At 72.9% G+C, this 56960-nt stretch carries 49 protein-coding genes, 2 tRNA genes and 1 riboswitch (1 of these 52 running past the window's edge); of the genes, 18 read left to right on the plus strand and 33 right to left on the minus strand.

Annotated features, from left to right (window positions below; all coding sequences use genetic code 11):
- Positions 1-155 precede the first annotated feature (155 nt).
- The 3 genes from ABZY44_RS18110 (at position 156) to ABZY44_RS18120 (ending at position 4490) form a co-directional block, all read left to right on the plus strand.
- Complete coding sequence (locus ABZY44_RS18110; RefSeq protein ID WP_356654862.1) at positions 156-653, plus strand: GNAT family N-acetyltransferase; 498 nt, start codon at positions 156-158, stop codon at positions 651-653.
- 90 nt (positions 654-743) lie between these two features.
- Positions 744-826: riboswitch (cobalamin riboswitch) on the plus strand.
- A gap of 179 nt (positions 827-1005) precedes the next feature.
- Entirely contained in the window at positions 1006-3420 is a 2415-nt protein-coding gene (locus ABZY44_RS18115; RefSeq protein WP_356654864.1) for a ribonucleoside-diphosphate reductase subunit alpha, read from the plus strand.
- Complete coding sequence (locus ABZY44_RS18120; protein WP_356654866.1) at positions 3420-4490, plus strand: ribonucleotide-diphosphate reductase subunit beta; 1071 nt, start codon at positions 3420-3422, stop codon at positions 4488-4490. The genes ABZY44_RS18115 and ABZY44_RS18120 overlap by 1 nt, the downstream gene beginning before the upstream one ends.
- Positions 4491-4587: 97 nt before the next feature.
- On the opposite strand, the gene ABZY44_RS18125 is transcribed toward ABZY44_RS18120, so the two are convergent.
- Positions 4588-4812 (minus strand): hypothetical protein, encoded by a 225-nt coding sequence (locus ABZY44_RS18125; RefSeq protein WP_356654868.1) that lies wholly within the window; start codon positions 4810-4812, stop codon positions 4588-4590.
- A gap of 82 nt (positions 4813-4894) precedes the next feature.
- On the opposite strand from ABZY44_RS18125, the gene ABZY44_RS18130 reads away from it, so the two are divergent.
- Complete coding sequence (locus ABZY44_RS18130; RefSeq protein ID WP_356654870.1) at positions 4895-5869, plus strand: helix-turn-helix domain-containing protein; 975 nt, start codon at positions 4895-4897, stop codon at positions 5867-5869.
- A 6-nt stretch (positions 5870-5875) separates the two neighbouring features.
- Here the strand turns inward: ABZY44_RS18130 and def are convergent, their stop codons facing one another.
- The 8 genes from def to ABZY44_RS18170 form a co-directional block, all read right to left on the minus strand.
- Positions 5876-6526 (minus strand): peptide deformylase, encoded by a 651-nt coding sequence (gene def, locus ABZY44_RS18135; protein WP_356654872.1) that lies wholly within the window; start codon positions 6524-6526, stop codon positions 5876-5878.
- Positions 6527-6619: 93 nt separating this feature from the next.
- Positions 6620-7615, minus strand: a complete 996-nt coding sequence (locus ABZY44_RS18140; protein WP_356654874.1) for a hypothetical protein — start codon at positions 7613-7615, stop codon at positions 6620-6622.
- Positions 7616-7744: 129 nt separating this feature from the next.
- The gene (locus ABZY44_RS18145; protein WP_356654973.1) at positions 7745-8953 is read right to left on the minus strand and encodes an HD domain-containing protein; all 1209 of its coding nucleotides are present in this window, start codon (positions 8951-8953) and stop codon (positions 7745-7747) included.
- A gap of 38 nt (positions 8954-8991) precedes the next feature.
- A complete protein-coding gene (locus ABZY44_RS18150; RefSeq protein ID WP_356654876.1) occupies positions 8992-10650 on the minus strand; it encodes an HD-GYP domain-containing protein in 1659 nt (552 codons plus the stop codon).
- A 220-nt stretch (positions 10651-10870) separates the two neighbouring features.
- A complete protein-coding gene (rsrA, locus tag ABZY44_RS18155; protein WP_356654878.1) occupies positions 10871-11200 on the minus strand; it encodes a mycothiol system anti-sigma-R factor in 330 nt (109 codons plus the stop codon).
- Positions 11197-11841: a sigma-70 family RNA polymerase sigma factor gene (locus ABZY44_RS18160; RefSeq protein WP_008741505.1), complete on the minus strand. Its 645-nt coding sequence runs from the start codon at positions 11839-11841 to the stop codon at positions 11197-11199. The genes rsrA and ABZY44_RS18160 overlap by 4 nt, the downstream gene beginning before the upstream one ends.
- Before the next feature lie 267 nt (positions 11842-12108).
- On the minus strand, positions 12109-12768 hold the full coding sequence (locus ABZY44_RS18165) for an alpha/beta family hydrolase (RefSeq protein WP_356654880.1): 660 nt from the start codon (positions 12766-12768) through the stop codon (positions 12109-12111).
- Between the two features lie 196 nt (positions 12769-12964).
- Positions 12965-13780 (minus strand): SOS response-associated peptidase, encoded by an 816-nt coding sequence (locus tag ABZY44_RS18170; RefSeq protein WP_356654882.1) that lies wholly within the window; start codon positions 13778-13780, stop codon positions 12965-12967.
- A 52-nt stretch (positions 13781-13832) separates the two neighbouring features.
- Here ABZY44_RS18170 and ABZY44_RS18175 point away from each other — a divergent pair, with 52 nt between their 5' ends.
- The 4 genes from ABZY44_RS18175 to ABZY44_RS18190 all read left to right on the plus strand — a co-directional run bounded on the left by ABZY44_RS18175 (position 13833) and on the right by ABZY44_RS18190 (position 17447).
- Positions 13833-14546 (plus strand): M50 family metallopeptidase, encoded by a 714-nt coding sequence (locus ABZY44_RS18175; protein ID WP_356654884.1) that lies wholly within the window; start codon positions 13833-13835, stop codon positions 14544-14546.
- Positions 14547-14624: 78 nt separating this feature from the next.
- Positions 14625-15980, plus strand: a complete 1356-nt coding sequence (aroA, locus tag ABZY44_RS18180; protein ID WP_356654886.1) for a 3-phosphoshikimate 1-carboxyvinyltransferase — start codon at positions 14625-14627, stop codon at positions 15978-15980.
- Positions 15981-15988: 8 nt separating this feature from the next.
- On the plus strand, positions 15989-16999 hold the full coding sequence (gene rsgA, locus ABZY44_RS18185; RefSeq protein WP_356654888.1) for a ribosome small subunit-dependent GTPase A: 1011 nt from the start codon (positions 15989-15991) through the stop codon (positions 16997-16999).
- 124 nt (positions 17000-17123) lie between these two features.
- Positions 17124-17447 carry a multidrug efflux SMR transporter gene (locus ABZY44_RS18190; protein WP_356654890.1) on the plus strand — a complete coding sequence of 108 codons (324 nt, stop codon included), beginning with the start codon at positions 17124-17126 and terminating at the stop codon, positions 17445-17447.
- Here ABZY44_RS18190 and ABZY44_RS18195 read toward each other — a convergent pair.
- Positions 17413-18072, minus strand: coding sequence for a TetR/AcrR family transcriptional regulator (locus ABZY44_RS18195; protein WP_356654892.1), 660 nt, complete (start codon positions 18070-18072; stop codon positions 17413-17415). The genes ABZY44_RS18190 and ABZY44_RS18195 overlap by 35 nt on opposite strands.
- Before the next feature lie 179 nt (positions 18073-18251).
- Here ABZY44_RS18195 and hisN point away from each other — a divergent pair, with 179 nt between their 5' ends.
- The gene (gene hisN / locus ABZY44_RS18200) at positions 18252-19064 is read left to right on the plus strand and encodes a histidinol-phosphatase (RefSeq protein ID WP_356654894.1); all 813 of its coding nucleotides are present in this window, start codon (positions 18252-18254) and stop codon (positions 19062-19064) included.
- Positions 19065-19227: 163 nt separating this feature from the next.
- Positions 19228-19623, plus strand: a complete 396-nt coding sequence (locus ABZY44_RS18205; RefSeq protein WP_356654896.1) for a CBS domain-containing protein — start codon at positions 19228-19230, stop codon at positions 19621-19623.
- 86 nt (positions 19624-19709) lie between these two features.
- Here the strand turns inward: ABZY44_RS18205 and ABZY44_RS18210 are convergent, their stop codons facing one another.
- The gene (locus ABZY44_RS18210; protein WP_356654975.1) at positions 19710-21179 is read right to left on the minus strand and encodes a catalase; all 1470 of its coding nucleotides are present in this window, start codon (positions 21177-21179) and stop codon (positions 19710-19712) included.
- Positions 21180-21309: 130 nt separating this feature from the next.
- On the opposite strand from ABZY44_RS18210, the gene ABZY44_RS18215 reads away from it, so the two are divergent.
- Positions 21310-21729: a Fur family transcriptional regulator gene (locus ABZY44_RS18215; protein ID WP_356654898.1), complete on the plus strand. Its 420-nt coding sequence runs from the start codon at positions 21310-21312 to the stop codon at positions 21727-21729.
- A 164-nt stretch (positions 21730-21893) separates the two neighbouring features.
- Here the strand turns inward: ABZY44_RS18215 and ABZY44_RS18220 are convergent.
- The 4 genes from ABZY44_RS18220 to ABZY44_RS18235 all read right to left on the minus strand — a co-directional run bounded on the left by ABZY44_RS18220 (position 21894) and on the right by ABZY44_RS18235 (position 27174).
- A tRNA-Met gene (locus tag ABZY44_RS18220) sits at positions 21894-21967 on the minus strand.
- A 56-nt stretch (positions 21968-22023) separates the two neighbouring features.
- Entirely contained in the window at positions 22024-23922 is a 1899-nt protein-coding gene (locus tag ABZY44_RS18225; RefSeq protein ID WP_356654900.1) for a tetratricopeptide repeat protein, read from the minus strand.
- 213 nt (positions 23923-24135) lie between these two features.
- Positions 24136-24209, minus strand: a tRNA-Met gene (locus ABZY44_RS18230).
- Between the two features lie 61 nt (positions 24210-24270).
- Positions 24271-27174, minus strand: coding sequence for a UPF0182 family protein (locus tag ABZY44_RS18235; protein ID WP_356654902.1), 2904 nt, complete (start codon positions 27172-27174; stop codon positions 24271-24273).
- 127 nt (positions 27175-27301) lie between these two features.
- On the opposite strand from ABZY44_RS18235, the gene ABZY44_RS18240 reads away from it, so the two are divergent.
- On the plus strand, positions 27302-27874 hold the full coding sequence (locus tag ABZY44_RS18240) for a PPA1309 family protein (protein ID WP_356654904.1): 573 nt from the start codon (positions 27302-27304) through the stop codon (positions 27872-27874).
- 94 nt (positions 27875-27968) lie between these two features.
- Here ABZY44_RS18240 and ABZY44_RS18245 read toward each other — a convergent pair whose 3' ends face one another.
- From ABZY44_RS18245 to ABZY44_RS18260, 4 genes are all read right to left on the minus strand, one after another.
- On the minus strand, positions 27969-29060 hold the full coding sequence (locus ABZY44_RS18245; protein WP_356654906.1) for a PDZ domain-containing protein: 1092 nt from the start codon (positions 29058-29060) through the stop codon (positions 27969-27971).
- A 67-nt stretch (positions 29061-29127) separates the two neighbouring features.
- The gene (locus ABZY44_RS18250; RefSeq protein WP_356654908.1) at positions 29128-29325 is read right to left on the minus strand and encodes a hypothetical protein; all 198 of its coding nucleotides are present in this window, start codon (positions 29323-29325) and stop codon (positions 29128-29130) included.
- A gap of 118 nt (positions 29326-29443) precedes the next feature.
- Complete coding sequence (locus ABZY44_RS18255; protein ID WP_356654909.1) at positions 29444-29905, minus strand: molybdenum cofactor biosynthesis protein MoaE; 462 nt, start codon at positions 29903-29905, stop codon at positions 29444-29446.
- Between the two features lie 162 nt (positions 29906-30067).
- The gene (locus tag ABZY44_RS18260; protein ID WP_356654911.1) at positions 30068-31108 is read right to left on the minus strand and encodes an SDR family oxidoreductase; all 1041 of its coding nucleotides are present in this window, start codon (positions 31106-31108) and stop codon (positions 30068-30070) included.
- 315 nt (positions 31109-31423) lie between these two features.
- Between ABZY44_RS18260 and ABZY44_RS18265 the strand changes: the two genes are divergently transcribed.
- Positions 31424-32857, plus strand: coding sequence for a zinc-dependent metalloprotease (locus ABZY44_RS18265; RefSeq protein ID WP_356654913.1), 1434 nt, complete (start codon positions 31424-31426; stop codon positions 32855-32857).
- Positions 32854-33387: an NUDIX hydrolase gene (locus ABZY44_RS18270; RefSeq protein WP_356654915.1), complete on the plus strand. Its 534-nt coding sequence runs from the start codon at positions 32854-32856 to the stop codon at positions 33385-33387. The genes ABZY44_RS18265 and ABZY44_RS18270 overlap by 4 nt, the downstream gene beginning before the upstream one ends.
- A 92-nt stretch (positions 33388-33479) precedes the next feature.
- Here ABZY44_RS18270 and ABZY44_RS18275 read toward each other — a convergent pair whose 3' ends face one another.
- The 4 genes from ABZY44_RS18275 to ABZY44_RS18290 form a co-directional block, all read right to left on the minus strand.
- Positions 33480-34235: an AIM24 family protein gene (locus tag ABZY44_RS18275; protein WP_356654917.1), complete on the minus strand. Its 756-nt coding sequence runs from the start codon at positions 34233-34235 to the stop codon at positions 33480-33482.
- Positions 34236-34252: 17 nt separating this feature from the next.
- Positions 34253-34933, minus strand: coding sequence for an AIM24 family protein (locus ABZY44_RS18280; RefSeq protein ID WP_356654977.1), 681 nt, complete (start codon positions 34931-34933; stop codon positions 34253-34255).
- A gap of 29 nt (positions 34934-34962) precedes the next feature.
- Positions 34963-36651: a TerD family protein gene (locus ABZY44_RS18285; RefSeq protein ID WP_356654919.1), complete on the minus strand. Its 1689-nt coding sequence runs from the start codon at positions 36649-36651 to the stop codon at positions 34963-34965.
- 128 nt (positions 36652-36779) lie between these two features.
- Positions 36780-37319, minus strand: a complete 540-nt coding sequence (locus tag ABZY44_RS18290; RefSeq protein WP_356654921.1) for a M48 family metallopeptidase — start codon at positions 37317-37319, stop codon at positions 36780-36782.
- Positions 37320-37552: 233 nt separating this feature from the next.
- On the opposite strand from ABZY44_RS18290, the gene ABZY44_RS18295 reads away from it, so the two are divergent.
- Positions 37553-38695, plus strand: coding sequence for a ThiF family adenylyltransferase (locus tag ABZY44_RS18295; RefSeq protein WP_356654923.1), 1143 nt, complete (start codon positions 37553-37555; stop codon positions 38693-38695).
- 95 nt (positions 38696-38790) lie between these two features.
- Positions 38791-40122, plus strand: coding sequence for an AarF/ABC1/UbiB kinase family protein (locus tag ABZY44_RS18300; RefSeq protein ID WP_356654925.1), 1332 nt, complete (start codon positions 38791-38793; stop codon positions 40120-40122).
- Positions 40123-40173: 51 nt separating this feature from the next.
- Here ABZY44_RS18300 and ABZY44_RS18305 read toward each other — a convergent pair whose 3' ends face one another.
- The 5 genes from ABZY44_RS18305 to ABZY44_RS18325 form a co-directional block, all read right to left on the minus strand.
- A complete protein-coding gene (locus ABZY44_RS18305; protein WP_356654927.1) occupies positions 40174-40380 on the minus strand; it encodes a hypothetical protein in 207 nt (68 codons plus the stop codon).
- A 124-nt stretch (positions 40381-40504) separates the two neighbouring features.
- Complete coding sequence (locus ABZY44_RS18310) at positions 40505-40837, minus strand: hypothetical protein (RefSeq protein WP_356654929.1); 333 nt, start codon at positions 40835-40837, stop codon at positions 40505-40507.
- Positions 40834-41205: a WhiB family transcriptional regulator gene (locus ABZY44_RS18315; protein WP_356654931.1), complete on the minus strand. Its 372-nt coding sequence runs from the start codon at positions 41203-41205 to the stop codon at positions 40834-40836. Before ABZY44_RS18315 ends, ABZY44_RS18310 begins: the two co-directional genes overlap by 4 nt.
- Before the next feature lie 197 nt (positions 41206-41402).
- The gene (locus ABZY44_RS18320; protein ID WP_356654933.1) at positions 41403-41762 is read right to left on the minus strand and encodes a hypothetical protein; all 360 of its coding nucleotides are present in this window, start codon (positions 41760-41762) and stop codon (positions 41403-41405) included.
- 170 nt (positions 41763-41932) lie between these two features.
- Positions 41933-44107 carry an ATP-dependent DNA helicase UvrD2 gene (locus tag ABZY44_RS18325; RefSeq protein WP_356654935.1) on the minus strand — a complete coding sequence of 725 codons (2175 nt, stop codon included), beginning with the start codon at positions 44105-44107 and terminating at the stop codon, positions 41933-41935.
- Between the two features lie 156 nt (positions 44108-44263).
- Between ABZY44_RS18325 and ABZY44_RS18330 the strand changes: the two genes are divergently transcribed.
- A complete protein-coding gene (locus ABZY44_RS18330) occupies positions 44264-44524 on the plus strand; it encodes a mycoredoxin (RefSeq protein WP_356654937.1) in 261 nt (86 codons plus the stop codon).
- 62 nt (positions 44525-44586) lie between these two features.
- On the opposite strand, the gene nudC is transcribed toward ABZY44_RS18330, so the two are convergent.
- From nudC to ABZY44_RS18355, 5 genes are all read right to left on the minus strand, one after another.
- Complete coding sequence (gene nudC / locus ABZY44_RS18335; protein ID WP_356654939.1) at positions 44587-45525, minus strand: NAD(+) diphosphatase; 939 nt, start codon at positions 45523-45525, stop codon at positions 44587-44589.
- Between the two features lie 114 nt (positions 45526-45639).
- Positions 45640-47052, minus strand: coding sequence for a dipeptidase (locus tag ABZY44_RS18340; protein WP_356654940.1), 1413 nt, complete (start codon positions 47050-47052; stop codon positions 45640-45642).
- Positions 47053-47062: 10 nt separating this feature from the next.
- Entirely contained in the window at positions 47063-50764 is a 3702-nt protein-coding gene (locus ABZY44_RS18345) for an ATP-dependent DNA helicase (RefSeq protein ID WP_356654942.1), read from the minus strand.
- 45 nt (positions 50765-50809) lie between these two features.
- Positions 50810-54409 carry a UvrD-helicase domain-containing protein gene (locus ABZY44_RS18350; RefSeq protein ID WP_356654944.1) on the minus strand — a complete coding sequence of 1200 codons (3600 nt, stop codon included), beginning with the start codon at positions 54407-54409 and terminating at the stop codon, positions 50810-50812.
- Between the two features lie 267 nt (positions 54410-54676).
- Entirely contained in the window at positions 54677-55024 is a 348-nt protein-coding gene (locus ABZY44_RS18355; RefSeq protein WP_356654979.1) for an MGMT family protein, read from the minus strand.
- 158 nt (positions 55025-55182) lie between these two features.
- On the opposite strand from ABZY44_RS18355, the gene ABZY44_RS18360 reads away from it, so the two are divergent.
- Positions 55183-56960, plus strand: partial view of a flippase-like domain-containing protein gene (locus ABZY44_RS18360; protein WP_356654946.1) — the 5' portion only. It continues 1102 nt past the right edge of the window; 1778 of the gene's 2880 nt are visible here — the first part of the coding sequence; the start codon lies at positions 55183-55185; its stop codon lies off the right edge, out of view.

Genomic DNA, 56960 nt, shown 5'->3' on the forward strand with positions numbered 1-56960 from the left:
GCCGCCGTCCGCGCCCCGGGCGGTGTGCTCGGCGGCCGGGCCGCTCCAAACCGAGTCGAGCAGGTCGACGACGTCGTTGACGTAGCCCTCGTTCCCCGCCCCTCCGGCGGGGAACGCGGCGGCCCTTTCGCGCGCCCTGGCGCACACTCTGTGCCATGGACATCGTCATCAGGGCGGCAGCGGCCGCCGAATACGAAGAACTGGGCGAACTCACCGCACAGGCCTACCTCCGCGACGAGTTGCTGGACTTCGCCGAGGACGACCCCTACCTGGACCGGCTGCGCGACGTCGCCGGCCGGGCCGCCGACGCGGAAGTCATCGTCGCGGAGTACGAGGGCACGCTGCTCGGCAATGTGACGTTCGCCCCTCCCGGCAGTCCGCTGGCGCAGATCGCCGGCCCCGGCGAGGCCGAGTTCCGGATGCTGGCCGTCTCCCCGCAGGCCCGCGGCCGGGGCGCCGGCGAGGCCCTGGTGCGGGCCTGCATGGTCCGCGCCCAGGATCTCGACGGGGTGACCCACCTGGCGCTGTCGACCACGGAGAAGATGCTGGGGGCGCACCGGATCTACGACCGGCTGGGCTTCGTGCGGACGCCGGAGCGGGACTGGTACCCCGTGCCGGGTCTCCCTCTGCTCACGTACCGCGTCGAGCTGTAACTGCGCGCCACCCAGGGGGACGACACAACATGTGGGGGCTACCGCGAGCACCGGCCCCCACATGTATGCTCATGCTCGCTGTCGTCGCAGGGGAATCCGGTGAGAATCCGGAACTGTCCCGCAACGGTATGAAATGCCCTGACCTGCTCCGGGCGTTCACAAGTCCGAGGACCTGTCGACAGCCCGCCCGGGTCGACCGAACCGGGTGCCGATTCGTCCGGGCCTCGCGGTTGGGCCGGTGGACGCCGCGTGGCGTATGCGGGCCCTGCCGGGCCCGTACCTTCCCGCGCGCGCCCCCCTCACGCCCCGCCACGGCGGTTTTCCCGGAGCCGAGCGAGGGAGAGCTCCCCCCGTGACCATCGCGCCTTCCGCACCGCGCGCCGCGTCCGACCCGTCCGCAAGCGCCGTTCCGGCCGGGGGCCCCGGGGCCGCGCTGCTGCGCACCCTCACCGAGCTGACCGCCGATCTGCCCGACACCGACCCGGGCCGGGTCGCCGCCGCCGCGCTGCGCGGCCGCAGCGCCGCCGCCGACGAGGCGGAGCTCCGTACGCTCGCCACCGAGGCGGCCGCCGGCCTGATCTCCGAGGACCCGGCGTACTCCCGCCTCGCGGCCCGCCTGCTGACGCTGGCCGTCCGCGACGAGGCCGCCGGCCAGGGCGCGCGCTCGTTCGCGCAGTCCGTCGAGGTGGGCCACCGCGAGGGCCTGATCGCCGACCGCACGGCGGAGTTCGTACGCGTCCACGCGAGCCGCCTCGACGCGCTGGTCGAGCACGCGCTCACGGAGGGCGCCGACGACCGCTTCGGCTTCTTCGGCCTGCGCACCCTGCACAGCCGTTACCTGCTGCGCCACCCGATCACCCGCCAGGTCATCGAGACCCCGCAGTTCTTCATGCTGCGCGTGGCCGCCGGCCTGGCCGAGGACGAGAGCATGCAGGCGCTCGAGGAAGTGGCCTCGCTGTACCGGCTGATGAGCCGCCTCGACTACCTGCCGTCCTCCCCCACCCTCTTCAACTCCGGTACCCGGCACCCGCAGATGTCGTCCTGCTACCTGCTGGACTCCCCGCTGGACGAGCTCGACTCGATCTACGACCGCTACCACCAGGTCGCCCGCCTCTCCAAGCACGCCGGCGGCATCGGTCTCTCGTACTCCCGCATCCGCGCCCGCGGCTCCCTGATCCGCGGTACGAACGGCCACTCCAACGGCATCGTGCCGTTCCTGAAGACACTCGACGCCTCCGTCGCCGCCGTGAACCAGGGCGGCCGGCGCAAGGGCGCGGCCGCGGTCTACCTGGAGACCTGGCACGCGGACATCGAGGAGTTCCTGGAGCTGCGCGACAACACCGGCGAGGACCAGCGCCGCACCCACAACCTGAACCTGGCGCACTGGGTGCCGGACGAGTTCATGCGCCGCGTGAACGCCGACGCCGACTGGTCGCTGTTCTCCCCGGCCGAGGTCCCCGAGCTGGTCGACCTGTGGGGCGACGAGTTCGACGCCGCGTACCACAAGGCCGAGGCCGCCGGCCTGGCCCGCAAGACCATGCCCGCCCGCGACCTGTACGGCCGGATGATGCGCACCCTCGCGCAGACCGGCCAGGGCTGGATGACCTTCAAGGACGCCTCCAACCGCACGGCGAACCAGACCGCCGAGCCGGGCAGCGTCGTCCACTCCTCGAACCTGTGCACCGAGATCATCGAGGTCACCGACGACGGCGAGACCGCCGTCTGCAACCTCGGCTCGGTCAACCTCGGCGCCTTCGTCCTGACGGAGACCGGCGAGATCGACTGGGAGCGGCTGGACGAGACCGTCCGCACCGCCGTGACCTTCCTCGACCGCGTGGTGGACATCAACTTCTACCCGACCGAGCAGGCCGGCCGCTCCAACGCCCGCTGGCGCCCGGTGGGTCTGGGCGCGATGGGCCTCCAGGACGTCTTCTTCCAGCTGAAGCTCCCCTTCGACTCCCCCGAGGCGAAGGCGCTCTCCACGAAGCTCTCCGAGCGCATCATGCTCGCGGCGTACGAGGCCTCGTGCGACCTGGCCGAGCGCAGCGGTCCGCTCCCCGCCTGGGAGCGGACCCGTACCGCCCGGGGCGTCCTGCACCCCGACCACTACGACGTCGAGCTGAACTGGCCGGAGCGCTGGGACGCGCTGCGGGCCCGGGTCGCGAAGTCCGGGATGCGCAACTCGCTGCTCCTCGCGATCGCCCCGACGGCGACCATCGCCTCCATCGCCGGCGTGTACGAGTGCATCGAGCCGCAGGTCTCCAACCTCTTCAAGCGCGAGACCCTGAGCGGGGAGTTCCTCCAGGTCAACGGCTATCTGGTGCAGGAGCTCAAGCGGCTGGGCGTCTGGGACGCCCAGACCCGCGAGGCGCTGCGCGAGTCCAGCGGCTCCGTCCAGGGCTTCGGCTGGATCCCGGCCGAGGTCCGCGAGCTGTACCGCACGGCGTGGGAGATCCCGCAGCGCGGCCTGATCGACATGGCCGCGGCCCGTACGCCGTTCCTCGACCAGTCCCAGTCGCTGAACCTGTTCCTGGAGACGCCGACCATCGGGAAGCTGTCCTCGATGTACGCGTACGCCTGGAAGCAGGGTCTGAAGACCACGTACTACCTGCGTTCGCGCCCGGCGACGAAGATCGCCCGCGCCGCGCAGGCCGCCACCCCCGCGGCGCTCCCCCTGGCCGATGCCGATGCCGCCGCCGACGCGGCGGCCGCGGAAGCGCTCGCCTGCTCCCTTGAGAACCCCGAGTCCTGCGAGGCCTGCCAGTAATGAGCTCCGCCCACCCGTCGCCCGACCCCCGCCCCTCGACGACGGCACTTAGTGCCGACACCCCTGGTGTCAAGAACCTCCTGGACCCGGGCTTCGAGCTCACCCTGCGCCCCATGCGCTACCCGGACTTCTACGAGCGCTACCGGGACGCGATCAAGAACACCTGGACGGTCGAGGAGGTCGACCTCCACTCGGACGTGGCCGACCTCGCCAAACTGACGCCCGCCGAGCAGCACATGATCGGCCGGCTGGTCGCGTTCTTCGCGACGGGCGACTCGATCGTCTCCAACAACCTCGTGCTGACGCTGTACAAGCACATCAACTCCCCGGAGGCGCGCCTGTACCTGTCGCGCCAGCTGTTCGAGGAGGCCGTGCACGTCCAGTTCTACCTGACGCTGCTGGACACCTACCTCCCGAACCCGGACGACCGCGCGGCCGCCTTCGACGCGGTCGAGGAGATCCCGTCGATCCGCGAGAAGGCGCAGTTCTGCTTCAAGTGGATCAACGAGGTCGAGAAGCTGGACCGGCTGGAGACGCAGGCCGACCGCCGCCGCTTCCTGCTGAACCTGATCTGTTTCGCCGCGTGCATCGAGGGCCTGTTCTTCTACGGCGCCTTCGCGTACGTGTACTGGTTCCGCTCGCGGGGTCTGCTGCACGGGCTGGCCACGGGCACCAACTGGGTGTTCCGCGACGAGACCATGCACATGAACTTCGCCTTCGAGGTCGTGGACACGGTCCGCAAGGAGGAGCCGGAGCTCTTCGACGAGGACCTTCGCCGGCAGGTCACCGACATGCTGAAGGAGGCCGTCGAGGCGGAGCTGCAGTTCGGCCGCGACCTGTGCGGTGACGGCCTGCCGGGCATGAACACCGAGTCGATGCGCGAGTACCTGGAGTGCGTCGCGGACCAGCGCCTGGTCCGTCTCGGGTTCGCGCCGGTCTACGGCTCGCAGAACCCGTTCTCCTTCATGGAGCTCCAGGGCGTGCAGGAGCTGACGAACTTCTTCGAGCGCCGTCCGTCGGCCTACCAGGTCGCGGTCGAGGGCACCGTCGACCTGGACGAGGACTTCTGACCCGTACGAGCAGGTGTGCCGGGAGCCGGAACGCGACGGATGTCCGCGTCCCGGCTCCTCGCGTTCGGGGGCCGGGGCGGCGGCGCGCCGGCGGGGCTCAGTGAGCCAGGCGTCCCCGGCGCCGGGCGGCGAACCGGATGCCGCGCCTGCGCGGGGTGGGGGCGAGACCGCCCGCCCGCTGCCGCGGCAGCCACACCCGCCGGGTCTCTGCGGCCCGCAGCTCCCGGTCGATCCGCCGTTCGCGCCAGGCCCCGTACAGACCGGGCGCGAGCAGTACTGCGGCGACGGCCAGGACGGCGAGGTAGTCCAGATAAGTGCTCATACCTCCACTGTCCGCCTGATCGGCCATGATCGAACAGTGGCAGGACTGTCATCGAAGAGGGAATTACTGCCACACTGGATCCATGCTGACCAATGTGGCCGTGGCGCTCGTCGACGGAGTCGCCCCCTTCGAGTTCGGGATCTTCTGCGAGGTCTTCGGGATCGACCGCAGCGCCCAGGGGCTGCCGGTGTACGACTTCGCCGTGTGCGCGGCCGAGGAGGGGCCGCTGAACATGGCCGACGTCGGCTTCGCCATCGCGCCGGCCCACGGACTGGAACGGCTGGAGGAAGCGGACCTGATCTGTCTGCCCGCCGACCGGCAGGCCCCCGTACGGGACTATCCCGAGCCGTTCCTCGACGCGCTCCGCCGGGCCGTGGACCGGGGCGCGCGGGTGCTCAGCGTGTGCAGCGGCGCCTTCGTGCTCGGCGCGGCCGGTCTGCTGGACGGGCGGCGCTGCACCACCCACTGGATGCACGCCCCCGCGCTCTCCCGGCGTTTCCCGCGGGCCCGGGTCGACCCGGACGTGCTCTACGTGGACGAGGGCACGGTCATCACCTCGGCCGGCACCGCCTCGGGCATCGACGCCTGCCTGCACGTGGTCCGCCAGGAGCACGGCGCGGAGGTGGCCAACACCGTCGCCCGGCGGATGGTCGTACCGCCCCACCGGGACGGCGGGCAGGCCCAGTACATCCAGCGCCCGCTCCCCCGTACCGCCTGCGACACCGTCGGGGGGGTGATCGGCTGGATGGCCCGCCACCTGGAGGAGGAGATCACCGTCGAGCAGCTCGCGGAGCGGGCGCACATGTCCCCGCGCACCTTCGCGCGGCGCTTCCTGCAGGAGACCGGCACCACCCCGTACCAGTGGGTGCTGCGCCAGCGGGTGCTGCTGGCGCAGGAGCTGCTGGAGTCCACGGACGACACCGTCGACGCCATCGCGGGCCGCTGCGGCTTCGGCAACGCGCCCGCGCTGCGCCACCACTTCCTGCGGACCCTGGGCACCACGCCGAACGCGTTCCGGCGTGCCTTCCGGGGCCCGCGGGCCGTCGCCCCGGCCTGAGGGCCCTTAGGCGTTCGGGACCGTCTCGTAACGCGGGGTGCCCTCTTCCATCTGCTTCAGCGCGTCCTTGCGGTCGCGCTTGGAGAGCCGGTCGATGTACAGGTACCCGTACAGGTGGTCGGTCTCGTGCTGGAGGCAGCGCGCGAAGTAGCCGGTGCCCCGGACCTTGATCGGGTTGCCCTGCGCGTCCTGGCCGGTGACCTCCGCGTAGTCCGGGCGCGCCAGCGCGGCGTAGGCGGTCGGCACGGACAGGCAGCCCTCGTTCGAGTCGTCCAGGACCCGCGAGGCGGCCGGCAGCTCGACCAGCTTCGGGTTGATCACGACGCCCGTGTGGCGGTTGCCGTCGTCGTCCGGGCAGTCGTAGACGAAGACCTTGGCGTCCACGCCGATCTGGTTCGCGGCCAGGCCCACGCCCTCGGCCGCCTTTTGGCTGGCGAACATGTCGTCGATCAGCTGCGCCAGCTCGTCGCCGAACTCGGTGACGTCCTTGCACTCCCGGTGCAGGACCGGGTTGCCGACGACCGTGATGGGACGCGCCGTGCCGCGCTCGCGGTGGGCCAGCTCGCGCGCCTCACAGTCCTCGGTGTCCACGACGTAACCGTCGTTCGCCCCACCGACGACTCCGCCCTCGACAACGTCGTTCTCCTGCTGTGCCATGTCCGCCGTACGCCTTCCCTAAGTCCCGGTCCGTCGCGCACCACGTCACCGGCGTGCCGGTGCTGATGTGCCGGTACAGCCTACGGCCCCCGCTCAGCAGACTTCCTCGAGATCCCGCCACTCCCGGCTGTCCGGGCTGTCCGCGACCCATCCGTCGAGCAGGCCGCGCACCAGACCGGGCGGCGCCGCGATCCCGCACTCGCGCTCGGGCACCCACAGGGATCCGGACCCCGTCGTGCGGTGCCCCAGCGGACCGGGGTGCCCCGGCTCGCTGTGGTCGTGCGGGTCCAGGTGCTCGCCGTCGCCCTCGCCGCTCGGCATCGCGCTCTCCGAGCAGGTGCGGCACAGCAGCCGCACGGACGAGGACCAGTCCTCGGCGGCGAAGCCGGCATCGGAGGCCAGCTGCTCCAGGGCGTTGCGGTCGGCCTCGGTGGCCGCCTCCAGCAGGACCACCCAGGTGGGCACCGGGGACGGCGCCCACAGCTCGATCTCGTCGAAGACGGGGTACGAGGGTCCGGCCGCGGTGACGCGCTCGCCGTGCGGGACCCCGTCGTGCAGGACCACCTCGCCCCAGCGCCGCCCCGAGGAGGGCAGCGGGATCGACAGGACCTCCATGCGGGCCGGGTCCAGCCGGCGGCCCCAGACCACCTCGGCCTCGCCCTCGGGCGACAGGCGTACGGCCGCGCTGCCGAGCTCCATGCCCACCGGCTCGCCGCCGCCGCCCGCGCCGTGCGGGTCCCCGGGCACCTTCAGCCCGTACGCCTGCCAGGCGCGGCGTGCCAGCGGCCAGTCCTGCAGCGCAGTCGCGGCGATCCCCACGTTCCACCAGTCCGGGGCGCCGGCCTCCCGGTCGAGCAGGGCCACGGCGCGCAGTCCCGCGGCCCGCGCCTGCTCCCAGTCGTGGCGGAACTTGTGCAGCAGGGCCAGGTTGAACCAGGACTCGGACAGCCAGGGCTCGAGGTCCGCGGCTCTGGTCAGCAGAGCGCCCGCGTCCTCGTACCGACCGTCGCCGATCAGCGTGAACGCGCGGTCAGTGGCCTGCCGCCACGAGGCGGAGGGCCTGTGCCGTACCTTCCCGAAGATCCTCACGATTCCCGCCTGCCGGTCCGACGATGCAACGGTGCAGCCTTGCGGACGCTCACACTGACACTTCTTGTGGGGGACACCCTTACTGGCATCCAACCATGCCCACTCGGACGGCCGCTCATTACCCATGGGTTACCCAGGCGGGACGGGTACGACTCTGGCACGTCCGCCCCGGGCGAGCACCCTGGCCAGACATTCCACCACCTCTGGCTGATAGTCGTGCCCGGTGCCCAGGCGGAGCCGCTCCAGGGCCTCCAGTGAGCCGCCCGGGTGACGGGTCCCGCCGACGAGGTCGTCGTACGCGTTGACCGCGCGCACGATCCGGGCGGCGACGGGCTGGTCCCGGTACGGCTCGGCCTGCAGCTCCACCACCACCGCCACCTCGGCGGGGACCCCGGTCTGCCGGGCCACCTCGCCGCCCAGCCCGGCGATCCGGCGGGCTTCGGCGGCGGGCAGCCCGGCGGTGGCCCCGTCCGGGACCGGGTCGACGAGGGAGAGCTGCCCGATGTCGTGCATGAGGGCGGCGTACTCCAGCACCGTGAGTTCCCGCTCGGAGAGGCCGAGCTCCCGCCCGACGGCGCAGCCGAGGGCGGCGACCCGGCGGGCGTGGCCGGGACGGGTGTACCCGGCGATCTCGGTGGCGCGGGCCAGTGAGGTGATGGTCTGGCGGTAGGTGGTGCGGACGGCCGCGATCCGGTGGAAGGACAGCTGGGTCAGCACGAGCGGCACGCTGAAGACCGGTACCGCCCACAGCCCCGCGACGGCGACGCCGAGGGCGATGACCACCCCGGTGGCACAGATCGCCGAGCCGATGCCCAGCTGCGCGCGGAGCTCGTCGCGGAGCAGCGGGCCGAAGGGCCAGCCGGTGCGGGCCCCGGAGAGGAGGGCGGCGAGGACGGCGTCGCAGAGGGCGGTGAGGCCGAGCAGGAAGATCAGGAAGAGCACGAGGTACGGGCCCTGCCCGACCCGGTCCTCCAGCCGGCCGGAGTTGTAGAGCGGCTGGAAGCAGACGGCGGCGAAGGCGACGGTGAGGACCCGGCGGGCGAGGTGGTCCGGGGCGGGGCAGCGGCCCCGGGCGATGTGGGGGACGATCCCGACGAGGGCGGCCGCGACGGCGACCGCGACGGTCTGCAGGACCCCGTGCTGGGTGGGGTGCCCGGCGTTCGGCCCGAGCAGGGCGTACGCGAGCGCCCCGGCGGAGCCGAGCGGCGCGGGCTGCTGCCGGGCGGCGTCGCGGCGGGCGAGCTCGCCGAGGGCGATCAGGGTGCCGAAGGCGAGCGCGACGCCCGGGTCCGCGAGGCCGTTCCACAGGGTGTGCGCCAGCGCGGCCACGGTCAGCATCCCGGCGGCCCCCCGTACGGCCCGGACGGCCCAGGCCCTCACGCGGACGTCCCCGCCGCGGGCGAGGAAGCGGAACCATCTACTCCGCCTCCGTGGGCACCGGAGCCCGCCCCGTCCTGCTGCGCCGCCCCGCCGGGCGCCTGGGCGGGAAGCCCCGCGAGCACCGGTCCGGGCGGGTTCCCCTCCCCGGCCCGCGCCCCGGCGGGGGCGGGGGGCGCGGCGGGAGAGGGGGGTGCGGCGGGAGAGGGGGCGCCGGCCGCAGGGGTGCTGTCCGCGGGGGCACCGGCCGCCGGGGCACCGGCCGCGGGGCCGCTCGCGTCCGTACCGCCCGAGGAGATCACCTGGAGGTCCTCGTCCGAGGTCACCACCGGGTGCCAGCCCTGCCGCCCGATCGCCTCGGCCAGCGCCCGGACCATGTCCGGGTCGAACTGCGCCCCCGCGCAGCGTTCGAGTTCGGCCAGGGCGACCGGCACCGGCCGGGCCCTGCTGTACGACCTGGTCGACGTCATCGCGTCGAAGGCGTCGGCCACCGCCACCACCCGGGCCAGCACCGGGATCTGCTCCCCGGTCAGCCCGTAGGGGTAGCCGGAGCCGTCCACCCGCTCGTGGTGGTGCAGGATCGCCGACCGGGCTTCGCCCAGGAAGCCGATGCCGCGCACCATCTCGTGACCGTACTCGGGGTGCAGTTCGATGATCCGGCGTTCCTCGGGACTGAGCGGTCCGTCCTTGCGCAGCAGCCGGGTGGGGACGCCCAGTTTCCCCACGTCGTGCAGGATCCCCGCGATGCGGACGACTTCGAGGCGTTCCTCGCCCATGCCCAGCTCGCGGGCGATCATCGCGGAGGCCTGTCCGACCCGCTCGCTGTGGCCCCGCGTGTAGCGGTCCTTGATGTCGACGGCCTGGACCAGGGCGCGGATGGTGGCCCGGTGCGCGGCGCGCTCACGGTGGTACTGGGCGAAGACCCAGCACGAGATGTACATCGGCAGCAGGACGAGCAGGGCGGCCGGAAGTCCGTACGGGCTGCGCCACAGGACGGCCATCATCAGTCCGGCGAGGCCGTGCACGCAGTGCGGGGCGAGGGACCGGGTGAGCAGTCCGCGCCAGGCGGTCGCGGCGGGCCGGCGTTCCGCGGCCGCCAGGATGCCGCCGTCGAGGGCGGTGAGCACCAGGCAGAAGGCGACGGCGGCGGCGGCCGCCGGGAGCATCACGTACGGGAAGTCGGCGACCCAGGCGGCGCCGGGCTGCGCTGCCGGCGGTCCCGTCGCGCCGAAGGCGGCTCCCCCCGGCACCCCCGGTCCGCCGAGCGCCCCCGGTCCGCCGAGCACTCCGTAGACCTGCCCGGCGGTCCAGGCGGCTATCGACTGCTGGGCCGCGTGCCACGTACGGCGCACCCGGGCGGGCCGTTCCGCCACGGGGGTGGCGAACCCGCCGGGAAGCGCGACGAGCGCGGCCGCGGCCGGGGGGAGCAGGAACACCGCGGCCAGCACGACGGGGAAGAAGGAGCCGAGCCCCTCGGGCACCCGGCGGCCCAGGAGCGGGCGGACCTTGGCGAGTTCGCAGCCGAGGTAGAGCACACCGAGCAGGCCGACGCAGGGCCAGGGGGTGGCGGGATCGGAGAGGGCCGGGAGGGCGCACGCCAACGCGGCGAGGACGGCGCACACGACGCAGGCGCGCGCCGCCGGCAGAAGTACCCGCAAGGCGCTCTCCTCCCCCTGGGCCGTGCAAAGCCGGTACCGCATCACATCGGTACCGAATGGGGAGGATAGGTGGGGCCGGGAGCGAGCCGGGCCACATTTTCGCATTGCACCGTGCGGACGCCCCCGGATTACCACCTTCGAGTGAAGGAAGGGCCCCTCCGGGGGCGGCTGTTCGAGGTCGGACCGTCGCGGAGCGTCCGGTTGCCGGACACGGCCGATTTCAGCCTGTCGTGGATCCCGGCAGGGTTTCGGCGCCGGCGGGTTCCGCCGTGACGTCATGATCCGGCACGGCCTGACCCGAACGGATGAGTTCGATACGCCCCATCACCTTCGACCGCAGGTCACTCGGCACGTCGTCCGAACCGCAGCAGCGCTTCACCAGCTTCTTCACGGCCTGCTCCAGACCGTACTTCTCAAGACAGGGATTGCACTCGCCGAAGTGGGTCTCGAACTTCGTGCAGTCACTGTCGGGCATCTCGTGGTCCAGGAACTCATAAAGGTGGTCCAGGACTTCAGAGCACTCCGTCTCGTGCGGATCTCCGCAGCTCATGAGCCCGAGCCTTTCAAGTCGTTCGACTCTCCCGCGCCGGCGGGGACGAGCCCGCGCTCACGGGCGTAGTCCTCCAGCATTCCGCGGAGTTGACGGCGGCCACGGTGCAGTCGCGACATGACCGTACCGATGGGTGTACCCATGATGTCCGCGATCTCCTTGTACGCAAAGCCCTCCACGTCGGCAAGATAGACCGCGATGCGGAACTCCTCCGGAATGGCCTGGAGGGCTTCCTTCACGTCCGAATCGGGCAGGTGGTCGAGCGCCTGCGACTCGGCGGAACGCAACCCGGTCGACATGTGCGACTCGGCGCGCGCGAGCTGCCAGTCCTCGATCTCCTCCGCCGCACTGCGCTGGGGTTCGCGCTGCTTCTTGCGGTAGGAATTGATGAAGGTATTGGTCAGAATGCGGTACAGCCACGCCTTCAGGTTGGTGCCCTCGCGGAACTGGTGGAACGACGCGTATGCCTTCGCGTACGTCTCCTGGACCAGGTCCTCGGCGTCGGCCGGATTGCGCGTCATGCGCAGCGCGGCCGAGTACATCTGGTCGAGGTAGCCGAGGGCGTCCCTCTCGAAGCGCGCATTGCGCTCCGGGGTCGTCTCCTCCGCGTGGCCTTCGTCGGTCCCAGCGACAGGACCCACCTCCTCCGACTGCGTGGCGGCTCCGAAAGCGGACCCGCTCGAATCGGAGAATAGTCGACCATCCCGGTCCGCCGCCGCCCGGAGCGTTCCGCGCTTGGGGGCGGGCAGCACTGTCCAGTCCAGGTCAGCGGCCTGCGGACGGTTCTGGCTGATGACCTGGGTCATGCGCTCGCTCTCCTCCGACGTCTTCTCCGTACGTACCGACATCCGGCACAACCAAAGGGCCGGGCGGTGCATTCCCCGAAGGGGGGCGGTGTGAGGCCGGAGTCACACCGGCAGCCGCGCGAGCCATTCGGCCACCGCCCCGGTGATCACCTCCAGAGCCTCCTCCTGCGTCACGTCCGCCTTCTTCGGCACGGCGAATCCGTGGTCCCCGCAGGCCACTTCCACCAGTTCGTACGGGGCTTCGCCCGCGCCGCGCCCCGGGAACTCCTCCGGTCGCCCGAAGGGATCGCGACCGCCCTGGACCACCAGCGCCGGCCGTCCGGCACCCAGGAGCTCCTGCGCCCGGGACTTCTCCGGCCGGCCCGGCGGGTGCAGCGGGAAGGCCAGCGCCAGCACCCCCGCCGCGTCCAGCTCGGCGGCGGTCCGGCAGGCCACGCGGGCCCCCGCGCTGCGTCCGCCCGCGACGACCGGCCGGCCGGGCCGGGCGAGGGCGGGCCACAGGGCCCGCCAGCCCTCGTCCAGCACCTTGGGCGCGGCGGCGACCTTCTTCCCGGCGACCCTCCAGGGCTGCTCGACCAGGGCCACGGTGATCCCCCGGGCGGGCAGGGCCAGGGCCAGGGACCGCAGGTCCCGGGCCTCGATCCCGCCGCCGGCGCCGTGGCCGAGGGCCAGCACGAGGCGGGCCCCGCCCGCCGGGGCCGGATGCCAGGTGATGCGGGCTTCGCCCGCCGGGGTGTCGACGCTCTCGGTACGCGTGCTCATGCCCCGATCATGCCGGGCGCCCGCGGCGCGGACGCTCACCGCACGCGCGGCAGGAGCGCGAGCCGCGGAAGGCACTCGATCGAGCTGCGGAAGCAGGGGCCGCCGCGAGCAGGGGCCGCCGCGGGCACGCGGGGCCGCCCGGATGGACCCGCCGGACGGAGGGAGCAGCCGGACACAGGGAGCGGCCGGCGCGCGGTCAGAAGAGCGTGCTCTCCTCGGGCCCGGCCAGTTCCTCCAGCAGCTCGGGCCCGTTGTTGCGCACGTTGCTGACGGCCGTCGACACCGGGTAGGCACGCATCAGCCCGCCGGGCGGCGGCGCCAGCAGGCCGCGCAGCTCGTCCGGGTCGGTCCGTGCCGGGTCCAGCCAGGCGTCCCACCGGTCGGGGGTGAGCATCAGCGGCATCCGGGGGTGGATGTCGGCGAGCGAGCGCGGGCCCTCGGCCAGGGTGACGCCGAGCGGCGCGGTCTCGGCTTCCGCGGTGATCACCGAGCAGGTGGCCCACCAGGCGAGCGGGTGGTCGTCGGGCAGGGTCCGGTCGCGCCAGAACTCGTATATCCCGGCCATGGCGAAGACGGAGCCGTCGCCGGGGAGGACGAAGTAAGGCTGCTTGCGGGCCCTCTTCCTCTTGCCCTCGACCTCCAGCTGCCGCTCGTCGTGGGCGGTGACCCATTCGTAGTAGCCGTCGGCCGGGACGATGCAGCGGCGCAGCGCGAAGGGGCGCCGGAAGGACGGCTTCTCGGCGATCGTCTCGGACCGGGCGTTGATCATCCGGGCGGCGCCGTCGGGGTTCTGGGCCCAGGACGGCACGAGGCCCCATCTCAGGACCCGCAGCTGGCGAACCGGGCGCGGGCTCGGAGCGTCTTTCAGGGGGCGGTCGAGGATCACGTGGACCTCTTTGGTCGGGGCCACGTTCCAGTCGGCGGCGAGCGCCTCCTCGGGCTCCCACCGCTCCACCCCGAAGACCTCCACCAGATCCTCGGGCCGACGACTCGCTGCATACCTTCCGCACATGGCTGCCACACTGCCATGGCATCCGACCACGACCGCAAGGAGTCCGCCACCGATGGACAGCAGCACCACGGCCGGCCTGTGGGACCGGCTCACGGGCATACAGGCGGCGCCCGACCAGTGGCTCGTGATCGCGACGGGCCTGGCGGCGCTGGCCGTCGTGGGCCCCCGTCCCGTGTGGCGCCTGTCGCGCAACGCGATCACCATCGCCCACGAGGGCGGCCACGGGCTGCTGGCCCTGCTGACCGGCAGGCGCCTGGACGGGATACGGCTGCACTCGGACACCAGCGGGGTGACCGTCAGCCGGGGCAAACCCACCGGTGTCGGGATGATCCTGACCGCGGTCGCCGGGTACACGGCTCCCTCGCTGCTCGGCCTCGGCGGCGCGGCCCTGCTCTCCGCCCACCGGATCACCCTGCTGCTGTGGGCGGCGACCGTCCTGCTCCTGGCGATGCTGGTGATGATCCGCAACGCGTACGGGCTGCTCACGGTGGTCCTGACGGGCGCCGTCTTCGTCCTGGTCTCCTGGCTGGCCCCGGCCGGGGTACAGGCGGTCTTCGCCTACGGCGTGGTGTGGTTCCTGCTGCTGGGCGGGGTCCGGCCCGTCTTCGAGCTGGGGGCGAAGCGCAGGCACGGCGGAGCTCCGGACTCGGACGCGGACCAGCTGGGACGCCTCACCCATCTGCACCCGGTGGTGTGGCTGCTGCTCTTCCACGTGGTCGCGCTGTGTTCGCTCATCGGCGGCGGGCGCTGGCTGCTGGCGCTCTGACCGCTCCCGGTCCGTCCGACCCCCGAGACGGGGCCGCGATCAAGATCTGCGGCCGGGGGAAGCCACTAAAGTGGGGGCATGACCGAGACCTCCGCGCTCCACGCCCTCTGGCCCGCCCCGATCGCCGACGGCACCGTCCACGCCACCGTCACCGTGCCCGGGTCGAAGTCGGTCACCAACCGCGCCCTCGTGCTCGCGTCGCTCGCCGCCGAGCCGGGCTGGGTGCGCCGCCCGCTGCGCTCGCGCGACTCCCAGCTGATGTCCGACGCGCTGCGCGCGCTGGGCGTGGGCATCGAGGAGACGGTCTCCTCCAGCTCCGCCGGCGAGGGCGACAGCGGCGAGGCCTGGCGGGTCATCCCGGCGGCCCTGCACGGCCCGGCCACGGTCGACGTCGGCAACGCGGGCACGGTCATGCGCTTCCTGCCGCCCGTCGCCACCCTCGCCTCCGGCGACATCCGCTTCGACGGCGACCCGCGCTCCTACGAGCGCCCCCTCGGCCAGGTCATCAGCGCGCTGCGCACGCTCGGCGCCCGTATCGACGACGACGGCCGCGGCGCGCTGCCGCTGACCGTCCAGGGCGGCGGGGCGCTGGAGGGCGGGACGGTCGAGATCGACGCGAGCAACTCCTCGCAGTTCGTCTCCGCGCTGCTGCTCTCCGCCCCGCGCTTCAACCAGGGCGTCGAGGTCCGGCACGTGGGCGACCACCTGCCCTCCCTGCCGCACATCCGGATGACCGTGGAGATGCTGCGCGCGGCGGGCGCCCAGGTCGACACCCCCGAGGCCGGCGGCGAGAAGGACGTCTGGCGGGTCGCCCCCGGCGCCCTGCTCGGCCGCGACCTGATCGTCGAGCCCGACCTGTCCAACGCCCAGCCCTTCCTGGCGGCGGCCCTGATCACGGGCGGCACGGTCACCGTCCGGGACTGGCCGCGCCGCACCACGCAGCCCGGTGACGCGCTGCGCCGGATCTTCACCGAGATGGGCGGCTCCTGCGAGCTGACCGACGCGGGCCTGGTCTTCACCGGCTCCGGCAAGATCCACGGCATCGACGTGGACCTGGGCGAGGTCGGCGAGCTGACCCCGGGCATCGCGGCGGTCGCGGCCCTGGCCGACTCGGAATCGGTGCTGCGCGGCGTACGGCACCTGCGCCTGCACGAGACGGACCGGCTGGCGGCGCTCACGAAGGAGATCAACGGGCTGGGCGGCGACGTGACGGAGACCGAGGACGGTCTGCGGATCCGGCCGCGCCCGCTGCACGGCGGCACCTTCCACACGTACGACGACCACCGGATGGCCACCGCCGGCGCCGTGATCGGCCTGGCCGTGGACGGTGTGCTCATCGAGAACGTGGCGACGACCGCGAAGACCCTTCCGGACTTCCCGAAGATGTGGACGGACATGCTCGCGAAATCGCCGTCGGCGGGCGTGGGAGCGTAGGGCCCGCCATGCGCAGGTACGGCAAGAACACCGACGAGGACGACATCCGCCAGCGGCCCAACCCCAAGGGCAACCGGCCGCGGACGACCATCCGGCCCAAGCACGAGGACGCGGCCGAGGGCTTCGTCCTGACCGTCGACCGGGGCCGGCTCACCTGCCTGGTCGAGGACCGCGCGGTGCACGCCATGAAGGCCCGCGAGCTGGGCCGCAAGGCGGCGGTGGTCGGTGACCGGGTCTGGATCGTCGGCGACCTGACGGGCAAGAAGGACACCCTGGCCCGCATCGTGCGGATCGAGGAGCGCAAGTCCGTCCTGCGGCGCACGGCCGACGACGACGACCCGTACGAACGCGTGGTCGTCGCCAACGCCGACCAGCTGGCCATCGTGACGGCGCTGGCCGACCCGGAGCCGCGGCCCCGGATGATCGACCGCTGCCTGGTGGCCGCGTACGACGCCGGTCTGGAGCCGCTGCTGGTGCTGACGAAGTCCGACCTGACCTCCGCGGACAAGATCCTGGAGATCTACTCGACCTTCGGCCTGAACTACGTGGTCACCAACCGCGACGAACTGGCCACGGGCGACGCCGCCGACCGGGTGCGCGAGCACCTCAACGGCCGGATCACCGCTTTCGTCGGCCATTCGGGCGTCGGCAAGACCACGCTGGTGAACTCGCTGGTCGCCGAGGGCCGCCAGCGCGCCACCGGAGTGGTCAACGCGGTGACCGGCCGGGGACGGCACACCACCACCTCGGCGCTCGCGCTGCCGCTGCCGGGCGCGGACGGCTGGGTCATCGACACCCCGGGCGTGCGCTCCTTCGGCCTGCACCACGTGGACCCGTCCCGGGTGATCCTGGCCTTCCCCGAGCTGGTGCCGGGGACGGAGGGGTGTCCGCGCGCGTGCAGCCACGACGAGCAGGACTGCGCGCTCGACAAGTGGGTGGAGGACGGCCACGCGGACCCCGCGCGGCTGTACTCGCTGCGCCGGCTGCTGCAGACGCGGGAGCGGCGCGAGGGCGACTGACCGGCGCGCCCGGCCCGCGCCGGAGTGGTTTGCCGCGCACGGTGTCTGGTAAATGCATAGTCGCACCAAGTGGCGCGACGGCTGTGGCCAAGAGCGCGCCACGCGACGCGGGGAGGCATACGCCATGGCGTGGCTGTTGGTCGTGGTCGCCGGATTCCTGGAAACGGGCTTCGCGGTCTGCCTCAAGCTGTCGCACGGCTTCACCCGGCTGTGGCCGACCGTGGCCTTCGCGTGCTTCGCGCTCGGCAGCTTCGGTCTGCTGACGCTGGCCCTGAAGAAGCTGGACGTGGGCCCGGCCTACGCGGTGTGGACGGGCATCGGGGCCGCCGGGACCGCGATCTACGGAATGATCTTCCTCGGCGACCTGGTCTCCACCCTCAAGCTCGTCTCGATCTCGCTGGTCATCCTCGGCGTCATCGGCCTTCAGCTTTCGGGTTCGGCCCATTGAACAGCCGCAGCAGTTCGGCGGAGCCGGGCCGTCCCGGCACTTCGGCGGGTGCGAGCAGATAGGACATCGCGAGGCGCACGGCGAGTTCGCAGCGCTGCGCCCACTGCTCCTGTTCCCGGCCCGACTCGCGGCCGTGCTCCCGGCCCGACTCCCGGCCGTGCTCCCGGCCCTGCTCCCGCGCCCTGCCCTGCGCCGGCGCGAAGGCGGCGCTCGCCCGTTCACGCACGGAGCGGACCAGCTCCCCGGGACCGAGGGCCGGCAGCCCCGGCCGGACCCCCCGGCCGGCCGGCACGGGTAAGTTCCCGTTCCAGCACCCCGTCAGCAGGGCCCGTACCAGGGGGCGGGTCTGCGAGGCCCGCACGGTCCACTCGGCGACCGCCACCAGGCGTTCGGCGCGGCCGCCCGGGGACAGCAGGGCCCGCTCCACGCCGTCGAGGTACCAGGCGGCGTCGCGGCGGACCAGGGCGTGGCCCAGTCCCGTCTTGCCGGCGAACTCGTTGTAGAGGGTCTGGCGCGACACCCCGGCCGACGCCGCGACGTCCACCATCCGCACGGCCGGCCAAGGACGCGCCGAGAGCGCCGCTCCGGCCGCTTCGAGCAAGGACTCCCGGGCTGTCGGCACCATTGCCTCCCCCTTAGACGTCTCCGTCAGAGTTGACGGACCGACAGGTCCTGTCAAGGGTTCCCGTCCCCCGAGCCCGGCGCACTCGGGATGTTGCGGTGAACTGCCGCGGCGCGCTCCCCCGGCGGCCGCCGCCGTGGACGCGGCTCGCCGGGCTCCGGCCGTCTCGGTACTGTTCGGCCATGCCCGAGTATGACGATGACCTGCGCCTTGCCCTCGAACTCGCCGACGCGGCGGACGCCGCCACGATGGAGCGCTTCCGCGCCCTCGACCTCAAGGTCGAGACGAAGCCCGACATGACCCCGGTGAGCGAGGCCGACACCGCCACCGAGGAGGTCATCCGGGCCGGGATCGCGGCCGCGCGGCCCGCCGACGCGATCCTGGGCGAGGAGTACGGCCTCAAGGGCGACGGCCCGCGCCGCTGGGTCGTGGACCCGATCGACGGTACGAAGAACTACGTGCGGGGCGTCCCGGTCTGGGCCACGCTCATCTCCCTGATGGAGGCCGACCCCTCGGACCCCGACGGGGAGTTCCGGCCCGTCGTCGGCGTGGTGTCCGCGCCGGCCCTGGGCCGCCGCTGGTGGGCGGCCCGCGGCCAGGGCGCGTACGCGGGCGGCGCGCTCGGCGGGACCACGCGGCTCGGCGTCTCGGCGGTCGCCACGCTGGGCGACGCCTCCTTCGCCTACTCCTCGCTCGGCGGCTGGGAGGAACAGGGACGGCTGCCCGGCTTCCTGGACTTGACGCGCGCGTGCTGGCGCACGCGGGGCTACGGCGACTTCTGGCCGTACATGATGGTCGCCGAGGGCTCGCTCGACCTGTGCGCCGAGCCGGAGCTGAACCTGTGGGACATGGCCGCCCTGGCGGTCGTGGTCGAGGAGGCCGGCGGCCGTTTCACCTCCCTGGACGGGGCGGACGGCGTGCACGGCGGGAACGCGGCGGCTTCCAACGGTCTGCTGCACGAGGAGATGCTCGGCCTGCTGCGCCCCCGCGCCTGACCTCGCGCCGCGGCGCGCTCCCCCCACGCGCCTCCTTGCTGACCCCGCGTGACCGTGGGAATCTGGGACTCCCCCGCTTGTGCGCTTGTGAAGTCCTTCACTCAGTGCGGACTTCCGGCGCACCCACCCCAGCGGGGGGACTCACCAGGAGGTGGCTCCCTTCATGCTCGTCCGTGACGCCATGAGCACCGTGATCCTCACCCTCGGCCCCACTCACACCCTCCGTCAGGCGGCCTGCCTGATGTCCGGACGCCGCGTCGGCGCGGCGGTCGTCCTCGATCCCGAGCACAGCGGCATCGGCATTCTGACCGAGCGCGACATCCTCAACTCGCTCGGCGCGGGCCACGATCCCGACCGGGAGTCCGTGGGCGCGCACACCACCAACAACGTGGTGTTCTGCACCCCGGACGCCACCGTGCAGGAAGCCGCGGAGGCCATGGCCCACGGCGGCTTCCGGCATCTGATCGTGCTGGAGCACGGCGGTCCCGTGGGCATCGTGTCCGTGCGCGACGTCATCCGCCTCTGGGCACCGGCCCGCCGCAGCCGCGTGGCCGCGTAACCGCGCGGGAGCCGGAAAACGGCCGGCGGGCCGGCGCCCCCCTTTCGGGAGCACCGGCCCGCCGGCCTGCTACGGCAAGCCGTCGATCAGCCGCGAAGGGCCTGGACCGCGGCCTCCAGACGCTTGCCGAAGTCACCGTCCGCCTGGCGGAAGTTGTCGATCGCGCGTTCGACGATGTCGTCACGCGAGACCTTGGCGATGAAGCCGGAGAGGTTCTCGATCAGACGGACCTTCTCGTCCTCCGAGTACAGGCGGTAGAGGTTGCCCGCCTGGACGAAGTCGTTGTCCTCGCTGTGCACCGGAGCGGCGTGGTTGCCCGTGCCGCCGGTCACCGAGGTGGAGACCCACAGCGGACGGTCCGTCTGGTGCGGACCGCCGAAGCTGTTCGGCTCGTAGTTCTTCGCGCCCTTGTGCCGGCCGTCGTACAGGTGGCCGTCACGGGAGTGGGTCCGCGCCTCCGTGGCGTGCGGACGGTTCACCGGCAGGTGGTCGGCGTTGATCCCGACGCGGTAGCGGTGGGCGTCTCCGTAGCCGAAGAGACGGCCCTGGAGCATCTTGTCCGGGGAGGGACCGATGCCGGGGACGAAGTGCGCCGGGGAGAAGATCGACTGCTCGACCTCGGCGAAGACGTTCTCCGGGTTGCGGTTGAGCTCCAGCTTGCCGATCTCGATCAGCGGGTAGTCCGCGTGCGGCCACACCTTGGTGAGGTCGAACGGGTTGAAGCGGTATCCGGCCGCCTCGGCCGCCGGCATGATCTGGACCTGCACGGTCCAGGACGGGAAGTCACCGCGCTCGATCGACTCGCGCAGGTCGCGCTGGTGGGAGTCGGGGTCCTCGCCGGCGAGCCGGTTGGCCTCGGCCTGGGTGAGGTTCTTGATGCCCTGGTCGGTCTTGAAGTGGTACTTGACCCAGAAGACCTCGCCGGCCTCGTTGTTCCACTGGAACGTGTGCGAGCCGAAGCCGTTCATGTGGCGGTAGGACGCCGGGATGCCGCGGTCACCGAACAGCCAGGTCACCTGGTGGGTGGACTCGGGCGACAGACCCCAGAAGTCCCAGACGTTGTCCGCCTCCTGCGAGCCCGTGTACGGGTCGCGCTTCTGGGTGTGGATGAAGTCCGGGAACTTGATGGCGTCCTTGATGAAGAACACCGGGGTGTTGTTGCCGACGAGGTCGTAGTTGCCCTCTTCGGTGTAGAACTTCAGCGCCCAGCCGCGGGGGTCGCGCACCGCGTCGGCGCTGCCCAGGTTGCCCGCGACGGTGGAGAAGCGCAGGAAGGTCTCGGTCTCCTTGCCGACCTCGGACAGGAACTTCGCACGGGTCCACTGCGAGACGTCACGCGTGAGCGTGAAGGTGCCGTAGGCGCCGGCGCCACGGGCGTGCACCACGCGCTCCGGGATGCGCTCGCGGTTGAAGTGCGCGAGCTTCTCGAGGAGCAGCTGGTCCTGGACCAGGACGGGGCCGCCGAGACCGGCGGTCTCGCTGTTCTGGTTGTCGGCGACCGGAGCTCCGGCCTCCGTGGTGAGCGGTCCCTGCGTCACGTGCGCCTCCTGCGTAATTTGCTGCAAATTCCTGTCCTGTGCACTACCGTAACCGATCCTACGATGGACTTTGTCTAAGTCAAGTAAACATCCAAGACAACACCGGGTCGGGAGTTGCACCGGACCCCTCACTGTTAGGCTGGCGTCCATGAGTGACCTGCTGGAACGACTTCGCGGACGCGGATGGCGCATGACCGCACAGCGGCGCGTCGTGGCCGAGGTGCTCGACGGTGACCACGTTCACCTGACGGCCGACGAGGTGCACGCGCGCGCGGTGGCGAAGCTGCCGGAGATCTCGCGCGCCACCGTCTACAACACCCTGGGCGAGCTCGTCACGCTCGGCGAGGTCATGGAGGTCTCCGCGGACCACCGGCGCGCCAAGCGGTACGACCCGAACGCCCACCGCCCCCACCAGCACCTGGTGTGCGCCCGGTGCGGGGCGATCCGCGACGTCCACCCGGCGGGCAACCCGCTGGCCGACCTGCCGGACTCCGAGCGCTTCGGCTTCGTCGTGTCGGCGGTCGAGGTGACCTACCGCGGGGTGTGCCCGAACTGCGCGGGAGCCTGACGGCCCCACCGCGCCGACGCCGGACCGCACCGCGCCGAACCGCACCGCACCGCGACGAGGAGGGGCCCGGGAGCATCGCTCCCGGGCCCCTCCTCGTGTGCACCCTTGCGGTCGAGAACGACTGAAGGCCCGGATCCAGTGGATCCGGGCCTTCGAGCCTTCAGTAGCGGGGACAGGATTTGAACCTGCGACCTCTGGGTTATGAGCCCAGCGAGCTACCGAGCTGCTCCACCCCGCGTCGGTAGACCCGACTGTACGCGAGCCGCCCGAGCAGATGCAAATCGGTTAACGCCCCTACGCGGACAGTTCCTCGGCCAGTGCCTCGCGCAGCCGGCCGGCCCGCTCGGAGACTTCCGCCGGGCCCAGCTCCATGGCCCGCACGCACCACTTCTGCCCTTCGGCCAGATCCCCCTGCCGGGCCGCGAGCAGGCCGAGCCGCAGCGCCGCCCGCCCGTGCCCGGCCACCGCCGCCCGGGTCCACCACAGCGCCGCCTCCGGCTCGTTGCCCTCGCGCGCCAGGAGCAGCCCCAGGTTGAACGCCCCGTTGCGCGAGCCGGCTTCCGCCGCCTCCCGGTACCACCGCGCCGCGAGCGCGAGCTCGCCCCGGGCGGCGGCCAGCATGCCGACCCGGACCTGCGCCCGCCGGTGTCCCAGCTCCGCCGCCCGCTCGTACCACTCCTCGCTCTCGGTCCGCGCGGCTCCGCCGACCGGCTCGCCCAGCGCCACCGGCTCCGGCGGCGGGGCCAGCGACTCCAGCAGCGAGGCCAGCCGGAAGGCGGCCTCCGCGCTCCCGCCGCCGGCCGCGCAGCGCAGGTGCCGCTCCGCGGCCCGCTCCTCGCCGTCGCGGACCAGCGCGATGCCGACCTGCAGCGCCGCGTCGGTGTGTCCCGCCGACGCCGCCCGCTCGTACCACTTCAGCGCCGTCCGGTCCTCGTCCCGGCTGGCGAACAGGATCCCGAGGTTGAAGGCGGCGTCCACGCTCCCCGCCTCCGCCGCCTTGGAGAACCACGGCTCCGCCCCCGCCGCGTCCCCGACCTGGAGCAGCAGGATGGCCAGCGCGTTGGCCGCCTCGCGGTGTCCCGCGTAGGCCGCGCGCCGGTACCACTGCTCGGCCTGGGCGGTCCGATCCTGCGCGACGCACAGCAGGGCGAGGTTGTACGCCCCGTTCTGGTCGCCCGCGTCCATCGCGGCCCGGTACCACTTCTCCGCCGTCTGGGTCTCGCCGCGCGCGGCGTGCAGCGCCCCCAGGGCGTTGGCCGCGTTGCCGTCGCCGTCCTGCGCGGCGCGCAGCCACCAGGTCGCCGCGTTCTCCTCGTCGCCTGCGTCGCGCAGCAGGAAGCCGAGCGCGCACGCCGCCCGCGGCTCGCCCTGCTTGGCGGAGGTCAGGTACCAGCGCCCGGCCTCCTTGAGCTCGCCGCGGGCCTCGAGCAGTGCGCCCAGGTGCAGCCCGGCGCGCCGGTGGCCGCGCGCGGCGGCCTGCCGGTACCACTGCTCGGCCTCGACCGGGTCGCCCTTCCTCAGGTGCCGGGCCAGCCGGTAGGCGGCCTCGCGGTGCCCCTGCTCCGCCGCGGCCCGGAACCACCGCTCGACACCCTTGTCCCCGCGGTGCTCCAGCAGGTCCGCGAGCCCGTACGCACCGAGCGCGTGGCCGGATTCCGCCGCCTGCCGCATCCAGTACTCGGCGGCGGGCTCGTCGCCCCGCTCGCGGTAGTGACGGCCCAGCGCGTGCGCGGCCGGAGCCGATCCGGCCACGGCGGCGACGCGCCACCAGCCGGCGGCCTCGTCCGGGTATCCGCGCTGGTGCAGCAGGACGCCGAGGTTGTTGGCGGCCGCGCGGTCGCCCTCCGCGGTCGCCCCGCGCAGGTACGGCTCGGCTCCGGTCAGGTCGCCGCGGCGCAGCAGGAGCGCCCCGAGCACGCTCATCGCGCCCGGGTCCCCCTTGTCGGCGGCGACCCGGTGACGGGCCTCCAGTTCCGCGTCGCTGGCCGAATCGGTCAGCGTGAAGGCCTCGTCGTCGAAGAAGTCGTCGTCCGGGGCCGTCGAGGGCGCGGCACTCCGCGCGGTGTGCGGGGTCATCGCGTTCCGCGCGTCAACAGCCTGAGCCGCCCCATCGGCCTGCGTTCCCGATTCGGCCTCCGCCCTCACAAACCGCCCTGTCTCCAGCAGAGTTGACCTGTCCCCCATAAATCCCATCGTCGCATCACCTGCTACCCGCGTACACCTGGTATGTCGCAGCCAGTGAGGTCACTACAGCGTTTTGTCGACATGCCCACAGAGAGACAAGTCAAACACGACCACGCCCCAACTCACCCACTCCAGCGACCCCGTGTCCCCAGGTGTCCGCCATGCATCCACCCCGGGCATGACGAAGGCCCGGATCCATCGGATCCGGGCCTTCGTCTTCAGTAGCGGGGACAGGATTTGAACCTGCGACCTCTGGGTTATGAGCCCAGCGAGCTACCGAGCTGCTCCACCCCGCGTCGGTGAAACCACAGTATCACGACGCGGGACGGAGCATTTACCACTGCCTCAAGGGCCGCACTAGGACCCGGCCGCGGGTTCCTTCAGCTTCGCCTCCGCGTCGACCGCCCGCTTCAGCGCCGCCTGCAGATCGCTCTGGGCCTTGCCGTACGCCGTCCAGTCACCGGCCTTCATCGCCTTGTCGGCCTCGTCCACGGCCTTCTGCGCGTCGGTGAGCGCCGCCTTGACCGTCGGGTCCTGGCTGCCCGGCGGCGTGGTGGTGCCGTCGCCCGGCGGGACGGTCGGCTCGGTGGGGGGCGTGGTCGCGGACTCGGCCCCGAACACCACGTTCAGCGCCTTCTCCAGCGTGTCCTCGAAGGCGGTCTGGTCCCCGTAGGTCACCAGGACCTTCTTCAGCAGCGGGTACTTGAGGCCGCCACCGCGCACGTAGACCGGCTCGACGTAGAGCATGCCCTTGTCGAGCGGGACCGTGAGCAGGTTGCCGTACTCCACCTGGGAGTCGCCCCGGCTCAGGATGTTGATCTCCTGGGCGATCTCCGGCTTGGAGTTGAATCTCGCCTGGACCAGCTTGGGGCCGTCCACCGGGTTCTGGGTGGGCAGCTTCAGCAGCTGGATCTTGCCGTACTCGGCCGTGGTGGGATCGGCGTTGACCGCCATGAAGGCGCTCAGGTTGTCCCGGCCGTTCGGCGTGAGCGTGGTGGTGAGCGAGAAGGCCTGGTTCGGATCCTTCTGACCCGGCATCTTCATGGAGAGGTAGTACGGCGGAACGGCCGTACCCTCCTTGGTGGTCGGGTCGTCCGGCACCGCCCAGACCTCGCTGCCGCTGAGGAAGGTCTGCGGGTCGGTGACGTGGTAGCGGGTCAGCAGCTCGCGCTGGACCTTGAAGAGGTCCTGCGGGTAGCGCAGGTGCTCCATCAGGGCCGGCGAGATCTCCTGCTTGGACTTGACCGTCCCCGGGAACGCCTTCATCCAGGTCTTCAGGACCGGGTCCTTGCTGTCCCACTGGTACAGCTTCACGGTGCCGTCGTAGGCGTCGACCGTGGCCTTCACCGAGTTGCGGATGTAGTTGACCTGGTTCTCCTGGGCGACGACCGCGCGCTGGGAGTTGGTCAGTGAGTCCGCCGTGCTGTCCCCGAGCCTGGTGCGCGACGCGTAGGGGTAGCCGTTGGTGGTGGTGTAGGCGTCCACGATCCACTGGACACGGCCGTCGATCACCGCGGGGTACACGGCTCCGTCGATCGTCAGCCACGGGGCGACCGCTTCGACCCGCTCCTTGGGCGTGCGGTGGTAGAGGATCTTCGAACCGTCGCCGATGGCGCCGGAGTAGAGGATCTGGGGCTCGTTGAAGGCCAGGGCGTACGCGGCGCGGTTGACCGGGTTGCCCAGGCTCACCCCGCTGTCGCCCTTGTAGGTGGTCTCCTTCTCGCCCGTGTCGTCGGCGTAGTCGAGTTCCTTCTGCGGTCCCCCGACGATGGAGTACTGCTTGGTCTCCTCGCCGTAGTAGATCCGCTGCTCGTACGTCCCGAGGTCGCCCTTGGCCGGAAGGCCCGACTCGGTGAAGACGGGCTGGCCGCCCGGAGCGACCTCGGTGCCCTTGGCCGCGACGACCCCGTACCCGTGGGTGTAACGGAAGTGGTCATTGATCCAGTTGTTCTTCGGGATGCCCGCGAGGTTGAGCTCACGCAGCCCGATGACCGTGTCCTGGCCCTTGTACCGGTCGACCGCCAGCGTGGCCGGGAAACCGTAGTAGCCCTTGTTCTGCTGCAGCTGCTGGAACGCCGGGGAGACGATGTTCGGGTCGAGGAGGCGGATGCTGGCCGTGGTGTTGGCCTCCTGGCGGAGCACCTTCTTGTCCGCCTTGGGGTCCGGCAGGCCGGCGTAGTCCGTGACGGACGCGCCGGCGACCCCGTAGGCGTCGCGCGTCGCCTTGATGTTCTTCTCGACGTACGGAGATTCCTTGGCCTGCTCGTTCGGCTGGACCTGGAACTTCTGCACGATCGCCGGATACAGCCCGCCGATCAGGATCGCCGAGAGCACCATCAGGCCGAAGCCGATGACCGGCAGCTGCCAGGTACGGCGCCACAGCGTCGCGAAGAAGAGCACCGCGCAGATCGCGGCGATGGCGACGAGGATCGTCTTGGCCGGCAGGTAGGCGTTGGCGTCGACGTAGCGCAGGCCGGTCCAGTTGTCCGCCGCCTTGAAGTCGCTGGACTTCACGGCGAGGCCGTACCGGTCGAGCCAGTACGCGACCGCCTTGAGCGTGACGAAGAGTCCGAGCAGCACCGACAGGTGGCCGGTCGCCGCCGCGGTGGCCCGCGCACCGGGGCTCGTGACGCGCAGGCCCCCGTAGAGGTAGTGCACGACGGCCGCGGCGATCACCGAGAGCACGACGGCGGCGAAGCCGAAGCCGAGCAGGAAGCGGTACCAGGGCAGGTCGAAGGTGTAGAAGGACACGTCCAGGTTGAACTGGGGGTCCTTCGTTCCGAAGGGCACCCCGTTCACGTACATCAGCCAGGTCTTCCACTGGCCGGCCGCCGAGGCGCCCGCGATGAGTCCGACGAGCGCGGAGACGCCCAGGAGCAGCCACATGCGGTAGGGCGCGACGCTCATCCGGTAGCGGTCGAGGCTCTGCTGCTCCATCGACATCGCGCTGAGCGGCGGGCGCAGCCGGTGGGCGAGCCAGATGTTCAGCCCGACGGCACCGGCCATGAGCAGGCCGAAGACGGCGAAGAGGCCGACCTTGGTCCACAGGGTGGTCGTGAAGACGGTGGAGTAATCGACGGAGCGGAACCAGAGCCAGTCCGTCCAGAAGCCGGCGAACATGATGAACGCCATGGCGAGGACGGCCAGGACGCCCAACGTCATCAGAAGAGTCCGGGCGCGCCGGGACGGGCGGCCGACTCTCATCCGTGGCCCGGAGGGGCCTCCGCCTCGGTCCGGCATCTGGAAAGCCAAGGTGCGCACCTCGAAAGTAGCTGTGTGGTAAGTGATGCTGAGATTTTTCAAAGCATGGGCCCCCGATCGTAGGGCCCACTCATGCAACTTACTGAGGCTTTAGTCAGTTCCCGGTATCCGCCGGAAAGGAGGCAGGATGTTGCCCATGTCCAACCTTCCGCCGTCCCCCGGCACCCCGATGGCCGCCACCCCGCTGACCCGCGCCGTCCTCGAGATCGACGAGTACGCCTCCACCCTCGGCTGGGACAAGCCCGCCCGGCTCTTCGCCCTGGTCGACACGGCCAGGCTGCGCAAGGAGGCGCCGGGAGTCGCCCGCCAGCTCGGCCTCGACCAGGACGACACGGGCAAGAACCAGCTCACCCCGATCGAGCAGGACGAGGTGCCGGCCGGCACCCCGCTCGACAAGTTCCTGGGCACCATCGCCTGGCCCCCGTCGATCCTGGGCTGCGCGCTGACGGTGGAGCGGCTGATGCTGCCGCCGTCGGCGGAGGCCTCGGTACCGGAGGGGCTGACCGACAAGCAGCTGGCCAAGTGGGTCGCCGCGCACCCGGACCGGCAGGAGGTCCGGCTGACCGTGGGCGTCCTGCGCGACGGATCGCGCGAGTCGGCCGTACGGCTGCGGGACAAGGACTCGGCGAACGACGTGCTGACCGGTGCGACCCTGGTGCCGGGGCTCGCCGAGGCGCTCGCCGCCACCTTCCTCGACTGACCCGGACGGCCCGGCCGGCCGAGTGCCCGGCCGGCCCGCGCGACCCGGCCGGCTCAGACCCGGCCGGGTGGCGCGGACACGGAGGCGGACACGGTCAGGGCTTGGTGCCGCACTGCGGCAGCCCGGCCGTGTCGCCCCTGCCGATCTTCTCCAGCGCCTTGACCGCGTCGTCGATGGCCGACACCTTCACCAGCGTCAGCCCGTCGGGCACGTGGGCGGCGGCGGAGGCGCAGTTCTCGGCGGGGGTCAGGAAGTACTCGGCGCCCGCCTGGCGGGCCCCGATGGTCTTCATCTGGATGCCGCCGATCGGACCGACCTTGCCCGCGTCGTCGATGGTGCCGGTTCCGGCGATGAACTTGCCGCCGGTCAGGTCCGCCGGGGTGAGCTTGTCGACGATGCCGAGCGAGAACATCAGGCCGGCGCTCGGGCCGCCGACGTCGGCGAGCTTGATGTCGATCGTGAACGGAAAGGTGTGGTCGGTGCCCGCCCGGATGCCGACGACGGCGTGGCCGTCGCCGTCCGCCTTGCCCGCGACGACCGTGACCTTGGTCGTGCCGGTGGGTTCGCGGTGGGCCTTCTCGGCCTCGGCGGCCTCCGCCGCGGGCACGATGGTGAACTCGACCGGCTCGCCGGGCTTGTGCTTGGTGACCAGCTTGGCCACGTCCTCGGGGGCGTTCACGGGGGCGCCGTCCACGGCCTTGATCACGTCACCGGCGTGCAGCGTGCCCTCGGAGGGACTGGCCTTGACCACGGAGGCGACGATCACGCGGGCCTCCACCGGGATGCCGAGCTGCTTGAGCGCGGCCACCTTGGCGCTCTCCTGCGACTGGCTGAACTCCTCGGCGTTCTCCTGCGTGGACTCCTGGTCCGTCTTGCCGTTCGGGTAGAGGTTCTCGTGCGGCACGACGATGTTGTCGCCGGCCGCCCAGCCGTACACCGCTTCCAGCAGGTTCATGTCGTAGTCCGCGCCCGTGACGCGGACCGTCGTCATGTTCAGATGCCCGCTCGTCGGGTACGTCTTGCGCCCCGAGATGTTCAGGACCGGCTCGCCGTGCGAGTCCCCGAGCGTGTTCACGGTCGGTCCCGGACTCATCTCGGAATACGGGACCTTCATGAACACCCCTGCGCAGAGCAGGGCGAAGAGCATCAGGGTGGAAGCGAGCATCGTCGCAGTGCGGCGTGGCATGGACCGACAGTACGGGACGCCCCTCGCGGGCGGCCTCCGGGGCCGGTCCGTACGGGTCCGGGCGCCCTCAGGCGGTGTCGGAGCCGGAATGTGCGTCCGCCGTGGCCCGGGACGGTTCGTCCTTGCCCATGGCTTCACGGAACCTCGCGTAGCCCGCGAGCTCGGATATGTCTCCCGCCGTGCGGTCGCGCGCTGCCCAGCTGCCCCATATCGCCGCTCCGACCGCGGCGAGCAGCGGAATCAGCAACCACGCCAGTGACGCCATGGGCGTGCCTCCCTACCCCGTAGTACATGTTGTTGGTGGCTTCAACGCTGGTGCCCGGGAGGGGGTTACGCAAATCGAGGGCGTGTTGCGCGTCCGAACGGGTGCGTCCGCCCTGCGCTCAGCAGGCGCCGACCCACTCCTCCGTGCCGTCGGAGAAGGTCTGGTGCTTCCAGATCGGGACCTCGTGCTTGAGGTCGTCGATCAGCATCCGGCAGGCCTCGAAGGCCTCGCCGCGGTGCGGGCAGGAGACGGCGACGACGACCGCGAGGTCGCCGACGGCCAGGTCGCCGACGCGGTGCACGGCGGCGAGGGCGCGGACCGGGTACTTCGCCACGACGCGCTCGGCGACGCGGCGCATCTCCGCCTCGGCCGAGGGGTGGCAGGAGTAGCCGAGCCGGTCGACGTCCGCACCGCTGTCGTGGTTGCGCACCGTGCCGACGAAGAGCGTCGTTCCGCCCGTCGCGTCGTCGCCGACGGCCTGGAAGACCTCGTCGATCGAGAGCGGGGTCTCACGGATCGCGAGCAGCCGGACGGGATCCGGAGCGGCCTGCTCGCCGGGGTGGTCGAAGTGCGGTGCCATGCGTCCATCGTGCCCTAGCCGCTGACCCGGCGGAATAGCCGTTTCCCCAGGGCCGCGGCGCCGCCCTTGGAGCCTCCTACGGAAACGGCCGGATCCGGCCCCGGGGGCGGGCGCGGCGCCTGGTCCCGGGCCGGTGCTCCGGCGCCGGCCCGGGCCGGCCGGTCAGATCCCCCGGCGTCGGCGGGCCGCGCGGATCGCGGCGGCGGCGCCCAGCAGGGCGACCGTCGCCCCCGCCGCGCCCGCGGCGGTGGCGTCCTTGCGCCCCAGCCGGCGCCCGGCGACCGTGTGCCGGCCCGCGACCTCCTGGAGGAGCTCCGCCAGCACCTCCTCATTGGTCCAGCGCGGCCGCCAACCGGCGGCGTGCAGCCCGCTGACGCTGACCACCCACGGGTGCATCGTGTACGCCAGGTCCCCGGCCGGGGAGGGGGTCAGGCCGATCCGGTGCAGCCGGGCCGCCGCGCCCAGGGCGACGGCCGACGGGAGCTCCATGCGGCGGATGCCGCTCAGCTCCTCGACCTCCTCCTGCTCGAGCCAGCCCTCGCAGCCGACCGCCAGCTCGCCCTCGACCTTCTCCAGCGCCGCGTACTCCAGCGCGCTGACCAGGTCCTCCACGTGGCAGAACTGCCAGGTGGGGCGGGATCCGGCGACGACGAGGAGCCGGGGCGACTCGAAGTAGCGGGTCAGCGCGGTGTCGGTGCCGCCGACCAGGACGGCCGGGCGGACCACGGTGACGTTCAGGCCGGGGTGCGCGCGCGGTGCCCGGCGGCCCAGCCGCTCGATCTCCAGCAGGTCGCCGACGCCGGTCGCCTCGGCGGTCGCCCGCAGCTCGGCGTCCTCCGAGAGCGGGATGTCGTTGTCGGGCAGGGCGCCGTAGACCATCGCCGAGGTGCAGAGGACGACCCGGTGCACCCCCGCCGCCGCGGCGGCGGTGAGCACGGTCTGGGTGCCGCGCACGTTGTACGCCGTGCGGGCCGCGGGATCCGTCTCCAGGTCCAGGTCCAGCGCCAGGTGCACCACCACGTCCGCGCCGCGCAGCTTCTCGGCGATCGCGGGGTCCCTGACGTCCAGGAGGTGCCACTGCGCGTCCGCGCAGTCCCCGCGCCGCTCGTCGATCGCGACGACCTGCTTGACCTCGTCGGACGCGGCCAGCCTGGTCACCAGGGCCGCGCCGACTCCCGACGCGGCGCCGGTCACGGCGATCACGGGACCTCGCCGCTGGGAGCCGGCCGGGTTACGCGGCTGGCGAACGCCGTGGGCGTCATCACCGTGCTCAGGGCGGTTTTCCGAGCTGTCCTTGTCCAAAGCGTGCGGATCCGGGGAACTCACCAGGCGTCTCCAGCGGTTGTCTTCAGTAGGGGCGCGCCGTGACGCGTACCCACCAGGTGATGTCCATCCTGCCGCAGCCCAGGAGTCGGGGGTGCACCGAGCCCGGAAGCGGGTCTGGTGTCTACGCTGGGTGAAGTTGTCGAACCGTTGCCCGCCGGCTCCCGCCGGCGGCCCTACGAGCCGAGGAAACCCGTGAGCGACACCCCATTCGGATTCGGCCTTCCGCCGGAGGAGCCGGACAACGGCGACGAGGGCAAGAAGAAGGGCAATGAGGGCGGTCAGAGCGGCCCGAATCCGTTCGGGTTCGGCGCGGGCCTGCCCGGGGGCCTGCCCGGAGGCGCCGGCGGCACGGGCGGAGCCGACAATCCGTTCGCCGCGATGTTCGGCTCGATGAACCCGAACGACCTGGGCGCCGCCTTCCAGCAGCTCGGCCAGATGCTGAGCTACGAGGGCGGGCCGGTCAACTGGGACATGGCCAAGGACATCGCCCGCCAGACCGTCGCCCAGGGCACTTCGGACGGAGTGAAGGACGCCAGCGTCGGCGTCGCCGAGAGGTCCGCGGTCCAGGAGGCCATGCGGCTCGCCGACCACTGGCTCGACGGCGTCACCTCGCTGCCGTCCGGCGCCGCGACGGCGGTCGCGTGGAGCCGTGCCGAGTGGGTCGAAGCCACCCTCCCGGTGTGGAAGGAGCTCGTGGACCCGGTCGCCGAGCGCGTCGGCGCGGCCATGGGCGGCGTCCTGCCCGAGGAGATGCAGGCCATGGCGGGCCCGCTGCTCGGCATGATGCGCTCCATGGGCGGAGCCATGTTCGGCCAGCAGATCGGCCAGGCCGTGGGCACGCTGGCGGGCGAGGTCGTCGGCTCGACCGACATCGGTCTGCCGCTGGGCCCCGCCGGCAAGGCCGCACTGCTGCCCCTGAACATCGAGGGCTTCGGCAAGGACCTGGGCGTCCCCCCGGACGAGGTCCGGCTCTACCTGGCGCTGCGCGAGGCCGCCCACGCGCGTCTCTTCGCGCACGTGCCGTGGCTGCGTTCGCACCTCTTCGGCGCGGTCGAGGGCTACGCGCGGGGCATCAAGGTCGACACCTCGAAGCTGGAGGAAGTGGTCGGCCAGCTCGACCCCTCGAACCCGGAGCAGCTGCAGGAAGCCCTCCAGGGCGGCATGTTCCAGCCGCAGGACACGCCGGAGCAGAAGGCCGCGCTGGCCCGCCTGGAGACGGCGCTCGCGCTGGTCGAGGGCTGGGTGGACGCGGTCGTGCACGAGGCGGCCTCTCCCCGGCTGACCTCGGCGGACGCCATGCGCGAGACCATGCGCCGCAGGCGCGCCTCCGGCGGCCCGGCGGAGCAGACCTTCGCGACGCTGATCGGGCTGGAGCTGCGGCCGCGCCGGCTGCGCGACGCCGCCCGGCTGTGGGCCTCGCTCACCGACGCGCGCGGCGTGGACGGGCGGGACGGACTGTGGGAGCACCCGGACATGCTGCCGACCGCCTCCGACCTGGACGACCCGGACGGCTTCGTGCACCACGAGCAGCCGGACTTCTCCGAGATCGACAAGATGCTCGGTGAGGCCGCCGCCCAGAAGCGTGATCAGGACGGCCGCGAGCAGGACGGCGACGACAAGAAGTGACTCTGTACGACGACGCGGTCCACACGCTGAAGGAATACGCCGCCGACGGGGACCAGGCCGCGCTGCGCGACGTCTATCTGGCGCATCTGGCCGCCCACCCGGACGGGGTCTACAAGCCCTGCGGCGCCGGGCACCTCACGGGCAGCGCGCTCGTGGTCGACCCCGCGCGGGGACGCGTACTGCTGACCCTGCACAAGAAGCTCGGCATGTGGCTCCAGATGGGCGGGCACTGCGAGCCCGGCGACACCACGCTCGCCGGGGCCGCGCTGCGCGAGGCCGTCGAGGAGTCGGGCATCGCGGACGGCCTGACGCTGCTGCCGGGCGGGCCCGTGCGCCTGGACCGGCATCCCATTCCGGCGCCGTGCAACTGGCACCTGGACGTGCAGTACGCGGCGCTGGCGCCCGCCGGGGCGCTCGAAGCGATCAGCGACGAGTCGCTGGACCTGCGCTGGTTCGCGTACGAGGAGGTGGCTGCGGTGGCCGACGCCTCCGTGGTGCGGCTGGTGGAGGCGGCCCGGGCGAGGCTCTGAGCCCCGGGACGGACGTGCGGCAGGGGCGGCTCCGCCGGTGCGGGGCCGCCCCTCCTGTGTCGCGTCACGCCGTCGCGGACGGCCGGGCCGGGTCAGTTCCAGGCGTTGTTCTGGTTCTGCGCGTGGGCGCCCTGCTGGCCCACGCCGAACTGCGCGGCGGCGCCCTGGCCGATCTGGGCGTTCTGCGGCGGGAGCACCTCGCTGGGCTGGACCAGCGCGAAGCCGGTGCCGAGGAAGCTGAGCTCCCAGCCCTCGCCGGTGTTGCCGCGCCGCCGCCACACGCCGGTGGAGTGCGTCTGGGCCTGCATCTGCACGCGCAGCGACGTGGACCAGGCGACGATGGCGTCCGCGTCGGCGTTGACGTACTTGTCGGGCGTGACCTGCATCATCAGCGGCTGCCCGGAGGTCATCAGCGCGACCTTGCCGCGGCCGGTGATGTTGAGCTGGTACTTGCCGGAGCCGGAGATGCCGTACTGGCTGTCCACCGCGATGACCTCGGTGTGCAGGGTCGAGTCGAGGGCCAGCACGTAGCTGCTGTCGACGGTGAGGCCCTCCTGGTCCACGTCCAGGACGTGGACGTACTGCGCCAGGTTGGCCAGGTAGACCGTCCCCTGGCCGGAGCAGCGCATCAGGTCGAGGCCCTCGCCGGTGCGGCGGCGGGCGCTCCGCTGGGTGGTGCTCTGGTACTCGCCGTCGAAGTCGATGATCCCCTGGTAGGCGACCATGGCGCCCTTGCGGGCGAGCACGTCGTCGGAGCCGCTCAGGGAGACCCGCAGCAGCTGCGGGTTCTGGACGGCGTACCGCTCCTGGGACTGCGCCTCGGCGTGGGCGAAAAGTGAGCTCTGCATGATGTGCCTTCTCCCCCTCAGCCCCGGGCCCGGAGCCGGTCGGTGCTGTCCTCGCTGGGCTGGACGACCACGATGCCCTGGCCGGAGAAGGCCATCTGGTAGGCCTCCCCGCTGCCCCGGCCGATCATCGACGAGGCCTTGAAACTGCGCTTCCCCTTGACCTTGAGGTTCGGGGACCAGGCGACGAGCGCGTCGGGGTCGACGTACGTCTCGTCGTCACCGCGGCCGCAGTCGACCACGATCGGGGTGCCCCGGGAGGTGATCGCGACCCAGCCGGTGCCGGAGACCGACACGTTGAACAGGCCCTGGCCCGCGAACTTGGCCATGCCCTTGACCCGCTCCACACCCCACTGGAGGTGGGCGTCGAAGGCGAGCAGGTTGGTGCCGTTGACGGAGAGGGAGTCGTTGTTGAGGTTGACGACGACGACGTCCGCGCCGTAGTCGGCGAGGTAGAGCAGGCCGTCTCCCGTGCACTTCATCAGCGGGGCGCCCTCGCCGGTGAGCCACTGCGAGGCCATCTGGCGGACGGCCGGCGGGTTGGGCTCGTACTGGACGAAGCCCTCGTAGGCGACCATCGACCCGGTGCGCGCGAAGAGGTCCTGGCCGCTCTGCATGGCGACCTTGAGCATGGCCCGGCCGTGGTTTTCCATGCGGGCCGTGACGGGGGTCGGGGCGTAGCCCGCGAGCTGCTGGTTCATAGCGTTCATGGCATTCATGTGGGGCTCCCTCAGACCTCGTACGGCTGGACGACGATGAAGTTGCCGGGAGCGCCGCGGAACTGGAGGTTCACGGTCTCCCCGCTGTGGCCGGGGTAGGCGTTGCGCCGGAGCCTGACCTGGCTGGAGATGATCACCTGGGCGGCGGAGGACCACGCGACGATGGCGTTGCTGTCCGCGAAGGTGGTCGGGGTGACCGGCAGGACGACGGGTACGCCGTGGGTCTTGACGATCACCGTGCCGGCGCCCTGGAACTGCATGGTGAACAGCGCGCCGCCCGGGATGCCGTGGCCCTCGATGCGGCGCACCTCGTGCTGGAGCGACTCGTCGAAGGCGAGGACGCTCTCGGCAGAGACGCAGATGCCGTCGCCCTGGAGCTCGATGGCGTGCAGGTGGGCGCCCTCCTCCGCGAGGAAGACCTGGCCGCGGCCGGTGCAGCGCATGAGCTGCATCTCCTGGCCGGTGGCGTTGCCGACGATGCGGCCGGCGAAGCCCGCGCCCTTGTAGCTGAAGTCGACCTTGCCCTGGTAGAGCACCATGCTGCCCTGGCGGGCGAGGACGGCCTGACCGCCCATCGACAGGTCGACGCGCATGAGCTGCTGGTTCTGCGGGGTCCAGCGGGCGCCCGTGGGGGCTTCCTTGTACGGCTGGAGGGCGGCGGCGAGTCCGGCGCCGGCGGCGGGCATCGCGTGCGCGGGCTGGCCGTAGGCGGGGGGCTGCTGGCCGTACGGGGGCGGCTGCCGGCCCGGGAACTGGCCCGGCGCCTGGGGAACCTGCCCGTACGAGGGCTGCGGCGGCTGCCCGTACGGTGCGGGGGCCGGGGCGGGCGGCGGGACCTGGGCGGCGTAGGGCTGGGCCTGGGGCTGCTGCGGCTGCCCGTACGGTGCGGGGGCCGGCGGGGCCAGGGGGGTGCCCATCGGCGCGGCCATGGTGGGGGCCGCGTGGACGGGCTGCTGGTACGGCGCGGGGGCCGGGACCTGGGCCGGAGCTCCGAAGGAGGGCGCCGGGGCGGCCGGGGGCGGTGTCTGCGCGGGGGCTCCGAAGGAGGGCGCCGGGGCGGCCGGGGGCGGTGTCTGCGCGGGGGCGCCGAACGCGGGCGCGGGCGCGGCGGCCTGCGGCGGCGGGGCGAAACCGGGCGCGGCGGCCGGAGCCGGGGCCTGCGGCTGCTCCTCCTCGGCGACCTCGCCGCCGAAGTTCTCGAGCAGCGCGGCGAGCCCGCCGTCGAAGCCCTGGCCGACGGCGGCGAAGCGCCACACGTCCTTGAGGTAGAAGTCGCCGATCATCAGCGCGCGCTCGGTGGTGAACTCCGAGCCCGTGAAGGCGTACCGGACGACCTCCTCGCCTCCCGCCACGACGCGGATGTAGCCCGGTCCGATCTGCGACATCTGGCCGGCGCCGTCGATCGACGCGGCGAAGGACAGCTTGTGGATGCCGGCCGGAATGCGGTCCAGGGTCACCCGGAAGGATTCCGAGTCGCCGGACTGCGCGCCGAGCTGCTGAATGGACTCTTCCGGCGACTTCGGCTGGTTGAAGAAGACGAAGTAGCGATCGTCCGAGAGCTGTTCGTTCGCGTCGAGGCCGAAGCAGCTGATGTCGATGGCGAGCCCGGGCCCGGCGATGTGGACACCCACGTAGAGGTCCGTGCCGGCCGTCAGATCGCTGATCTTGGCCTTGTGACCGCGTTGGAATTCCCTGGTCATACCTAAGACCGTCCCCCGTCCCGACTGTGAATGCGTGGCGCTCAGGCTAACGGCATCCTCGGACATCCGGCCAAGTCGGTACCGACCCGGTACATATCACGGGGTATGACATGGCGGGCAAGTGCGGACTATTCGTCGCGGGCGGCCGGGACTTTCGGGAGGCGCTCGGCGGCGACGACTCCTTCGAGGTATCCGCGGGCGCGCTCGGTGCGCGGGTACGCCTCCAGCAATTCCCAGAAGTCCGGCCCGTGGCCGGGCACGAGCAGGTGCGCCAGCTCGTGCAGCAGTACGTAGTCGACGACGTACTCGGGCATCCCCTGGAGGCGGTGGGAGAGCCGGATGCTGCCTTCGGCCGGGGTGCACGAACCCCAGCGGGTGTTCTGGTTGGTGACCCAGCGGACCGAGCGGGGGCGGGCACGGGCGCCGAAGTACTGCTCGGACAAGCGCTCCGCGCGCTCGGTGAGTTCCGCGTCCCCGAGGGGGCGCCTGCTCTCCTGGGCCGCCAGCTTGTCGAGCATGACGCCCACCCAGCGCTTCTCCTCCGCCTCGGACATCCGGGCAGGGATCAGGACGACCGTACGATCACCCTCGCGGTAGGCGGATACGGTCCTGCGGCGGCGCGCGCTCCGGCGGACTTCGACGGCGCGCGGTGGTGGATCGGCGGGCACGCCACGACGGTACCCGCTCGCCGCGGCGGAAGTCCCGCCCTACGGGGCTCGAACGCGAGCGATTCACGGCCGCCCCACAAGAACCTCGATTATCCAGCTCATATGCCCAATACCCCTTGCCTGTGGACAAATTCTCACGCGTCTACCGACCGCCGGGCAATCTTGCGGAAAGCACCGCACAAAAGGGCGGGCCGCGGGACGGGCGCACAGCCTGACGAGCGAGGGGGACCACGGTGTATCCGAAGGTGAAGACGGCGCTGGCGCGGGCGTGGCGGGATCTGCAGACGGTGCAGTTCGGGGTGACGCCCGCCCACGCGGTGGTGCTCGGCCCGGTAGACACGGCGACGGCCTCGCTCCTGGAGCTGATCGACGGGACCCGGGGGATGGAGCTGCTGCGCGCGCGGGGCAAGGTGATCGGCCTGCCGGACGGCCGGGTCGACGAGGTGGTGCGGCGGCTGGCCTCGGCCGGACTGCTCGACGACGCCACCGTCGGCGGCCCCCGGGTCCAGGCGGTGCGGTCACGGCCCCAGACCCTGGCGCGGCTCGGCCCGGACCTGGGATCGCTGTCCCTGGTCCACCCCGAGCCGGGCGGGGACGCGCGGGCCGTCGCCGCCCGCCGCGGGATACGGGTCCAGGTGCGCGGGAGCGGCCGGGTGGGCGGGGTGATCGCCTCGGTCCTGGCGGGAGCCGGCATCGGCCGGGTGGAGGTGCTCGACGGCGGGCGCGCGGAGCCGGCGGACGTGGCCCCCGGCGGGCTCGGACCCGGCGGCGTGGGCCGGCTGCGCGCCGAGGCCGCGCGGGCGGCGGTCCGTGCGGCGGCCCCGGGGCGCGGACCGCGGGCCGCGGAGAGCGGGGGAGCCGAGCCGGGGCTGGCCCTGGTGGTGGTCGCGCCCCGGGACGGTCTGCAGGCCTGGGCCCCGGATCCGCAGACCTCGGCCGACTGGATCGCCACCGGCACCCCCCACCTGTACGCGGGGGTACTGGAGGGCACCGGGCTGGTGGGTCCCCTGGTGCTGCCCGGGGCCACCGCGTGTGCGGGCTGCATGGAGCGCGACCGGGTGGACGGGGATCCGGCCTGGCCGCGGATGCTGGTCCAGTGGCGCGCGGTCCACCGCCGCCGCGCCGGCGGTGCCTGCGATCTGGGCCTCTCGACGGCGGTGGCCGGCCTGGCCGCGGCCCACGCCCTGTCCTTCCTCGACGGCGGACTCCCCGCCTCCACCGCCACCCGCTGGGAGGCCGCTCTTCCCGCTCTCCACTGGCACCCCACCGCGGTCCTGCCGCACCCCGAGTGCCCGTGTGGCGCGGGCGGAGACGGTGAGTCCGCCGCGGTGCCGCCGGCAAGGGGATCGGGCTCCGGGACCCGGAGCGGGCCATGACAGGATTGCCGTGGCCGAGGCGCCGTCCGAGAGCTCGTCGGGGGCTCCCCCGAACCGCCGCTTGCGGCTCAGCTGTCTGGGAATTGGAGGGGCGCATGTCTGATCTTCCCCGGAAGGCGGTCACCCGTACCGTCAAGCTGGCCGCGCTGCCGCTCGGCATGGCGGGCCGGGCCACGTGGGGGCTCGGCAAGCGGATCGGCGGCAAGTCCGCGGAGATCGTGGCGCGCGAGCTCCAGCAGCGCACCGCCGAGCACCTGTTCCGCGTCCTGGGAGAGCTGAAGGGCGGCGCCATGAAGTTCGGGCAGGCGCTCTCGGTCTTCGAGTCGGCCCTGCCCGAGGAGGTCGCCGGACCCTACCGGGCGGCGCTGACGAAGCTTCAGGAAGCCGCGCCGCCCCTGCCCACGGCGACCGTGCACCAGGTGCTGACGGAGCGGCTCGGTCCGGACTGGCGGGACCTGTTCGAGGAGTTCGAGGACAAGCCGGCCGCGGCCGCCTCGATCGGGCAGGTGCACCGGGCGGTGTGGCACGACGGCCGCCAGGTGGCGGTGAAGGTCCAGTACCCCGGAGCCGGCGAGGCGTTGCTGTCGGACCTCAAGCAGCTGGGCCGGTTCGCCGGGCTGTTGGGGCCGCTGATCCCGGGCATGGAGATCAAACCGTTGATCAAGGAGTTGCGCGACCGGGTCGCGGAGGAGCTGGACTACGAGCTGGAGGCCGAGGCGCAGCGGACGCACGCCGACGCCTTCGCGGGCGACGAGGACGTGGTCGTGCCCGACGTCGTCCACCAGGGCGACCAGGTGCTGGTGACCGAGTGGATGGAAGGGACGCCGCTGTCGGAGGTGATCGCCGACGGCACGGAGGAGGAGCGCGACCGCGCCGGACAGCTGCTGGCCCGGTTCCTGTTCTCCGGTCCCGCCCGTACCGGGCTGCTCCACGCGGATCCCCATCCGGGCAACTTCCGCCTGATATGCGGGGCGGGCGGCCGGATGCGGCTGGGCGTGCTGGACTTCGGGACGGTCGACCGGCTGCCCGGGGGCTGGCCCAAGCCCATGGGCAGGTCGCTGCGGATGACCCTCGACGGTGACGCCGAGGGGGTCTACGGGCACCTGCGCGCCGAGGGCTTCGTCAGGGACTCCATAGAGCTGGATCCCGATGCGGTGCTCGACTACCTGATGCCCATCATCGAGCCCGCCGAGGCCGAGGAGTTCACCTTCACCCGGCCGTGGCTGCGCGGCCAGGCGGCGCGGATCGCCGATCCCCGCTCCCCCGCGCACCAGTTGGGGCGCCAGATCAACCTGCCGCCCTCGTACCTGCTGATCCACCGGGTGACGCTGAGCACGATCGGCGTCCTGTGCCAGCTCGGCGCGACGGTCCGGCTCCGCGACGAACTGGAGTCCTGGCTGCCGGGGTTCCTGCCGGACGAGGACTGACGGCGGGCGCTGCTCGGCGACCGGGCCGGAGCCGCCCGGTCCCGGCGCGGGTCACCACCAGGCGGAGTCGAGGCGGCCTTCGATGGCGCGGAGATTGGCCCGCGCGCAGTCGACGCAGAAGTACTGCCTGGTCCCGTTCTCCACGGAGCAGGTCCAGGTGGGCGGGGCGCCGGCCGGGGACTGGGCGCCGCAGCGCGCGCAGACGACGGGCGGCACCTCGGGTCCCGGCGGGGCCGGGTGGGAAGTCGGCTGGTCCACCTCCAGACGATATCCCCGCGAGGCGTGGACGGCGCTTCGCAACGCACCGGGGGGACCGGTCCGTTCGGACCGGTCCCCCGGGCGTCTGCGGCCGGAGTCGGTGCTCCGGGCCGTGTCGGTGCTCTTAGTGCATGACGGCCATGGCCAGCGCGCGGCGGGCGCGCAGCGAGACGCGCTCGGCTCGCCGCTGCATGCGGCGGGCGGCGACCACGCGCAGGGCGCGACGTTCGACGTCGACCTCACGCATACGGTCGGCCATATGGGCACGAGCCAGGGCTTCTGGGATGAGTTGCATTTCGCGGGTCCTGTTCTGACGCGAGGTGATCGCGCCGGCGGTGATGAAGTCTGCGGTGGCGGAGCCGTGCGGCTGCTCGCTGGTGGTGGCGTGCGGGGACATGAGGGCCTGCTTCAGGGGGTCACGCGTGACGGGGCGGTCGATGGTTCCGTTGGCGGTCATGCCGCGACAACCGGGTTCTTGCGCGGACGGCCACGGGGGCGCTTGCGCGCTACCACGACGCCCTGGACGAAGAGCTCGCCACCCCAGACACCCCAGGGCTCGCGGCGCTCGAGCGCACCGGCGAGGCAGGCCTCGACCAGCGGGCAGGTGCCGCAGAGGGACTTCGCGTACTCGACGTCCGCCGGGGACTCGGCGAAGAAGACCTCGGGGTCGTAGGTACGGCAGGCAACGGGTACGCCGAGGTTCTCGATGGCGTCATCGAGCGCGGTCAGCGCGGTGAGGGGAGTCAAGGTGGAGTCCTCCGGGACTGCGGGCGGGGAGAGGGTCTGGGTCTGGGATACCGACGGGGCGTGCGCTTCGAGTTGCACGGTGGTTTCTTCCTCGTCTTTGTCGTCTAGTCGTTCCGGCCGGTCGGCCGGGGGCGGCTGGGTCACCTCGTCACACCGACTGGACTTGCCAGTCCCGAGGCCCCTTCGCTCCGTCGTCCCTGTACGGGGACAAACAGAAGGGCCGCGGATCCCGGGTGGGGTTCCGCGGCCCTGAAGGCGCCGGCCTGATCATGCGATCAGGCTGGATCACTCCAGGGTTCGAGCCCGCGGAAGGCCCACTTCAGGTGGTGCTGCTGCTTCGTCTGCTTCGTCTGGCGCTTGATACCGACACTGGCGGCACCGGCTGCGGCCGCGAATCCATAGGCGCCATGCGCCTGGGCTTCTGCTGCCATTACTGCCACCGGTGCCTTGGCCGGTCGCTCATTGCGCTCGCTGACCAGCAGCGCGACGGGCGCGATGGCGGCCAGGACAGGGCTGTCGGCGCACATGGCGGACAGACCGGTACCCGTGAGCGGAAGGAGCGTGGAGGAACCGAGCGTGCAGGAAGCGGCGACCGAGCGATCGGTCATCTTGGTGGTGGTGATGAAGCTGGTCACTGATCTCGCCTCCTCTCGGCGTCTCGGGGACTTCGGCCCGGAGGCCTGGTCCCATGCGTATTCGGATAAGTACAGCACGGATCCGGGGCTTCGGAGAAGCCCACCGTTTCCGTTGCTAAGAACCTATGGGGCTTCGCTGGGCATGTGCAAACTATTTTTCCGACGAGTTTCTACGCGTCGTCAGGATCTGCCGTCCCCGGGTCCTCACCTGCGCAGATGGCCAGCACGTCGGCTCCGTACCGCTCGAGCTTGCGGCCGCCCACTCCGGAGATCATCGAGAGCGTTCCCTCCTCCGAGGGCGCGGCCTCCGCGATGGCCATCAGCGTCTTGTCGGTGAAGACGCAGTAGGCGGGCATGCCCTGCTCCTTCGCCTGGACGGCGCGCCAGTCGCGCAGCCGCTCGTAGAGCCCTTCGTCCATGTCCGACGGGCAGTCCTCGCAGCGCATCAGCTTGAGCTCGCCGGCCTCGGTCAGGGTCTTGCCGCAGACCCGGCACAGGGACGGGCCGCGGCGGCCGCGTTTGCGGGCCGCCCGTTCCCCCGCGCCGCCCACGGCGCTCCCCGGGGCCGCGGAGCCCGGCCGCAGGCCGTTCAGGAAGCGGCTGGGCCGTCGGGAGCCCCGGCCGCCCGGAGCGCGGGAGAGCGCCCAGGAGAGCGTCAGGTGGTGCCGGGCCCGGGTGACGCCGACGTAGAGCAGCCGGCGCTCCTCCTCGACCTGCTCGTCGGTCTTGGCGTAGGTGATCGGCATCATGCCGTCGGTCAGGCCGACGAGGAACACCGCGTCCCACTCCAGGCCCTTCGCCGCGTGCAGCGAGGCGAGGGTGACGCCCTGCACGGTCGGGGCGTGCTGGGCGGCCTTGCGCTCCTCCAGCTCGATCGTCAGGTCGGCCAGGGTGGCGCCCGGCCGGGCGCGGGCGAAGTCCTCGGCGAGCCGGACCAGCGCGGCCAGCGATTCCCACTGGTCACGGACGGCCCCGGAGCCGACGGGCGGCTCGGAGGTCCAGCCGGTGGAGCTGAGGACGGCCCGGACCTGGGAGCCGAGCTCGACGACGTCGTCGAGCAGCGGGTCGTTGCCGCCGGAGCGGGCGGCCCCGCGCAGCGCCATGATCGCCTTCTGCACCTCGGTGCGCTCGAAGAAGCGCTCGGCCCCGCGCAGCTGGTACGGGACTCCCGCGTCGGCGAGGGCCTGCTCGTAGACCTCGGACTGGGCGTTGATGCGGAACAGGACGGCGATCTCGCCCGCCGGGACGCCCGCCGCGATCAGGTCCCGGATCCGGCGGGCGACTCCCTCGGCCTCGGCGGGCTCGTCCGGGTACTCCGCGTAGACCGGGTCGGGGCCGGTCTCGCGCTGGGAGACCAGCTCGAGGCGGTGCTCGGCGGCGCGGCCCCTGGCCTGGTTCAGCAGGCCGTTGGCGAGGTGGACCACCTGGGGGGTGGAGCGGTAGTCGCGGACCAGCTTGACCAGGGTGGCCTGCGGGTACTTGGTGCGGAAGTTCAGCAGGTGGTCGGGGGTGGCACCGGTGAAGGAGTAGATCGTCTGGCTGGCGTCGCCGACCACGCAGAGGCTGTCGCGTTCGCCGAGCCAGAGGTCCAGGAGCCGCTGCTGGAGCGGGCTGACGTCCTGGTACTCGTCGACGACGAAGTGCTGGTACTGGCTGCGGATCTGCTCGGCGATGTCGTGGCGGTCCTGGAGGATGCCGACGGTGAGGAGCAGCACGTCCTCGAAGTCGATCATGCCGCGGTCGCGCTTGAGCTGCTCGTACGTCCCGTAGATCTGGGCGATCTCCGCCAGGTCGCGGGGGGCTTCGCGGCCGGCCTTGACGGCGGCCGCGGGATAGTCGGCGGGGACGGTCTGGGTGACCTTCGCCCACTCGATCTCGCCGGTCACGTCACGCAGCTCGCCCCGGTCCAGGCGGATGCGGCAGCGCGCGCCGGCCTCGGCCACGAACTGGATCTTGCGCTCCAGCAGCCTGGGCACGTCGCCCCCGACCGCCCTGGGCCAGAAGTACTGGAGCTGGCGCAGCGCGGCGGAGTGGAAGGTGCGCGCCTGCACCCCGCCGGCGCCCAGCTGGCGCAGTCGGCCGCGCATCTCGCCCGCGGCGCGGTTGGTGAAGGTGACGGCCAGCACGCTCGCCGGCATCAGCTGGCCGGACCGGACTCCGTAGGCGATGCGGTGGGTGATCGCCCGGGTCTTGCCCGTACCGGCGCCCGCCAGCACGCACACCGGCCCGCGCAGGGTCGTCGCCACCTCGCGCTGCTCCGGGTCCAGGCCCAGGAGCACCGCGTCGGCCGTGTCGGCCGTGTCGGCGACGGCCGTGAAGGATGAGGAGTGCGTTGCTGCTGTCACCCCGCCATGCTGCCAGGTCTCGCGGGGCGGACGGGAAACTTGTCCACAGGCTGCCCCTGTCCGTCGTACTTGTCACACCGCCCGGGCGGGAATGGCCGCGCGGTCCGTTACGTTCGAGTACTCGGACCACCGAGCCATCACGAAGGAGCGCGCAGCATGCAGGACACCGGCACCGTCACGATGTACAGCACGACCTGGTGCGGCTACTGCCGCCGGCTGAAGAGCCAGCTGGACCGCGAGGGCATCGCGTACAACGAGATCAACATCGAGCTCGACCCGGCGTCCGCGGCGTTCGTGGAGAAGGCCAACGGCGGCAACCAGACGGTTCCCACCGTCCTCGTGACGTCCGCCGCCGGCAGCGAGTCGGTCATGACGAACCCGAGCCTGGCCCAGGTGAAGCAGGCCCTCGCCGTCTGACACGCACCCGCGCGCGGAACGACCCCCGCCCCGGCGGGGGTCTTCCGCGTTCCCGGGAGTTCCTACTGCGCCGTCGGGCGCGGCAGGGGCTTGCCGTACCAGAGCTCGACCAGACGGGCCGCGATGGAGATGCCGGACGGCGGGAGGACCTCGCCCGCCTCGATCGCCTCGCGCAGATCGTCGCGCGAGAACCAGCGGGCCTCCTGGATCTCCTCCCCGTCGACCGTGATGTCGGAGGTCACGGCGCGCGCCGTGAAGCCCAGCATCAGGCTGTACGGGAACGGCCAGGGCTGGCTGGCGACGTAGTCGACCTCGCCGACCTTGATGCCCGCCTCCTCCCACACCTCGCGGATCACGGACTGCTCGATCGACTCGCCCGGCTCCACGAACCCGGCGAGGGTGGAGAAACGGCCCTCCGGCCAGTGCACCTGGCGGCCCAGCAGCGCGCGGTCCTGGTCGTCGGTGACCAGCATGATCACGGCCGGGTCGGTGCGCGGGTAGTGCTCGGCGCCGCAGCCGGGGCAGCGGCGGATGTGCCCGGCGGCCGCGACCACCGTGCGCTCGCCGCAGCGGGAGCAGAAGCGGTGCATGCGCTGCCAGTTCTCCAGCGCCACCGCGTGCACCATCAGCCCGGCGTCGCGCGCGGACAGCAGCATGCCGGCCTCGCGCAGGCCGGCCGGGCGGGCCGACTGGTCCATGCGGCCGGGCAGCGAGTCCTTCTGCAGCGCGAAGTACCGTACGCCGTCCTCGTCGGTGCCCAGGAAGTACCGGTGGGTCTCGGTGACCGGGGCCTCGAAGGCCGGGGTCATGACGATGGCGGTGGCGCCGTCGGGGGTGTCGTCGATCAGGACCTGGCCGCCGGAGACGACGAAGACGCGGGTCGTGGGGTGGCTCCAGGCGGCGGCGAGCCACGCCTCGTCGAGGCGGTGGTGGGCCGCGCGGTCGATTCCGCTGGGCGCGGCGAGCGAGATCGGGCGTTCGGGCTCGGTACGGGTGCTCACAGGTACTTCCAACTCCCCCGGTGGTGGGACACGGGCAGGCTCAGCAGGACGGGTGCGCGGTGGACGCGGCGGGCTCGGGCGGCGGCTCGGACGGTTCAGGCGGCTCAGGGCGGCTCAGGCGGCTCCGGCCGGCTTCCAGTGGGCGGCCAGGTCGGCCCAGAGGTAGGCCGTCGTCTCGACGCCCTTCAGGAGCAGGTCGAGCTCGACCTTCTCGTTCGGCGAGTGCCAGCCGTCGGAGGGCACGGAGATGCCGAGGAACAGGACGGGCGCGTCCAGCCCGTCCTGGAGGTCGGCCGCAGGCCCCGAGCCGCCCTCGCGGGTGAAGCGGACCTTCTGCCCGAAGGCCCGCCCCATGGCCCGCACGACCGACTGCAGCGCGGGGTGGTCCAGCGGGGTCAGGCACGGCCGGGTGGGGGCGCCGAAGGTGATCGCGTGCCGGATCCCGGCCGGGATCCGCTCCGCGACCCAGGTCCTGACGGCCGCCTCGACCTCGTACGGGTCCTGCCCGGAGACCAGGCGGAACGAGAGCTTCAGGTGCGCGGAGGCGGGCACGATGGTCTTGCCGCCGGGGCCCTGGTAGCCGCCGCCGATGCCGTTGACCTCGGCGGTCGGGCGGGCCCAGACCCGCTCCAGCGTGGAGTAGCCGGCCTCGCCCGAGGCCGCGTGCGACTTGGCCGTGCGCAGCCATTCGCTCTCGTCGAACGGCAGCTCGGCGATCAGCGCGCGCTCCGCGTCCGTGAGCTCGGCGATGCCGTCGTAGAAGCCGGGGATCGTGACCCGCTCGCGGTCGTCGTGCAGGGCCGCGACGAGGCGGGCGGCGACGGTCGCCGGATTCGGCACGGCCCCGCCGAAGGCGCCCGAGTGGATGTCCTGGTCGGGACCGTGCAGATCGATCTCGCAGTCGGCCACGCCGCGCATGCCCGTGCAGACGGTGGGGGTGGTCTCGGACCACATGCCGGTGTCGGAGACGATCACGACGTCGGCGGCGAGGCGCCGGGCCTCGCGCTCGACCAGCGCGCGGAAGTGCGGCGAACCGGACTCCTCCTCGCCCTCGATGATCAGCTTGAGGTGCACGGCGGGGGCGGACGCGCCGGTCGCGGCGAGGTGGGCGCGGACGCCGAGGGTGTGGAAGAACACCTGCCCCTTGTCGTCGGCGGCGCCGCGCGCGTACATCCGGCCGTCCTTGACCACCGGCTCGAACGGGTCCGTGTGCCAGCCGTCGGCGAGGGCGGCGGGCTGCACGTCGTGGTGCCCGTAGACGAGCACGGTGGGGGCGGCCGGGTCCTCGCTCGGCCATTCGGCGAAGACGGCGGGCGCGCCGTCCGTCCGCCACACCTCGGCGACCGGGAAACCGGTCTCCTTCAGCTTCGCCGCCAGCCAGTCGGCGCTGCGCCGCACGTCGTCGGCGTGCTCGGGCTGGGCCGAGACGGACGGGATGCGCAGCCACTCGGCGAGGTCGTCGAGGAAGGCCGCGCGGTGGGCGCCGATGTACGTGCGGACGACGCTGTCCGCCGGGGTGTCGCTCATGGCCACGAGCCTAACCTTCCCTTCGGCGGTCACTTCGCGTGTCCGTTTTGCCTTGGAGGATCTGCTCAAGGCGGGCGCGGTCGGGGAGGTCCCGCGGCCGGATGACGCGGCCGCTGCGGACGTGGAGGAAGGCGGCGCTGACGTCGGCGAGGGGGGTGCCGGTGGCTTCCGCCCAGGCCAGGCGGTAGACGGCGAGCTGGAGGGGGTCGGCCTCGGTGGTCCGGCCGGTCTTCCAGTCGACGATCTCGAACGTGCCGGTTTCGGGGTCGCGGTAGACGGCGTCGATCCGGCCGCGGATCACGCGGCCGGCGAGGGTCAGCTGGACCGGCGCCTCCATGCGGTACGGGGTGCGGTCGGCGTACTCGCTGCGCTCGAAGGCCGCCTTGAGGGAGTCGAGGTCGGCCTCGTCGGCGATGTCCTGGTCGGAGCCGGGTCCGGAGCCGCCGGCCGCGCCGGTGTCGAAGCCGGGGAGGTCGGCGACGGGGTCGAGGACGTCGAGGTGGGGCAGCGGGAGCTCGTCGAACCGGGACTCGACCCAGGCGTGGAACCGGGTGCCCAGGCGCGCCGCCGGCTGCGGGGGCTTGGGCATGGGGCGGGCGAGGTCGCGTACGAAGCCCTGTTCGTCGGCGGCGAGGCGGAGCAGCTGGCTCGCGGAGAGCGCGGAGGGGAGCTCGACGTCGCGGACGGCCGCCCGGGCACGGCGGAGCTCGCCCTCCAGGGCATCGAGGTCCCGGTCCCAGGAGGCGACGGCCCGCGCGTCCTCGGGGGCGAGGCCGGCCGGGGCGGGGCCGGGGCGGGTGGGGCCGTGCTCCTGCGGACCCCAGCCCTCGGCTTCCGGCCAGAGGTCTTCGGCGGGGCCGGGCACGGCGGGGCGGCGCGCGGCTGCGGCCCGGCCCCCGGGCTCGGGCGCGGACTCGGGCCATGGCCCGGACTCGGGCTGGGACTCGGGCTCGGGCTGGGACTCGGGCTCAGGCTGGGACTCGGGCTCGGGCGGGTCCGGGTGCGGCCAGTCCGGGTCCTCCGGGGGTTCCTCGTCGTACGAGGGTTCCTCGCAGTCAGGGGGCCAGAGGTGGGCGTCGGGCTCCGGGGACGGCTCCGGGGGCGCCTCCGGGGACGCGGTGCGGGCGGCCCGGGAGAGGTGGGACTCGACCAGGGCGGCCGCGTGGCGGCGCAGCGCGAGGGAGTCCGGGTCCAGCGGGAGGGGCCAGGAGTGGTCCGGGGTGGAGTCCGTCGCCAGGGCCGGGTTCTCGGCGTCCGGCGCCGGCGTGTCGGCCCAGGCCTCGATCTCGCCGTTGCCGGACGCGCAGTGGTCGTGGAGGGCCGACAGGAAGGCGGACGGGCCCCGGGGCTTCTTCTGGGTCGGGCCCCACCAGTGGCCCGACGCGAGGAGGAGGGACCGGGGGCGGGTGAAGGTGACGTACCCCAGGCGCAGTTCCTCGACCGCCTTGTGGTGCTTGAGGGCGGACTTGAAGGAGCGCAGGCCCTGCGAGGTCCATTCCGGGGCCGCCGGGAGGGTGGCCGCGTCGCCGCGCAGGGCGTACGGGAGGACCTTCGCGTACGAGGTCCAGGCCTCGGGAGCCTTCTCCTTCGGGAACGAACCCGCGCACAGGTCGGGGACGACCACCACGTCCCACTCCAGGCCCTTGGACTTGTGGGCGGTGAGGACCTTGACGGTGTTCTCCCCGCCGGGCAGCGCGTGGTCCAGGCCCTTCTCGTACTGGGCGGCCGTGCGCAGGAAGGACAGGAAGGCGAGGAGGGAGGCCTCGCCGTCCAGGGAGGCGAAGCCGGCCGCCACGTCCATGAAGCTCGACAGGGTTTCCCGGCGACGGGCCGCCAGCGCGTGCGGGGAGGCGGCCAGTTCCACATCGAGGCCGGTCGTCGACAGCACCCGGTGCAGTACGTCCATCAGCGGGTCCGCGAGCGAACGCCGCAGGTCCCGCAGTTCCTGGGCGAGGTGCGCGAAGCGGACCCGGGCGGCGGCCGAGAAGGGCAGGTCGTCCGGACCGGAGCCGGAGCCCGGGCCGGACCTGGATCCGGGGCCGGAGCCCGAGCCCGAGCCGTCCAGGAACGTCTCGAGCGCGTCGGCCAGCGAGACGACCTCCGCCGGGTCCACGCCCTCCACGGCGGCCGCGAGACGGTCCTCGTCGCCGGAACCGGCACCGGACCCGGACGGCGTGCGGGCGATCAGCGTGCGCGCCCGGCGGCCCAGCAGCGCCAGGTCCCGTCCTCCGATGCGCCAGCGCGGCCCGATGAGGAGCCGGACCAGGGAGGCGTTGGCCCCCGGGTCCTGGAGGACCTCGCAGACCGCGACGAGGTCGGCGACCTCGGGGAGGTGCAGGAGCCCGGACAGCCCGACCACCTCGACGGGGACGTCCCGCTCGACGAGGACCGCCTGGATCCGCGCGAAGTCCCCGGCCGAGCGGCACAGTACGGCGATCTCGCGCGGCTCCGTGCCCGTGCGGACCAGGTGGGCGACCGAGTCCCCGAGCCAGTCGAGCTCTTGCGCGTGGGTCTCCAGCAGTGCGCAGCGGACCGAGCCGGCCCGTTCCTCGCCCGGAGCGGGACGCAGGGCCTCGACGCCCTCGTGCATCGAGCGGAGCGGGGCGGCGAGCTCGTTGGCCAGGTCGAGGAGGCGGCCGCCGCTGCGCCGGTTCTCGCTGAGCGAGTACCGGGTGGCGGGGCTCCCGTCGGCGTACGGGAAGTGCTCGGGGAAGTCGTCGAGGTTGGCCACGGAGGCGCCGCGCCAGCCGTAGATCGCCTGGCAGGGGTCGCCGACCGCCGTCACCGCGTGCCCCGTGCCCGCGCCGAAGAGTCCGGACAGCAGCAGCCGCTGCGCGACCGAGGTGTCCTGGTACTCGTCCAGCAGCACCACCCGGAACTCCTCGCGCAGCAGCGCCCCCACCTCGGGCCGGGTGGTGGCCAGCTGCGCGGAGAGGGCTATCTGGTCGCCGAAGTCGAGGAGGTCGCGGGAGCGCTTGGCGGCGCGGTAGCGCTCGGTGAGCTCCAGCAGCTCGAGGCGGCCGCGGACGGCTTCGGGGACCTTGCGCAGGTCCTCGTTGCTCAGCTTGGCGCCGGCGAGGACGGAGAGGAGCTCCGTGTCGTACGCGCGCAGGCGCTCCGGCGGCACGAGGTGCTCGGAGAGCTCGCCGTCCAGCGCGAGCAGATCGCTGACCAGGTCGGGGACGGACTTGGTGAGGGACGGATACGGCCCGGGGGCCTCGCGCAGCACGCGTGCGGCGAGCTGGAAGCGGGTGGCGTCGGCGAGCAGCCGGGCGCTGGGCTCCAGGCCGATCCGCAGGCCGTGGTCCTTGAGGAGCTGTCCGGCGAACGCGTGGTACGTGGAGATGCGCGGCTCGCCGCCCGCCGCGCCGGCCTCGGCCGGGGAGGGGTCGGGGTCGGTGATCCCGGCCCGTGCGAGCGCCTTGCGGACGCGCTCGGCGAGTTCCCCCGCGGCCTTGTTGGTGAAGGTCAGACCGAGGACCTGCTCGGGCGCGACGGCGCCGGTGCCGACCAGCCAGACCACCCGGGCGGCCATGACGGTGGTCTTGCCGGACCCGGCGCCGGCCACGATGACCTGCGGGGCGGGCGGGGCGGTGACGCAGGCCATCTGTTCGGGCGTGAAGGGGATCCCGAGGAGCTCCTTGAGCTGCTCGGGGTCGGTCAGCACGGGAGATGCGGGCTGGACGGACGGGGCGGACGGACGCGCGGGCACGTAAAAAGGCTAGCCGCCCGCACCGACACTCCCCGCCGCGCCGGTTCACTCCACGCTCTGGCGGCCCTCCGGGCGGGCACTGCACGAGCTGCGGAAGGAGCAGTGGTCGCAGTGCTTGCCGACGGCGGGCGCGAAGCGCTCGTCGAGGACCCGGCCGGCGGCGGTGGCGAGCAGGTCGCCGACCCACTCGCCGGAGGCGCCGGCCTCCAGGGCCTGCTGCGCCTGGATCCTGGGGACGGTGTCCCCGCCGTCGCGCTGGGCGGCGCCCTGGCGCAGCTGGACGAGCTCCGCCCCGCCCGGCTCGGGGCGCAGGCCCTCGAAGACCTCGTCGACGGCGCCTTCGCGCACGGCGAGCTGGTACACGGCGAGCTGCGGGTGGCGGTCGACCTCCTTCGCCGTCGGCGCGGACTTGCCGGTCTTGAAGTCGACGACGTACGCACGCCCCTGCGGGTCCGTCTCGACCCGGTCCATGGAGCCGCGGACCCGGACGGCGTACTCGCCCGCTTCGATCGTGACGTCGAAGTCGTGCTCCGTGGCCACGGCCGCCCGTCCCCCGCGGTCGGTGTTGTGCCAGCGCAGGAAGCGTTCCAGGGCGGCGCGGGCGTTGTCCTTCTCCTGCCGGGACTTCCAGGGCGCGTCGAAGGCGAGCGCGTCCCAGACCGAGTCGAGGCGTTCCATCAGGACGGCCAGGTCGGCGGGGGTGCGCCCGGAGGCGACCTCGTCGGCGAGGACGTGCACGACGTTGCCGAAGCCCTGGGCGGCGGTGGAGGGGGCGTCGGCCTTGACCTCGCGGCCCAGGAACCACTGGAGGGAGCAGGTGTTGGCGAGCTGGTCCAGGGCGGAGCCGGACAGGGCGACGGGCCGGTCCCGGTCGCGGAGCGGGACGCTGCTGCGGGTGGGCTCGTACAGGCCCCACCAGCGCTGCGGGTGCGCGGCCGGGACCAGCGGGCGGTCCTCGTCGTCGGTGAGCACCGCGAGGCGGGCGAGCCGGCGGGCGGCGGCCTCGCGCAGGGCCTCGGAGGCCTCCGGGTCGACGGTGGTGGCGCGGAGCTCGGCGACGAGCGCGGGGACGGCGAGCGGGCGGCGGGGGCGGCCGGTGACGTCCTTGACGGGCACGCCGAGCTCGCCCAGGAAGCGGGACGGCTGGTCGCCGTCGTCCGCCGGTGCCTTGACGGCGGTGACGACGAGGCGCTCCCGGGAGCGGGTGGCGGCGACGTAGAAGAGGCGGCGTTCCTCGGCGAGGAGCGCGCCGGGGGTGAGGGGTTCGGCGAGGCCGTCGCGTCCGATCCGGTCGGCTTCGAGGAGGGAGCCGCGGCGGCGCAGGTCGGGCCAGAGCCCCTCCTGGACCCCGGCGACGACGACGAGCCCCCACTCCAGGCCCTTGGAGCGGTGCGCGGTCATGAGGCGGACGGCCTCGCGGCGGACGGCGCGGGTGGTGAGGGTGTCGCCAGCGATGTCCTCGGCCTCGAGCTGTTCGAGGAAGTTGAGCGCGCCGCGGCCGCCGGTACGTTCCTCCGCGCGGGCGGCGGTGTCGAAGAGCGCGCAGATCGCGTCGAGGTCACGGTCGGCGTTGCGGCCGGCGGGACCGCCGCGGCGGGCGCCGCGCTCGAGCCGCTGCGGCCAGGGGGTGCCGTCCCAGAGGGTCCACAGGACCTCTTCGGCGGTGCCGCCGCCGGCCAGGAGCTCGCGGGCCTTGCGCAGGAGCAGGCCGAGGCGCTGTGCGCCGCGGGCGTAGGCAGGGTCGTGCGCGACGAGCCGCTCGGGCTCCGCGAGGGCGCGGGCGAGCAGGACGTCGGACGGGGCGGGGGTCCTGATCCCGGCGGCCCGCTCCTCGTCGCGCAGCGCGCGGCCGAGGCGGCGCAGGTCGGCGGAGTCCATCCCGCCCAGCGGCGAGGCGAGCAGCACGAGCGCGGCCTCGACGCCGACCCACCCGGCGTCGTGGGCCTCCGCGGCGTCGGGAGCGGCCGCGGCGTCGGCGCTCGCGGAGTCAGCGGTCGCTGCCTCAGCCGTCGCGGCGTCAGCCTCGGCGTCAGGCGCGGTCTCGGGGGCGGGCTCGGGGGCGGGCTCCCGGGCGGGCTCCCGGGCGGGTACCCCTGCCTCGGGTGCCGGCTCGGCCGGGCCGGCCCCGGGAGCCGCGCCGGTGCCGGTTTCGGTGCCCTCCGGGCCTGCCTCGGCGGGGGGTCCCGCGGCGGAGGCGTCCGCCTCGGCGGGAAGGTCCTCGGAGGCGTCCGCCTCGGCGGGAAGGTCCTCGGAGGCGTCCGCCCTGGTGGGAAGGTCCGCGAGGGGGTCGTCCGGGCCGGCGAGGGCCAGGGTGCGCAGGGCCGTCAGGAGAGGGGCGACGGCGGGTTCGTGGCGCAGCGGGGTGTCCGTGCCGTCCGTCTCCGCCGGCACGCCCGCCGCGATCAGCGCACGGCGCATCTGCGGCAGGGTGCGGCCGCCCGCGCGGACCAGGACGGCCATGTCCTGCCACGGCACCCCGTCCTCGAGGTGGGCGCGGCGCAGGATGTCCGCGATGTTGTCGAGTTCGGCGCCGGCCGTCGGGTACGTGTACACCTCGACCCGGCCGCCCTCGCGGGTGGAGGTGAGCGCGCGGTGGGCCCGTACCGCCGCGGAGGGCAGGCGGGGCACCGGCATGCGGGAGGTCAGCTGCCGGGTGGCGGCCAGCAGCCCGGCGGAGGAGCGGCGGGAGACGGTCAGCGCGTGGACCCGCGCACCCGGGAAGGAGGTCTCGAAGTCGAGGATGTTGTTGATGTCCGCGCCGCGGAAGGCGTAGATCGACTGGTCGGGGTCGCCGAAGGCGGTCAGCCGGCCCGCGGGGCCGGCCAGCGCGCGCAGCAGGCGCAGCTGCGAGGCGTCCGTGTCCTGGTACTCGTCCACGTAGATCGCGTCGTACAGGGACGACAGGGCGGGCGTCCGTTCCGCCAGCAGCACCGCGCGGTGCAGGAGCTCGGCGTAGTCCAGGGTGCCCTGGAGGTCCAGGACGTCCAGGTACTCGGCGAGGAAGGCGGCCGCCGCCTTCCAGTCGGGCCGGCCGGTGCGGGACGCGAAGTCGGAGAGCTCGGCGGGGCCGAGCCCGAGCTCGCGCGCGCGGGCGAGGACGGCGCGGACCTCGTCCGCGAAGCCGCGCGTGGTCAGAGCGGCCCGCAGGTCGTCCGGCCAGCGGATGGACCGGATCCGCCGCTGCCCCTCCAGCAGGGTGCGGACCATGACGTCCTGCTCCGGGCCGGACAGCAGCCGCAGCGGGTCCGCGAACAGGTCGGTGTCCTGGTGGGAGCGGACCAGGCCGTAGCAGAAGGAGTGGAAGGTGGTGGCCTGCGGGGCGCGCGCCCCGCCGAGCCGCAGGGCGGTCCGGTCGCGCAGTTCCACCGCCGCCTTGCGGCTGAAGGTGAGGATCAGGATGCGTGCGGGATCGGCGCCGGCCTCGACGCGGGCCGCGACCGTCTCGACCAGCGTGGTCGTCTTCCCGGTGCCGGGTCCGGCCAGGACCAGCAGCGGTCCGCCGGTGTGCTCAACCACCGCGCGCTGCGCTGCGTCCAGCACCACGGGATCCACCCGCTGCGGCCCGGTACGCACGAGGCGGTACGCGTCCGGGGTCCGCGCACGCCGCCGCTCGGTGCGGTGGCCGTCGGAGGAAGAGGTGTTCACGTGGGGTGCCGGTCCTGGTGGGTCTGCCGTCGCAGCGGTCGCTGCCGTGATGGGGCCCGCAGCCGAAGCCAGAGCCGAAGGGGCAACGCTACGGCAACCCGTGCGGCTCGCGCAGTCTCCTCCGCGGCCGCCGTGGACGGCTCCGGGCCCGCCCCGGGTCGCCGGCCGGGGCCCGCGTCCCGGCTGCCATCCGGGCCCACGCGTCCCCCGTACGGGGCTTCGTACGCTCCTTCGACCGCCCGTCCGGGCCGCGCATGGCCGAAGCTGTCACATGTGACCTTCGTCCTGTCCGGCGTCCCCGTCCCAGCGCGCCCGCCGCATGTCCAGGCGCGGCTCGCCGTCGCCGGTCAGGCGCAGCGGGGTGGCCTCGGCGCGGTAGTTCTCGAGCGCACGCCGCTCGCTTCCGGGCAGGGGACGCCCGTCCGCCCGCACCACGCGCCACCAGGGCACGGCTCCGCCGTACAGCGCCATGACGCGGCCCACTTGGCGGGGTCCGCCCTCGCCGAGCCACTCCGCGACGTCCCCGTACGTCATCACCCGGCCGGGCGGAATCCGCTCGGCCGCTTCCAGCACCCGCTCCGCGTAGGCGGGCAGCTCTTCGCTCATCCGGCCCATGGTGCCGCACTCGAGCGGCACGGCCGCGGAAGGTCGTGTTCCGGACCGGCTCGCACCCTGCTGCCCCGGGCGGCGGCCGGTCCGTGCCACCATCTTCCGGGCGGTGACGCGTGATAGGTGATCAAGAAGAGATGGAAGTGACGGAAAAGGAGCAGGGTGTGAGCCCTCCGAACGGCGCGGCAGCGGACGAGGGTGCGCGCCCGGACGACGGCCCCGCACCAGGTCCTGCCCACGACCCCGACCCCGCGCCCGGCCCGGACCACGACCCGGCCGACGGCGCGGTCCACGAGCCGGCGCCCCGTCGCGCCCCCGGCCCCTTCCCCTCGCCCTCCAAGGTCTCCCCCTCCGATGCCGGGACCTCCGGCGGCACCGGCACGGGCACCGGACCAGTCCCAGGCACCGGCACCGGCACCGGTTGCGAGGACGCCGAGGCCCCGCACGGGCACACCCCGACGGCCGCCGACCAGGTCGAGGTCGACGAGCCGCTGCTGGCCGCCCGCGTCCACCGCCCCTCCGACCTCGTACGCCTCCTCGTCGGCGTCCTCGGCATCGCCGTCCTCCTCGCCGTCGCCGCCTTCGCCCACCAGACCACCGCCGGCCTGGAGCAGGACATCAGCAACGGCACCGGACAGGCGCCGGACGTGCTGATCAAGGTCGCCGGTCTGGTGTCGAGCATCGCCGTGCTCCTCGTACCGGTCGCCTTCGCCATCGAGCGGCTGATCAAACGCGACGGGCTGCGCATCGCCGACGGCGTGCTCGCCGCCGTCCTCGCGCACGGCGTCACCCTCGCCACCGACCTCTGGGTCTCGCAGGGGGCCTCCGAGACCATCCAGGACGCCCTCACCCGCCCCACCGGGGTCGGCGGGACCCTCACCGACCCGGTGCACGGCTACCTCGCGCCCGTGATCGCGTACATGACCGCCGTCGGGATGACCCGGCGGCCGCGCTGGCGGGTCGCGCTGTGGGTGGTCCTGCTGCTGGACGCCTTCGCGATGCTGGTCAGCGGCTACACCACGCCCTTCTCGATCATCCTGACCGTGCTGATCGGCTGGAGCGTCGCCTACGGAACCCTGTACTCGGTCGGCTCGCCGAACGTGCGGCCCACCGGACAGAACCTCCTCGCCGGACTGCGGCGGGTCGGCTTCCAGCCGGTCAGCGCCATGCGCGCCGAGGCCCCGGAGGGTCCCGACAGCACCGAGGTCAGCGACCGCGGCCGGCGCTACCACGTCACGCTGGAGGACGGCCCGGCGCTCGACGTCACCGTCGTGGACCGGGAGCAGCAGGCCCACGGCTTCTACTACCGGGTCTGGCGCCGCCTCACGCTGCGCGGCATCACCACCCGGCGCAGCCTCCAGTCGCTGCGCCAGGCCCTGGAGCAGGAGGCGCTCCTGGCCTACGCGGCCATCGCCGCCGGAGCCAACGCGCCCAGGCTGATCGCCACCTCCGAGCTCGGACCGGACGCCGTGATGCTCGTGTACGAGCACCTGGGGGGCCGGAGCCTGGACTCGCTGGCCGACGAGGAGATCACCGACGCCCTGAGCCGCAACGCGTGGCAGCAGGTGCGGGCCCTGCAGTCCCGGCGCATCGCGCACCGGAGGCTGACCGGCGACGCGCTCGTGGTGGATCGTTCCGGCACGATCACCCTGACCGATCTGCGCGGCGGCGAGATCGCGGCCGGGGACCTGGTCCTGCGGATGGACATCGCGCAGCTGCTGACCACGCTGGGCCTGCGGGTCGGCGCCGAGCGGTCGGTCGCCTCCGCGGTGTCGGTGCTCGGGCCGGACGCGGTGGCGGACTGCCTGCCGCTGCTCCAGCCGATCGCCCTGAGCCGCTCCACGCGGTCGACGCTGCGCAGGCTCGCGCGGGAGCGCGCGGACCGGCAGCGCGAGGCCGTACTGGAGTCCTCGCGAGCGGCGAAGGCGGCGCGCGAGGCGGA

The organism is Streptomyces sp. NPDC006544, assembly GCF_040611715.1.
Lineage (GTDB): Bacteria > Actinomycetota > Actinomycetes > Streptomycetales > Streptomycetaceae > Streptomyces.

Coding starts and splice junctions, on each gene's coding strand:
- ABZY44_RS18225 (WP_356654900.1), bottom strand. CDS start 23,922: ATGGGATTTATGGGGGACAGGTCAACTCTGCTGGAGACAGGGCGGTTT.
- ABZY44_RS18340 (WP_356654940.1), bottom strand. CDS start 47,052: ATGAGCGACACCCCGGCGGACAGCGTCGTCCGCACGTACATCGGCGCC.
- ABZY44_RS18280 (WP_356654977.1), bottom strand. CDS start 34,933: ATGAACCAGCAGCTCGCGGGCTACGCCCCGACCCCCGTCACGGCCCGC.
- ABZY44_RS18195 (WP_356654892.1), bottom strand. CDS start 18,072: ATGGTGCCGACAGCCCGGGAGTCCTTGCTCGAAGCGGCCGGAGCGGCG.
- rsrA (WP_356654878.1), bottom strand. CDS start 11,200: ATGAGCTGCGGAGATCCGCACGAGACGGAGTGCTCTGAAGTCCTGGAC.
- ABZY44_RS18110 (WP_356654862.1), top strand. CDS start 156: ATGGACATCGTCATCAGGGCGGCAGCGGCCGCCGAATACGAAGAACTG.
- ABZY44_RS18245 (WP_356654906.1), bottom strand. CDS start 29,060: ATGCCACGCCGCACTGCGACGATGCTCGCTTCCACCCTGATGCTCTTC.
- ABZY44_RS18255 (WP_356654909.1), bottom strand. CDS start 29,905: ATGGCACCGCACTTCGACCACCCCGGCGAGCAGGCCGCTCCGGATCCC.
- ABZY44_RS18125 (WP_356654868.1), bottom strand. CDS start 4,812: ATGAGCACTTATCTGGACTACCTCGCCGTCCTGGCCGTCGCCGCAGTA.
- ABZY44_RS18240 (WP_356654904.1), top strand. CDS start 27,302: ATGTTGCCCATGTCCAACCTTCCGCCGTCCCCCGGCACCCCGATGGCC.
- ABZY44_RS18130 (WP_356654870.1), top strand. CDS start 4,895: ATGCTGACCAATGTGGCCGTGGCGCTCGTCGACGGAGTCGCCCCCTTC.
- ABZY44_RS18120 (WP_356654866.1), top strand. CDS start 3,420: ATGAGCTCCGCCCACCCGTCGCCCGACCCCCGCCCCTCGACGACGGCA.
- ABZY44_RS18215 (WP_356654898.1), top strand. CDS start 21,310: ATGAGTGACCTGCTGGAACGACTTCGCGGACGCGGATGGCGCATGACC.
- ABZY44_RS18275 (WP_356654917.1), bottom strand. CDS start 34,235: ATGCAGAGCTCACTTTTCGCCCACGCCGAGGCGCAGTCCCAGGAGCGG.
- hisN (WP_356654894.1), top strand. CDS start 18,252: ATGCCCGAGTATGACGATGACCTGCGCCTTGCCCTCGAACTCGCCGAC.
- ABZY44_RS18330 (WP_356654937.1), top strand. CDS start 44,264: ATGCAGGACACCGGCACCGTCACGATGTACAGCACGACCTGGTGCGGC.
- ABZY44_RS18355 (WP_356654979.1), bottom strand. CDS start 55,024: ATGGGCCGGATGAGCGAAGAGCTGCCCGCCTACGCGGAGCGGGTGCTG.
- def (WP_356654872.1), bottom strand. CDS start 6,526: ATGGCACAGCAGGAGAACGACGTTGTCGAGGGCGGAGTCGTCGGTGGG.
- ABZY44_RS18165 (WP_356654880.1), bottom strand. CDS start 12,768: ATGAGCACGCGTACCGAGAGCGTCGACACCCCGGCGGGCGAAGCCCGC.
- ABZY44_RS18250 (WP_356654908.1), bottom strand. CDS start 29,325: ATGGCGTCACTGGCGTGGTTGCTGATTCCGCTGCTCGCCGCGGTCGGA.
- rsgA (WP_356654888.1), top strand. CDS start 15,989: ATGCGCAGGTACGGCAAGAACACCGACGAGGACGACATCCGCCAGCGG.
- aroA (WP_356654886.1), top strand. CDS start 14,625: ATGACCGAGACCTCCGCGCTCCACGCCCTCTGGCCCGCCCCGATCGCC.
- ABZY44_RS18145 (WP_356654973.1), bottom strand. CDS start 8,953: ATGCTGACCGTGGCCGCGCTGGCGCACACCCTGTGGAACGGCCTCGCG.
- ABZY44_RS18310 (WP_356654929.1), bottom strand. CDS start 40,837: ATGACCGCCAACGGAACCATCGACCGCCCCGTCACGCGTGACCCCCTG.
- ABZY44_RS18175 (WP_356654884.1), top strand. CDS start 13,833: ATGGACAGCAGCACCACGGCCGGCCTGTGGGACCGGCTCACGGGCATA.
- ABZY44_RS18300 (WP_356654925.1), top strand. CDS start 38,791: ATGTCTGATCTTCCCCGGAAGGCGGTCACCCGTACCGTCAAGCTGGCC.
- ABZY44_RS18205 (WP_356654896.1), top strand. CDS start 19,228: ATGCTCGTCCGTGACGCCATGAGCACCGTGATCCTCACCCTCGGCCCC.
- ABZY44_RS18170 (WP_356654882.1), bottom strand. CDS start 13,780: ATGTGCGGAAGGTATGCAGCGAGTCGTCGGCCCGAGGATCTGGTGGAG.
- ABZY44_RS18285 (WP_356654919.1), bottom strand. CDS start 36,651: ATGACCAGGGAATTCCAACGCGGTCACAAGGCCAAGATCAGCGATCTG.
- ABZY44_RS18190 (WP_356654890.1), top strand. CDS start 17,124: ATGGCGTGGCTGTTGGTCGTGGTCGCCGGATTCCTGGAAACGGGCTTC.